We start from the raw sequence: 42,781 nt of genomic DNA on the forward strand, positions 1-42,781 counted from the left end.
TGGTCGCGCCGATCACCAACTCGCCGTCGGCGCGCGGTACCAGGTACAGGTGCTGCCCGCGTACCACGGCGCGCACATTGCGGGACAGGAACGGCGCGTACAGCTTCGGGACGCGCAGCCGCAGCACCTGCCCCTTCACCGGGCGGATCGCGGGCAGCACCCCGTCCGGCAGGCCCGGCAGCAGGTGGCTGCGGGAGCCGGCCGCCAGCACCGTCCGACCGGCCGTCAGCTGCTCGCCGGTCAACAGGCGCACGCCGAGTGCTCGTTCGCCATCCGTCACCAGCTCGGCGGCCTGGGTGCGATGGAAGGCGACGCCGAGCAGCTTGCAGGCCGCGACCAGCGCGGCGGCGAGGCGGCGGCCGTCCACCTGGTGATCCTCGGCGACGTGCAGGCCGCCGCGGATGCCCGGGGCGAGCATCGGCTCCAGCCGGCGGCACTCCCGGCCGGTCAGCCACTGCGACTCCAGGCCCAACCGGCCGTGGAAGGCGTGCAGTTCGCGCAGCTCCTCGCGGTCGTCGGAGTCCAGTGCGACGGCCAGCGTGCCGGTGCGGCGGTAGCCGGTGTCCAGGCCGGTCAGCTCGGTCAGCTCGGCGGCGAACGCGCCGTAGCGCTCGTTGGACGCCATGCCCAGGCGCAGCAACGGCTCCTCGCCGTACTGGAGTTCGGTGACCGGTGCGAGCATGCCCGCGGCGACCTGGGCCGCCCCGCCGCCCGGCGACGGGTCCACCACCGCGACGCTCAGCCCGCGCTGCGCGGTACGCCAGGCGACGCCGAGGCCGATGATGCCGCCGCCGATCACCAGCACGTCGGAATGTGCCACAGCGCTTCTTCTCCCTTCGCCGGCATGACCCGGATCAGGTTCGGACGGTCGCGGGCCGCCACAGCCCGCCTCTCAGCCCGGTGCGCCGGGCTCCCGTGATAGTCAGTCCCTCCACTTTAACGCCGGGCCCACCCCCGCCCACAGGGGCGTACGGGCGGTTAGGGTGGACGCCGTGGCTGAGCTGAGGGCAACGGACCGGGTCGTCGTGGTCGGGGCGGGCATGGCGGGCGCACAGGCCGCCCTGAACCTGCGCCAGGGAGGCTGGCAGGGCGCGATCACCCTGGTCGGCGAGGAACTCCACCTCCCGTACGACCGGCCGCCGCTGTCCAAGGACGTGCTGCTCGGCAAGGCCGACGCCACCGCCTTCGAGATCGACTGGACCGAACTCGGTGTCGAACTGCTCACCGGCCGCCGCGCCACCGGCCTGAACGCCGGCGTGCTGCACACCGACCGCGGCGAACTCCCGTACGGCGCCCTGGTGATCGCCACCGGCGCCGACCCGCGCACGCTGCCCGGCCTGCCCGGCGCCCGCACCCTGCGCACCGTCGACGACGCGCACGCGCTGCGCGCCGCACTCACCCCCGGCCGGCGGATCGTGCTGGTCGGCGCCGGCTGGATCGGCGCCGAGACCGCCACCGTCGCCCGCGCCCTGGGCTGCCAGGTCACCGTCGTCGAGGCCGCCGCCACCCCGCTGGCCGGGGCGCTGCCCGGCGAGATCGGCGCGCTGATGGCCGAGTGGTACGCCGCCGCCGGCGTCGAGCTGCGCTGCGGGGTCGGCGTCGCCGGCGCCGCCGACGGCGGGGTGCTGCTCGCCGACGGCACCCACCTGCCCGCCGACGAGGTGGTGGTCGGCATCGGCGCCCGGCCCGCCACCGGCTGGCTCGCCGACAGCCCGCTCGCCCTCGACCCCGACGGCACCATTCCGGTGGACGACCGGCTGCGCACCGCGCTGCCCGGCGTCTGGGCGGTCGGCGACTGCGTCTCCTACCCGTCCGCCCGGTTCGGCACCCGGCTGGCCGTCCAGCACTGGGACCACGCCCTGCACTCCGGCAGCGCCGTCGCCGCCTCTGTGCTCGGCGCCCTGGACGCGCCCTACGACCCCGTCCCGTACTTCTGGTCCGAGCAATTCGACCGCATGGTGCAGTACGCGGGCCGGCACGCCGGGGCCGACCACCTGCTGTGGCGCGGCTCCCCGTCGGCGCGCGACTGGACGGTGCTGTGGCTGCGCGACGGCGCGCTGGTCGCGCTGCTCGCCGTGGACCGGCCGCGCGACCTGGCGCAGGGCCGCCGCCTGATCGAACGCGGCACGGTGCTCGATCCGGCGCTCGCCGCCGACCCGGCCGTCCAACTGAAGGCGGCCGTCGGGTAGCGGGTGGGTAGGCTGGGTGCCGTGAGCGAGATCGATCCCAAGACTGACGCCCTGGTCCCTGCGTGGCTGTACCTGCCCGACATCTCCGAGCGGTGGGGCGTGGTGATCACCGAGGTCCGCGCCATGGTGAAGAACGGCACCCTGCTGGCCGTCCGCCGCGGCCCGAACAAGTCCCTCCAGGTGCCCGCCGACTTCATCGAGGACGACGGCCCGGTCAAGCACCTGGTCGGCACCCTCACGGTGCTCCGCGACTGCGGCTTCTCCGACCAGGAGATCCTGGAGTGGATGTTCACCGAGGACCCGTCGCTACCCGGCAGCCCGATCCAGGCCCTGCGCGAGAACCGCGCCACCGAGGTCAAGCGCCGCGCCCAGGCCCTGGCGCTGTGACGCCCCGTCAACAGCTCGCCGACGCCAGGCTCTACCTGTGCACCGACGCCCGGCGCGAGCAGGGCGACCTGGCCGACTTCCTGGACGCCGTGCTGGCCGGCGGCGTCGACATCGTCCAGCTCCGGGACAAGAACCTGGAGGCCCGCCAGGAACTCGAATACCTGGAGGTCTTCGCGGACGCGGCCAAGCGCCACGGCAAGCTGCTGGCCGTCAACGACCGCGCCGACGTCGCGTACGGCGCCCGCCCCGACGTGCTGCACCTCGGGCAGGACGACCTCCCGGTGGCCGTGGCCCGGGCCATCCTCGGCGAGGACGTGCTGATCGGCCGCTCCTGCCACGCCGAGGCCGAGGTGGACGCGGCGATCACCGAGCCCGGCGTCGACTACTTCTGCACCGGCCCGGTCTGGCCCACGCCCACCAAGCCCGGCCGCCACGCCCCCGGCCTCGACCTGGTCCGCTACGCGGCTGCGGCCGAGCCGACCCGGCCGTGGTTCGCGATCGGCGGCATCGACCGGACCAACCTCGACCAGGTGCTTGAGGCCGGCGCCACCCGCATCGTGGTCGTCCGCGCCCTCACGGCGGCCGAGGACCCGGGCGCGGCGGCGGCACACCTCGCGGCCAGGCTGCGGTAGCGCCTCGCCCGCCCGCCTGCGGCGAGGCTCCGCCGGGCGGTGGTGGGTGCGTGGGCCGGTGCTGATCGGACGGTGGTCGTTCGCGTGCTGACCGTCCGGCTGCGGTAGCGCCTCGCCCGCCCGCCTGCGGCGAGGCTCCGCCGGGCGGTGGTGGGCGCGTGGGCGGTGCTGATCGGACGGTGGTCGTTCGCGTGCCGCCCGTCCGGTGGTGCGGGCGGGCGGGGAGGCTCGGCAGTGGCACCCGGCCGGCTGTCCGAGCCGATTCCCCGGCCGGCTGCGCCGAGGGGCTGGTCCGGGTTCCCGAGGCGGAGTGCGGTGAAGCCGGTCCGATCGGCCGGCCGCCGGGGTTGACGCCCGTCCGGTCCGGCGATCGTGCCGTGCGCGGCGGCGCCATGCGGGAACCGCGAAGGGGCTCGGCGTCCTCCGTGGAGTCGTGAACCCCGTACTCCGCGCCCGCCGGATCGCGTTGCTGGTGCCGGCCGGCCTTCTCGTGGTGGCCGTTGCCTTCGTCGTGCAGCGGCCGCTGCACCGCCGCGCCGGGTGGGAGCCCTGGTTCGGCACCGTCAACGGGGTGGTGTTCTGGACGCTGGTCGCGCTGCCGCTGTCGGCCGCGCTGATATGGGTGCTGGCCCGGCGGCGGGGCGGCGGCGGGGCTTGGCGGCGGGCGTTCGTCGAGGTCGCGATGGTGCACGGGACGGTGCCGTGGGTCTGGATGATCATGCTGCCGGGCCCCGGGGCGGGGGTCGCGCCCCGCCGGGTCAGCCTGCTGCCGCTGCGGGACGTGTGCGCGATCCTCGCCGAGGGGCCGCCGGTGACCGCGACGGTGCAGATCGTCGGCAACCTGCTGGTGTTCGCGTCGCTCGGCTGCTTCGCGCCGATCCGCTTCCGCGCGCTGGCCTCGGTGCCACGGGTGCTGGCGCTGGGCGCGGCCTGTTCGGTGCTGGTGGAGACCGCCCAGTACGTGCTGTGGCTGGACCGGGTGTCCTCGGTGGACGACGTCCTGCTGAACGCCGCCGGCGCGGGGCTGGCCGCTCTCGCGTCCCGGCGCCGGTGGCGTCGCTGACGGCCTGTCAGTACTTGCGTACCGTCGCCGCGTCCGCCAGCGCCTGGAGCACCTCGCGGGTCGGGCCGTCGGCGATCGGCGCGTTGTGCAGGGCGGTCAGTGCCTCGGCGAGCAGCTGGTCGATGCGGGCCTCGACGATCGCGGGGGCGCCGCTGGCGGAGATCAGCTCGCGCAGCTCGGCGACCTCGGCCGCGGTGAGGTCGGGCGCGCCGAGCCGGGTGTCCAGGTGCTTGGCGTCGAGGTCCGACAGGCCGCGCATCGCGTGTGCGACGAGCAGGGTGCGCTTGCCCTCGCGCAGGTCGTCGCCGGCCGGCTTGCCGGTGACCGCCGGGTCGCCGAACACGCCGAGCAGGTCGTCGCGGAGCTGGAACGCCTCGCCCAGCGGCAGGCCGAAGTTGCCGAGGGCCTCGACCAGGTCGGGGCCGGCGCCGGCCAGCAGCGCGCCGACCTGGAGCGGGCGTTCGATGGTGTACTTCGCGGACTTGTAGTGCAGCACCGTCCGGGCGCGGTCCAGGGCGTCGGCGTCGGTGGAGTCGCCCGCCACCGGCTCCAGCACGTCCAGGTACTGGCCGAGCATGACCTCGGTGCGCATCAGGTCGAACGCCGGCTTGGCGGCGGACACCGCGGCGGCGGGCAGCCCCGAGCGCTGGAACAGCTCGTCGCACCAGATCAGCAGCAGGTCGCCGAGCAGCACCGCCGCGGACGCGCCGTACTGCTCGCGGTCGCCGCGCCAGCCGCTGGCCCGGTGCAGGTTCTCGAACCGGCGGTGCACGGACGGCAGGCCGCGGCGGGTGTCGCTGCGGTCCATCAGGTCGTCGTGCACCAGGGCGCTGGCCTGGAGCAGCTCCAGGGCGGCCGCGGCCCGTTCGATGCCGGGCTCCTCGGCGCCGCCGCCGGCCGCGCGCCAGCCCCAGTAGCAGAACGCCGGGCGCAGCCGCTTGCCGCCGTCGAGCAGGAACTCGCGCAGCGCCCCGGCGACCGGACCGAGCTGGTCGGAGATGCCGGAGAGCAGGGCGGTCCGTTCGGCCATGAACGCGCTCAGCGCGGCGTTGACGCGGTCGCGCACGTCCTCCGCATCGACGGGGTTGCGGGGAAGACGGATGGAGGAGGGCACCTGGAACTCCGGATAGATTGGTCTGACAGTCAGACTAACGCCCCCGCCCGGGTGCGCTCGTCCGCCGAGGTGCGGGCCGGACCGCCGGGACACGCCCGGGAATCTCAACCAATGTCTCAACCCCTGGACATGGTTTGTCCGGGCCGCGCCGCCGAAGGCTAACCTTCCTGCATGGCACTCGGGATTCCCTCCACCAGAAGCGACCGCGCGCAGACCGTGCGCGACCTGCTGGCGGCAGGCGACCGCTCCTTCTCCTTCGAGTTCATGCCGCCCCGCAACGAAGAGGGCGAGCGCAAACTCTGGGACGCGATCCGCCGCGTCGAGGCGCTCGACCCGAACTTCGTCTGCATGACCTACGGCGCCGGCGGCTCCTCCCGCGGCCGCACCGTCAACCTGGTCGGCCGGATCGCCACCGAGACCACCCTGACCCCCGTCGCGCACCTCACCGCCGTCGACCACTCGGTGGCCGAACTGCGCAACATCATCGGCCAGTACGCCGACGAGGGCGTGCGCAACGTGCTCGCCGTCCGCGGCGACCCGCCCGGCGACCCGATGGGCGAGTGGGTCCGCCACCCCGAGGGCGTCAGCTACGCCTACGAACTGGTCGAACTCATCAAGGGCATCGGCGACTTCTGCGTCGGCGTGGCCGCGTTCCCACAGATGCACCCGCGCTCCACCGAGTGGGACGAGGACATCAAGCACTTCGTCGCCAAGTGCCGGGCCGGCGCGGACTACGCGATCACCCAGATGTTCTTCGAGGTCGAGGACTACCTCCGGCTGCGCGACCGGGTCGCCGCAGCCGGCTGCGAGACGCCGATCATCCCGGAGATCATGCCGGTCACCAACATTCGCCAGCTGATCCGCTTCCCCCAGCTGTCCGGCTCCGACTTCCCGCCGGACTTCCGCCGCCGGCTGGAGGCCGCCGCCGACAACCCGGCCGAAGTCCGCGCCGTCGGCCTCGAACACGCCACCGCCATGGCCGAGCGGCTCCTCGCGGAGGGCGCCCCCGGCCTGCACTTCATCACGCTCAACCACAGCACCTCGACGCTGGAGATCTACCAGAACCTGGGCCTCCACAAGCACTGACGCCCCTGCGGCCGTCCTCCGGGCGGACGGGATGCGGCGGTGTTCGCCCGGAGGCGGTACAGTCGCCCGCAATCGCGCGGTGATGGTGGCATCTGGAGGTTGCGGGGATGGGCATCGGACACCTGTTCCTCTACGGCGCGTTGGCGCTGGTCGCGGTCTGGCTGGTGGCCGAACTGCTGCTGCAGAACCGGGCCGCGCTGCACTGGCGGGCGCTGGCGCTGGCGGGGTTCCTCGGGGTGGTCGCGGGGATGACGCAGTCCTCCGTTCTGGTGATAGTCGCGGGCGCCGCGGCCTTCGCGGCGGGACAGGCGATGGTCACCCTCTCGGTCAAGCGCGGCCGCCCGGTGGGCTGGTCGCTGCGCCGCGCGGACGGCACCCTGCCCGGCCCGCTGGCGAAGGTCCCGCTGCTGGCCGCGGCCACCGGCGGGGCGACCGCCGTGGCGGTGGCGGCCGAGACGGCCCCGAAGGTCGGCGAGGTCGGCCCGGTCGAGGACGAACCGGTGGCCGAACAGCCGTACGCGTACGAGGAGTTCCAGGAGATCGACGCGGGCATCTACACCGACGAGCCGGTCTCCTACCAGCCCCAGCCCCAGCCCGACCAGCAGCAGTACTACTACCAACAGCCGCAGCCGGAGCCGCAGTTCGGCCACCAGCAGCAGCCGCAGCAGGACCCGTACGCCCAGCAGCCGCAGCTGATCGGCTACGACGAGTACGGCCAGCCGGTCCACCAGTACCCGCAACAGCAGCAGTACCAGCCGGAGCAGTACCAGCAGCAGCCGTACATCCCGCAGCAGCCGGGCGAGCAGCAGCACACCAACTGGTACTACCAGCAGCAGTACTGAGCTGCCGTCAGGCCGGACCGATCAGCCCGGCGGTGATCGAGGCGGACATCCCGACCCGGGCCAGCCCGCCGCCGGGGTGGGCGTGCGCGCCGATCAGGTACAGGCCGGGCTCGCCCGGCCGGTTGGCCTGGGCGAGCTGCCCCCCGGCCAGCGCGGGCGCCGGGACGGACGCGGTCAGCCGGGTCTCCCGCCAGCGCAGCCGCCCGCGCAGATCGACACCCGCACCGGCCAGCCGGTCCAGCAACTCGTCGGCGTAGGCGCCCTGTTGAGCGTCGGTCAACTCCAGCCCGGCGGGGACGGTGACGGTCAGCACGGCCGCTTCGGCATCGGGCCCGGGCACCAGCAACGGGTCGTCCGGGCGCAGCAGTTGGACGGTGGGGCGCTCAGGCAGGGTGCGGTCGGTGAAGACCGCGCGCGCCTCGGCGGCGACATCCGCGCCGTGCAGCACCGTGCGGTGCGCGGTGCCCGCGGGGCGGGCGCCGTTCAGTGCGAGCAGCACGGTGAAACGTCCGGGCGCGGGCTCGGCGGGCGCGGTGACACCCAGACCGGGGACGGCCGACAGCACCAGGTCGGCGGTCAGCACCCCGTCGTCGGTGCGGACGCCGGTGACCCGCCCGCCCGCACGCTCCAACTCCCGTACGGGCGTGCCGAAACGGAACTCGACGCCACGGCTCTCGCAGCGCCCGAACACCGCGTCGGCGAGCGCCCGCAGGCCGCCCTCCACGTACCAGACGCCGAACGACTGCTCCATGTACGGCAGGACGGTCGCCGAGGCGGGCGCGGTCAGCGGGTTCAGCCCGTACCGCAAGGCGTACTCGGCGAGCAGCGCCGCCGGGCCCGGCGCGCCGGCCAGCTCCTGGGCGGCGACCTCGGCCAGCGTGTGGCGCCCGCGCGGCAGCAGCCGGGACAGCCCGCGACGCGGCGGCACCGGGTACGGGTCGGCGAGGGCGACGGCCGGACGGGGCTCCTCCAGCAGCGGGCGGCGGGTGGCCTCCCAGACCGTGCGGCCCCGGTTGACCATGTCGTTCCACCGCGAACCGGCGCCCGCGCCGAAAGCCCCGTCCAGGGCCTCGCCGACCCCGCCGCGCGAGGCGTTCGGCAGCACCAGCTCGGTGCCGTCCGCGAACAGGTGCCGGCTCTCCGGGTCCACCGGCCGCAACCCGACCAGCTGCTCCAGCGGTTCCCGGCCGGTCTTCAACGCGAGGTCGCGGTACACCGCGGGCAACGCGAGCAGGCCCGGCCCGGTGTCGAACCCGAACCCCTCACGCCGGTACGCCCCCACCTGCCCGCCGTACGTCCCGGCCGCCTCCAGCACCGTCACCCGGTGCCCGAGAGTGGCCAGCCTGGACGCGGCGGCCAGACCGCCCATACCTGCGCCGACGACGAGAATGCGAGCCATGGCAGGAGATCCTATGCGGCCCTCACGTGGCAGCTGCCGGGGAGTGTCGCGTCCACGTGCAGGTCACTGAGCGGCGGGAGGACCGCCACGCGATGGCGCGTCCACGTGCAGGTCACCGTGCGGGGTCGCGATCTTGCGGGCGGGTGCCTTCCGCTTCGCGCAGTGCTCCCCCAGCCCTGGCGGGCCGGGAGGTACCCCCACGCGTCCCTGGGTGCACGCCCTCTCGGAGACCGCGAGGGTCACCAGGCCCGCCACGGAGCCGTCGCCCCGCCGACCGCGCCGGGGGAGCGGAACGGCTTCCACCGCGGCCCCCTCCGCGCGCCCGGCCCTCGGGCGGGAATCCGGGCCACCGTACCCGCCCCCGCCGACCGCCGGGGGTGTCTGAGTACGCGTACTCAGATCGCCGGTTGAGTACTCGGGCGGGTTCCCGCTGTGACGCCGCGACGGCACAGTAGTGGGCAACGGGAAGGCCGCCGGCAGGTGGAGCCACCCGAAGCGCCCGGGGCAGGCCACGGCCGACGGGGGACAGGTGGCCCGCACCACAGGTCCTGGGCGCGACCAATGGCCGCACGACGGGGCCGGGCACCGCCGACACGGGGCGGCGGAGCCCGGCTCCGTGGAGCGGCCGTGGGGACGGCCGGCCGGTCACGAACGGTCCGGAGTTGTCAGACCCCCCGTTCACGATGGAGGCATGCTCGGGCCGACCGGCCCGGGCAAGGTCCGGAGTGAACGGGGGAGACCCATGACCATCAGCCGTCCTGAGCCTGTCGCCCGCCCTGCCGTCGATCAACCCGTCGTCGATCAACCCACCCTGCCCACCGCGCGCGGAGCCGACGTCCACCCGGTGCTGCGCCGAGTTCCCGCCTCGCCGGCCGCGCTCGAACTGCTCCGGCACGCCCACCGCACCCTGGTGTTCGCCCGCAGCCGACAGGATCCGCTGGAGCGCTACGCCACCGCCCACCTCGCCGCGCTGCGCGCCACCGCCGCCGTGCTCGCGGTCCGCAGCCGCCCGGAGCGCAGCCCGCGCCGCCGCCACGCGATCCGTCCGGCCTGGGAGCTGCTGTCCGAGGTCGCTCCCGAACTCGCCGAGTGGGCCGCCTACTTCGCCGCCGGCGCCCGCCGTCGCGCCGCCGCCGAGGCCGGCATCACCGGCGCCGCCGGGGAGCGCGACGCGGACGACCTGATCCGCAACACCGCCCTCTACCTGCGCATCGTGGAGCGGATCCTGGCCATGCACCCCTGAGTCCGGCACCGGCGCCGCACCGGAGCCGCCCCGTGCGGACGGATAGGGTAAGGGCGTTCCCGCCGTGGAAGACCTGCCTAGAGGGGTGCCGCCTTGTATCCGACTCGTCCGCGCAGTGCGCTGCGTACCGCCGTGGTGTGGGAGGTGCTGCGGTCGGCGCTGGAGCGGCGCTCCGCCGAGCTCGGACGGCCGGTCCTGGAGGTCGTCGACACCGGCGGCGGCACCGGCAACTTCGCCGTGCCGGTCGCCAGGCTCGGCCACCGGGTCACCGTGGTCGACCCCAGCCCCGACGCGCTGTTCGCCCTGGAGCGGCGGGCCGCCGAGGCCGGGGTCACCGACCTGGTGCGCGCTGTCCAGGGCGACACCCAGACGCTGCCCGAGCTGGTCCCGGCCGGCTCGGTCGACGCGGTGCTCTGCCACGGCGTGCTGGAGGTCGTCGACGACCCCGCCGAGGCGCTCGGCAACCTGGTCGGCACGCTCGGCAAGGGCGGCCTGGTCAGTCTGCTCGCCGCCAACCGCAACGGCGCCGTGCTGGCCCGCGCGGTGGCCGGCCAGTTCGCCGACGCCCGCGCCGTGCTGGACGCCCCCGACGGCCGCTGGGGCGCCGGCGACCCGATGCCGCGCCGCTTCACCGGCGACCAGCTCGGCGCCCTCGCCGACGCCGCCGGCCTGCGGGTCACCTCGGTGCACGGCGTCCGGGTCTTCGCCGACCTGGTCCCCGGCGTCCTGGTCGACACCGAGCCCGGCGCGTTCGACGCCCTGCTCAAGCTGGAGCTGGCCGCCGCCGAGCAGCCCGCCTTCCACGCCGTCGCCACCCAGCTCCACCTGCTCGCCGAAGCGGTCTGACCGCCCGGAGAGCCGTACCCGGGGCACCAAGTCGCGGTTCCGCACGTTGCCGAGGTGCGGGCCCTGCGTCGCAGTGGCCCGACCCACGCCTGATTGACCACGCCGAACAGGGCCCGTGGACCGTATGATCTGGGTAAAGCCGGTAAGCATGACGGCCAGACCGGTGGGGCATATGGACCACACAGGCCCGAGCCAGGGGTGGCGGACCGGTCGCCCCGCGACCGACGAGTAGGAGGACTCCGTGCCGCTCTCGGAGCACGAGCAGCGACTGCTCGAGCAGATGGAGCGAGCGCTGTACGCCGAAGATCCCAAGTTCGCGTCAGCGCTTGAGGGAACCGGTCTGCGCACCTACACCCGTCGGCGGGTCTACCTGGCCGCGGCGGGGTTCGTGGCAGGCGTCGCGCTGCTCATGGGCGGCCTGGTCGCGCAGGTCATCTGGGTCAGCGTGGTCGGGTTCCTGGTAATGCTGGGCTGTGCGGTCCTCGCGGTCACCGCGTGGCGTCGAGGCCCGGCCGGACACGGTCCACGGCAGGCGGCAGCGCCTCGCCGGAAGACCGGTGTCGTGGACCGAATGGAACAGCGCTGGCAGCGGCGCCGCGATGAGCAGAGCGGCCTGTAGCAGCGCAACGGAACCAGTGCAGAGATCCGCCCGAGGAGGGAGCTTCCCTCCTCGGGCGGATCTTTGCGTAGGGGCAGGCCCTAGTCCTTCGAGCGTCGCCGGAACGGCCGGGTGATCGCGGTGCGGGCCTTGGCCCACCGGTCGGCGGCGCGTTCGCGGAGGGCGGTCGTGCGTTCCTGGGTGCGCCACCAGAGGCGGACGGTGGAGGCGGGCAGCAGCAGGGCGCGCAGGCGCCGGCCGCGGGTGGCCTGGGTGAGCAGGCCGTCACGGACGGTGCGCACGTCGGTGCCGAGTTGCGGGGGCGGGTCGGACTCGCGGGCGTACATGACGCGTTCGGTGGCGAGCGCGACCCGGCCGGCGGCCTCGGCGGCGGCGGGGGCGAGGTGCGCGTCCTCGGCGAGCCGGAGAGCGGCGTTCCGGGGGGTGCGGGCCTCGTCCGGGGGCAGGCCGAGGTCCCAGGCGGAGTCGACGAGTTCGGCCCAGGCGGCGAGCACCTGCTCGTCGGTGAGCCGGGGCCGGTCGGCACCGGGCGCGTGCCGGCCGACGCCCAGGCGGCGCCTGCGGATCCGTCGGCGCAGCACCATGGGCGTGGCCGCCAGGGCGAGCAGCAGGACCAGGCCGGCCGCGGCGAGCAGCGCGGGCCAGGTCTGCCACCACGGGGTGGTGGTGGTCCGGTGCTCGGCGAACACGGCCTCGTCGTCGCACTCGCCGATCCGGTGCTGCTGGCCGCAGGAGCTGGAGGACGACGGCCCGGCGGAGGGCTGGTCGGCGGACGCGGAGGCGCTGGGCTGGGCGCTGGGCTGGGCCGTGTTGGCGGCCTGCGGGATGGAGTACAGCGGTGCGGTGCCCCGGTTGGGGGTGGGCTCGAAGCGCATCCAGCCGAGGCCGGAGAAGTACAGCTCCGGCCACGCGTGGTAGTTGGAGCTGCGCACGATGCGATTGGAGGAGTCGCCGGTACCGGGGGTGAAGCCGATGGCGACCCGGGAGGGGATGCCGAGCGAGCGGGACATCGCGGCCATGGTGGCGGCGAAGTGCACGCAGAAGCCCTCCTTGTCCTGGAGGAACTTGGCGATGGCGTCCGGCCCGGTGCGCGGTTCGATCTTGGTGTTGTAGGTGAAGTCGCCCTTGGTGAAGTACTGCTGGAGGGCGACGGCCTGGTCGTACGCGTTGGTGGCGCCCTGGGTGACCTTCTTGGCGGTCTCGCCGACCACGGCGGGCAGGTTGTTCGGCAGCCCCAGGTAGCGCCGGGTGATGTCCTCGGGCGGCGGGGCGGCCGAGCGCAGCTGCGAGGGGTCGGCGGTGACGGTGGCCGAGCCGACCTTGTACGAGAGGCCGTTGGTCTTCTGGCCGTTGACGGCGGCGACGGTGCGGCCGGCCTTGTCGAAGCGCCAGTTCGCGGTGGACGGCAGCTCGACCCAGGACACCGGGTACGGCATCGGCAGCCAGGTGGTGCCGAGCCGGTCGGAGATCTTGACGCTGGTGCTGACCGTGTTGCGGGTGCTGGTGGCCAGGCCCTCGGGCTGGGGCAGCGTGGTGGGCAGCGGTTCGGCGGACTGCTCGCCGGCCTTCCACTCCGAACCGTCGAACTCGCTGAGCGCGGCGACCCGCAGGTAGAGCTGGTCGATGTCGGTGGCGTTGGTGGAGAAGCGCAGCAGTTCGGTGTCGTCGTTGGCGCGCAGGTTGGCGGTGAGCGCGACCACCAGGTTGAGCGAGCGCTCGTCGCCCGATCCGGTGCCGCTCCCGCTGCCGTTGCCCTGGCCGCCGAAGCCGCCGAACAGGCCGGCGCCGGTCGCGGGTGCGAGGGCCGGCAGCAGGACGGCGGCGGCCAGCGCGATCAGGCCGACCCGGCGGCCGCCGTTGGACATGGCCACGGCGGAGCGGCCGGTGCCGTGGAAGACCCGGCCCCAGCGGGTGAGCCGGTCCTGGCCCTCGGTGTACAGCAGGAGCAGGTAGCCGGCCGCGGCGAACAGGAACCACAGCCACATGCCGCCGGGCGAGTCGGCCAGGCCGCAGCCCACCGAGTACAGGGCCAGCAGCGGCAGGCCCGCGGCGGCGGCCCGGCGGTAGGTGACGGCCAGGGCGTCGACCAGGACGGCGACCAGGGTGACCGAGCCGACCACGACCAGCCGCAGGCCGTCGGTGGTCGGGGCGGGAATCGCGTACTCCTGGATGTCGCTGCCGCCGGAGGCCAGCAGCGTGGAGACGGCGTCCAGGGCGGCCGGGCCGGGCAGCACGCCGAAGGCCATCGCGGACTGCACGGTGGACAGCATCAGCACGTACAGCACCGCGACCAGCTGGAGCGGCAGCACCAGGGCGCGGGGCAGCGGCAGGGCGCGCAGGCCGGCGCCGGCGGCGGCCGTGGCGGCGATCATCAGCAGGCCGTGCGGGGCCAGCGCGAAGGAGTCCTTGAACAGCGGGGACAGGGACAGCGCCGCCAGGGCGGTCGCCAAGGCCGCGCAGAGCGTCAACTTGGCCCGGGTGGTCACGCGCCGACCTCGTCTCGGTAGGGAACGGAGTTCTGGGTGCGGTCGGCGGCCCGCCACAGCGCGGGCAGCGAGTCGCCGGCCCGCACCGGCAGGACGGTCCAGCCGGCCTCGCGCAGCCGGCCGACCACCGAGTCGTTCTGCTCGTCGGCGGCGTTCGGGAAGACGTGCCGCAGGCCCGCCCAGGTGCCGGTGTCCAGCAGCAGGGCGACGGCACCGCCCGCGCGGCGGCGCAGCCGGGCCAGGCGTTCGACCTGCTCGTCGTCGAGGTCGCCGACGATCGCCACCAGCAGGCCCTCGCCGCCCATCCGCAGCACCTCCTCGGCGCGGGCCAGGCTGGTGCCGTCGGAGTGCTCGACCACGGCGAGGGCGTCCAGCAGCACGCCGACGCTCTCGGCGGCGGTGGTGGCGGTGGCGCCGTGCTGCGGGTGGGCGCGGCCGGTGTCGGTGAGCAGCCGGGTCTGGTAGCCGCGCTGCACCAGGTCGACGGTGACGGAGGCGGCGCAGGACACCGCCCACTCGAACGAGGAGGCGGGGCCGGAGCCGCGGTGCGCGATCTCCCGGGTGTCCAGCAGTACGGTGGCGCGGGCCTTGAGCGGCTGCTCCTCCCGGCGGACCATCAGCTCGCCGTAGCGGGCGGTGGACTTCCAGTGCACCCGGCGCAGGTCGTCGCCGTGCCGGTACTCGCGCGGGATCACGTCGTCGTCGCCGGCCAGCGCCAGCGTGTGCGTGTTGGACTCGCCCTGTCCGGCGGACTCGCCGGGCAGCCGCACCGGCGGCAGGTCCTGGACCTGCGGGACCACGGTGAGCACGTCGGCGGCGCTGAACGAGCGGGTCAGCTCGCACATCCCGAACGGGTCGGACAGCCGCAGCTGCAGCGGGCCGAGCGGGTAGCGTCCGCGCAGGTCGGAGCGGACCCGGTAGGACACCTCGCGGAAGCCGCGCGGTTCGACCCGGTCCAGCACGAAGCGCGGGCGGGGCCCCAGCACGTACGGGACCTTGTCCTCCAGCAGCAGCAGACCGGTGGGCACCCGGGAGATGTTGTCCAGCCGCAGGTGCACCCGGGCCTCCTGACCGGCCGCCGCGCGCTGCGGGCTGAGCCGGCGGCCGGAGGCGACCCGGTAGCGGGTGCGCACCAGCAGCAGGGCCGAGGCCAGCGGCAGCACCGCGAGCAGCACGCCGACCTGGAACAGCGCGCTCTGCCCGAACAGGTAGGCGCAGAGCGCGGCGGTCAGGCCGGCCGCCAGGAAGGAACGCCCCCGGGTGGTGAGCCCGCTCAGGGCGGCGCGCAGCCCGGAGGGCCGGGCAGGGCCCGCCACCTCAGCGGCCCTGCGGGCGCGGGAGCGGCAGTCGGGACACCAGGTCGAGCACCACGTTCTCCACGGTGCGGCGGCTCAACTGGGTTTCCGAGGTGGGCAGCAGACGGTGCGCCAGCACCGGCACGGCCAGCGCCTGGATGTCGTCCGGCAGCACGTAGTCGCGGCCGTCCAGGGCGGCGTGCGCGCGGGCCGCGCGGACCAGGTGCAGGGTGGCCCGGGGGGAGGCGCCGAGCCGCAGCTCGGGGGTGTTGCGGGTGGCGGCGACCAGATCGACGGCGTACCGGCGGACCGGGTCGGAGACGTACACGCCCTTGACCACGTCGATCAGCTTGAGCAGGTCGGCGGCGTGCGCGACCGGCTGCAGGTCGTCCAGCGGGTTGGCGGCCGAGTGCAGGTCGAGCATCGCGTACTCGGCCTCGGGGCTCGGGTAGCCGATCGAGATGCGGGCCATGAAGCGGTCGCGCTGGGCCTCCGGCAGAGCGTAGGTGCCCTCCATCTCGACCGGGTTCTGGGTGGCGATCACCATGAACGGCGAGGGCAGCTCGTAGGAGGTGCCGTCGATGGTGACCTGACGCTCCTCCATCGATTCCAGCAGCGCCGACTGGGTCTTCGGCGAGGCCCGGTTGATCTCGTCGCCGACCACGATCTGCGCGAAGATCGCGCCGGGCCGGAACTCGAAGTCCCGCTGGTGCTGGTCGAAGACGTTGGTTCCGGTGACGTCGGAGGGCAGCAGGTCCGGGGTGAACTGGATCCGGCGGACCGTGCAGTCCACCGAGCGGGCCAGCGCCTTGGCGAGCATGGTCTTGCCGACGCCGGGCACGTCCTCCAGCAGCAGGTGGCCCTCGGCGAGCAGCACCGTCAGGGCGATCCGGACCGCCTCCGGCTTGCCCTCGATCACGCTCTCGACGGACGCCCGGACGCGGTCGACCACCGCCGTCAACTCCGCCAGCCCGACCGGCTCCCGGCGTTCGTGCCGGTCCGCCGCCGGCTGTTCCGAGCCCTGTCCGTTGATGGTCGTCACCCGTACGCTCCCATGTGCAACAGTCGCCGGGCGGCTGGTTCGACCCCCGCCCACCCCGAATACCCCGAATACTTGGCGCATTCTTCCCTGTCCCCCGGCCAGAAGTCACCCGGCCGGGCGACACGCGAAGGCTGTCCCGGTTTGGGACGAGGGTGCGGGCCGATCGGTTTCAGCGGATCTCGCGGAGCAGCCCGGTGTGCACGTCGAACACGAATCCGCGCACCTCGTCGCGGTGCGGCAGGAACGGCGAGGTCCGGACCCGCTGCATGGACTGGCGGACGTCGGCGTCCAGGTCGGTGAAGGCCTCCACCGCCCACTGCGGGCGCCGGCCGACCTCGTGCTCCAGTTCGTGCCGGAAGTCCTCGGTCAGGCCGAGCAGGCCGCAGCCGGTGTGGTGGATCAGCACCACCGTGCGGGTGCCCAGGGCGCGCTGGCTGACGGTCAGGGAGCGGATGGTGTCGTCGGTGACCACGCCGCCCGCGTTGCGGATGACGTGGGCGTCGCCGAGCTCCAGGCCGAGTGCGGCGAACAGGTCGAGCCGGGCGTCCATGCACGCCACCACGGCGACTTTGCGCACCGGGCGGGCGTCCATGCCGCCGTCCCGGAAGGTCTCGGCGTAGGAGCGGTTGGCTGCCACGAAGCGGTCGGTCTCGGACGGCCGGCCGGTGCCGGGAGCAGGTGCCATGGCGACGACGGTAGTGGGGTCGCACGGGCGGCGGGGCCCACCTGCGAAAGCCTTTACCCGCCGGGAGAGGGCCCGGAGGGACGGCTTCGACCCGGTTCGACCGGCGCGCCCGGAGCGCTCCGCGCCCCGTCCGGGCGGCGGCCCTCAGCACTGGTCCGACCTGCGCAAACCGATACGGCCGGGCGGGTGGTGCGCCGTCGCGGAGCGTTGACCGGCGTGGCGTGGACGATAGTCTGGCGGCGCAGTGGAGCACGGCGGAAGGCACCCGGCAACCGGGCGCCCGGCCGGTCTCCGCACCGGGCCCCCGGCCCGTACGCAGTCCGCGGCCTCCTCCCGCTCCGTGCCCACCTGGCGCACCTTCCCCGGCGCCGGGCGGTCGCTCCTTCCCCCGAGCGAGCGGGCGGGGGCCACGGGTGGCGTGCGGAGCCGGCGGGCCGGTAGGCGAGAATGGCGGGGCCACACCTGCACCTGAGGAAGGGCCCCGCCCCCGTATGAGTACCGACAGCCCCACCCCCCGGCACATCCCGGTGATGCTGGAGCGCTGCCTGGACGCGCTCGCCCCGGCGATCTCCGCACCCGGCGCGGTGGTGGTGGACGCCACCCTGGGCCTGGGCGGACACAGCGAGGCGCTGCTGACCCGCTTCCCCGAGGTCCGGCTGGTCGCCGTGGACCGCGACCCGCAGGCACTGAAGCTCTCCGGCGAGCGGCTGGCCCGCTTCGGCGAGCGCGCCACCCTGGTGCACGCCGTCTACGACGAGATCCCGCAGGTGCTGGCCGACCTGGGCATCCCCGCCGTGCAGGGCGTGCTGTTCGACCTCGGGGTGTCCTCGATGCAGCTGGACGAGGCCGACCGCGGCTTCGCCTACGCCCAGGACGCGCCGCTGGACATGCGGATGGACCAGAGCCGCGGCATCTCCGCCGCCGAGGTCCTCAACACCTACAGCCACGGCGACCTGGCCCGGATCCTCAAGGTGTACGGCGAGGAGCGGTTCGCCGGGAAGATCGCCTCCGCGGTGCTGCGGGAACGCGAGAAGGAACCGTTCACCACCAGCGCTCGTCTGGTGGAGTTGGTGCGGAACGCCATTCCGGCCGCCACCCGGCGGACCGGCGGCAACCCGGCCAAGCGGACCTTCCAGGCGCTGCGGATCGAGGTCAACGGCGAACTGGAGGTGCTGGACCGGGCCATCCCCGGCGCGCTGGACGCCCTCGCGGTGGGCGGTCGGATCGTCGTGATGTCCTACCAGTCCCTGGAGGACCGCTTGGTCAAGCAATACTTCCAGGCCGGGGCCACCTCGACCGCCCCGCCGGGCCTGCCGGTGATCCCCGAGGAACTCCAGCCCTGGCTGAAGTTGCTCACCCGAGGAGCCGAACTGGCGACCGAAGAGGAGATCGAGGAGAACCGGCGCGCCGCACCCGTACGGCTGCGCGTGGCGGAGAGGATCAGGGAGACCCGGAGGTAGCCAGCCGCCGGGAGCAGCGGAGCGAAGGGGAGTGGAGCGGTGCCGGTGGCCGGCGAGCGGACCCGGGGGCGCGTCCCCGGGCAGGGGGGCAGGGCACGGATCACCGTCCGGCCCGGGGCGCGCTCGATGCGGGGGCGCGCCCCGTTCGCCGTGCTGGTGGTGACTCTGCTGTCGGCCGGGCTGCTCGGCCTGCTGATGCTCAACACCGCGCTCAACGAGGGTTCGTTCACGCTGTCCCGGCTGAAGAAGCAGACCACCGAGGCCACCGACCAGCAGCAGTCCCTCCAGCAGGAGATCGCCGCCCAGTCCGCGCCCGACGCGCTGGAGCAGCGCGCCCGCGACCTCGGCATGGTCCCCGGCGGCGACCCGGTCTTCCTCGGCGCCGACGGCAGCGTCACCGGCAAGCCCAAGGCCGCCGAGGACAACCCGCCGGTGCCGCGCAGCAGCGCCGAGCCCTGGCAGCGCCCCGGCGCCTCCGGCTCGCCCTCGGCCTCGCCCTCGTCCTCGCCGAGCTCCGGCGACCCCGGCATCGAGCTGGCCCCCGCGCCGCCCGCCACCGCCCCGCCCGGGGCCCAGCGGTGAGCCGCCCACCGGGCGACGGCGAGCGCCCGCGCCGCACCCCGCCGGCCGGCGGCCGCCCCGCCGCGCCCCGTCGCCGGGTCGGCGAACCGCGCCGCTCCGCCGAGGGCGCCCCGCCGCGCCAGGCCCGTCCGGCCCGCCCGCGGCCGTCCGACGGGGAGCGCCGGCCCGCCGTCCGGCCCCGGCCGCGCCCCGACGTCCGCCGCCCCCCGGCGCGCCGCCCGGCGTCCGCGCCGCGGGCCATCAAGCTGGCCGATCCGAAGCGCCGGCTGCGGCTGGTGACGGTCTGCCTGGGCCTGGTGTTCGCGATCTTCGCGGGCCGGCTGGTGCAGCTCCAGCTGCTGGACTCCGACGCGCTGGCGGCCGGTGCCGGCGCCAACAAGTACGTGCGGGTGAAGCTGCCCGCCGAGCGCGGCTCGATCACCGCCGCCGACGGCACCGTGCTGGCCACCAGCGTGGACGCGTACGACATCACCGCCGACCCGACCATGTTCACCCCCGAGGCGACCCACCTGCCGGACGCCCCGGAGCAGGCCGCGGCGCTGCTCGCGCCGATCCTCGGCCTGCCGAAGGAGAAGCTGGCGGGCTCGCTGCACCTGAACGCGAAGAACCCGAAGAGTCAGTACGCGCTGCTGATCTCCCGCCAGACCCCGCAGGCCAAGACGCAGATCGCCGACCTGAAGTCCTCGCTGACCAAGCAGGCCGACACGGCGGCCTGCCGGGGCCAGCGCGAGCTTCTCGGCAAGCCTGCCGAGAAGGGCGGCCGGCAGTTCCTCGACACCGCCTGCGTGAACCCGCTGGCCGGGGTGTTCTGGGAGCAGTCGACCAAGCGCAGCTACCCGGCGAACGGGCTGGCCGCCAACCTGGTCGGCTTCGTCAACTCCGAGGGCACCGGCACCGGCGGCCTGGAACTCCAGTACCAGCAGCTGCTGGCGGGGGAGGACGGCTACTCCACCTACGCCTCCGCCGGGGGACGCCGGGTCGCCACCGCCGGCGGCAGCCGGCAGGACGCGGTGCCCGGCAGCGACGTGCGGCTGACGGTGAACCCGGACATCCAGTGGGCGGCGCAGCGCGCCATCACCGACCAGGTCTCCAACTCCGGTGCGGAGAAGGGCTATGTGATCGTCCAGGACGTGAAGACCGGTCAGGTGCTGGCGATGGCGTCCTCCCCGGGCTTCAACCCGAACGACCTGTCCTCGGCCCGCTCCGACCAGCTCGGCAACCCGGCCCTGCAGGACGCCTACGAGCCGGGCTCCACCGCGAAGCTGATGACCATGGCGGCGGTGCTGGACACCGGCGCGGCGAACTGGGACACCCACGTCACGGTGCCGAACACGCTGCAGCGCTCCGACCGGGTGTTCCACGACGACATCGACCACGAGACCTGGTACCTGACGCTGGCGGGCGTGCTCGCCAAGTCGTCCAACATCGGCACCATCGAGGCCGCCGAGCACCTGGGCCCGACCCAGGCCGAGTCCAACAAGGTGCTCGCCGGGTACCTGGACAAATTCGGCATCGGCAAGCCGACCGGGCTGGGCTTCCCCGGGGAGACCCGCGGCATCCTGGCCAAGCCGGAGGACTGGAACGGCTCGCAGCAGTACACCATCCCGTTCGGCCAGGGCCTGTCGGTGAACGCGCTGCAGGCCACCTCGGTGTTCTCCACCATCGCCAACGGCGGCGTGCGGGTCGCGCCCGGCCTGCTGGCCGGCACCACCGGACCGGACGGGCGGTTCACGCCCGCGCCGGCCGGGGCGCAGAGCCGGGTGGTGACGGAACAGACCGCGAAGACGCTGACCGAGATGCTGGAGTCCGTCGTCACCGACGAGCAGGGCACCGGCAACAAGGCGCAGATCCCGGGCTACCGGGTGGCCGGAAAGACCGGCACCGCCGACCGGGTGGACCCGAAGACCGGCAAGTACTCCGGGTACACCGCCTCCTTCATCGGCTTCGCGCCCGCCGACCAGCCCCGGGTGACGGTCTCCTGCGTCATCCAGCACCCGGTCAACGGGCACTTCGGCGGGCAGCTGTGCGGGCCCGTGTTCAAGCAGGTGATGGAGTTCACCCTCAAGACCCTGCAGGTTCCGCCGAGCGGCAGCGAGGCGCCGAACCTGCCCGTCGACTGGAAGCCCTGAGATGAGCGACACCCCCGACACTTCGCGGCGCGCCGAGCGCGATGTGAGCAGCGTCACGACCGGGGGCCGGTTTGGCCCAGGGGGGCATGAGGCCGATAGCCTTCCGGCCGTGCCGAAATCCGATCAAATCTCCGCGAGTCCCCCCCGTCCGAGCCGCGCCGCGGCGCTGCCCCTCGCCGAGGCGGCCCGGCTGCTCGGGCTGCCGCCCATCGACGGGCCCGCCGTCACCGGCATCACCCACGACTCCCGGGCGGTGCGTCCGGGCGACGTGTACGTGGCCTTCCCCGGCGCCAACCACCACGGTGCGGCGTTCGCCGCCGGCGCGGTGGCCGCCGGCGCGGTCGCGGTGCTCACCGACGCCGCCGGCGCTGAGCTGGCCGCCGACGCGGGCGCGGTGCTGCTGGTCGTGGACAGCCCGCGCGCGGTGATGGGCGAGCTCGCCGCGGCGGTCTACGGGGCCGCCGCCGAGCAGATGCTGATGATCGGCCTGACCGGCACCAACGGCAAGACCACCACCTCCTACCTGGTCGAGGGCGGCCTGCGCGGGGCCGGCCGGCTGCCCGGCGTGATCGGCACCGTCGAGATGCGGGTCGGCACCGAGCGGATCAAGTCCGAGCGCACCACCCCCGAGGCCACCGACCTGCACGCGGTGCTCGCCGTGATGCACGAGTCCGGTGCCGACTCGGTGGTCATGGAGGTCTCCAGCCACGCGCTGGTGTACGGCCGCACCGACGGCGTGACCTACGACGTCGCGCTGTTCAACAACCTGACACCGGAACACCTCGACTTCCACCCCGACATGGAGGACTACTACCGGGCCAAGGCCCGGCTGTTCGAGCCCGGCAAGGCCCGGCTCGGAGTCGCCAACCGCGACGACTCCTACGGCCGCCGGCTGGCCGGCGAGGCCCGGATCCCGATGGTGACCTTCTCCGCCGCGGGCGACCCGGCCGCCGACTGGCGCGCCGTCGATGTCCAGCTCGGCCCGGCCGGCTCCACCTTCACCGTGCTCGGCCCGGACGGCGCCCGCGCCGCGGCCTCGGTGCCGCTGCCCGGCCCGTTCAACGTCTCCAACGCGCTCGGCGCGATCACCGCGCTGGTCACCGCCGGCATCGAGCTGGACGCCGCGGTCGCCGGGGTCGCCCAGGTCCCGGGCGTGCCCGGCCGGCTGGAGAAGGTCGACGTGGGGCAGCCGTACGTCGCAGTGGTCGACTACGCGCACAAGCCGGACGCGCTCAGCGCCGTGCTCGCCTCGCTGCGCGAGGTCACCAAGGGCCGGCTGCACGTCGTCGTCGGCTGCGGCGGCGACCGCGACCCGTACAAGCGCGCCCCGATGGGCGCGATCGCCGCCCGGCTCGCCGACACCGCCGTCCTCACCAGCGACAACCCGCGCTCCGAGGACGCGCTGGCGATCCTCGCCACCATGCTCGGCGGCGCCGCCGAGGTGCCCGAGGACGAGCGCGCCGAGGTGCTCGCCGTCCCCGACCGCGCCGAGGCGATCGCGCTGGCGGTCGCCCGGGCGCACGCCGGGGACACCGTGCTGGTGGCGGGCAAGGGCCACGAGCTCGGGCAGTACGTGAAGGGCGAGGTCCGCCCGTTCGACGACCGCGAGGTGCTGCGGGTCGCGATGGAGCAGTTGATGGAGGCAGACCGGTGATCGCTCTGACCCTGGCCGAGGCCGCGAAGGCGGTCGACGGCACCCTGGACGCGGCCGACCCGGACGCGGTGATCACCGGTGCGGTGGTCACCGACAACCGGCAGATCGAGCCCGGCGGCCTGTTCGTGTGCGTGCTCGGCGAGCGCGTCGACGGCCACGACTTCGCCGCCAAGGCGGTCGCCGACGGCGCGGTCGCGGTGCTCGCCACCCGCCCGGTCGGCGTGCCCGCGATCCTGGTGGACGACGTGGTCGTCGCGCTCGGCCGGCTCGCCCGCGCCGTGGTCGCCCGCGCCACCGAGGTGCGGATCGTCGGCCTGACCGGCTCGGCCGGCAAGACCTCCACCAAGGACCTGATCGGCCAACTGCTGGCCAAGCACGGCGAGACGGTCTTCCCGGCCGGCTCGCACAACAACGAGATCGGCCACCCGCTGACGGCCCTGCAGGTCGCCCCGACCACCCGCCACCTGGTGATGGAGATGGGCGCCCGACACAAGGGCGACATCGAGTACCTGACCGGCATCACCCCGCCCACCGTCGGCCTGGTGCTGAACATCGGCACCGCGCACCTCGGCGAGTTCGGCTCCAAGGAGGGCATCGCCGAGGCCAAGGGCGAGATGGTGGAGGCGCTCTCCGCCGACGGCGTCGCCGTGCTGAACGCCGACGACCCGCTGGTGCGCGCGATGAGCAGCCGCACCAAGGCCCGCGTGGTGCTGTTCGGCGAATCCTCGGACGCCCACATCCGGGCCACCGACGTTCGCCTGGACGCCACCGGCCGGCCACAGTTCACGCTCAGCACCCCGGCCGGTTCCGCACCCGTGAAGCTGCGCCTGTACGGTGAGCACCACGTCTCGAACGCCCTCGCCGCCGCCGCGGTGGCGGTGGAGCTCGGGATGCCCGTCGACCGCGTCGCCGAGGCACTCGGCGAAGCCGGTGCGCTGTCCCGTTGGCGCATGGAGGTGGTCGACCGGGCCGATGGCCTGACCGTCGTCAACGATGCCTACAACGCGAACCCGGAGTCCATGCGGGCCGCACTGCGGGCACTGGCGACGATGGCGGGCAAGGGCCCGGAGCGCCGCCGCACCTGGGCGGTGCTCGGTGAGATGCGGGAGCTCGGCGAGGACAGCTTCGACGAGCACGACGCCATCGGACGGCTCGCCGTCCGGCTCGACATCACCAAGCTGGTGGCGGTCGGCGGACGCGAGGCGGCCCGGATGGAACTGGGCGCGAGGAACGAAGGTTCGTGGGGTGAGGAGTCGGTGCTGGTGTCCGACGCGGACGCGGCGATCGAGCTGCTGCGCAGTCAAGTGCGGCCGGGGGACGTGGTCCTGGTGAAGGCATCCCGTTCGGTGGGACTCGAAAAGGTCGCCGAGGCACTGCTCGCGGACGGTGCCGCGAAGTGAAGCAGATCCTCTTCTCCGGCCTGATCGGCCTGGTGCTGACCCTGCTCGGCACTCCCGCCCTGATCAAGCTGCTCGCCCGGCACGGCTACGGCCAGTACATCCGTGACGACGGCCCCAAGGCGCACCACAGCAAGAAGGGCACGCCCACCATGGGCGGCATCGCCTTCATCCTGGCCACCCTGATCGCCTACTTCGCGACCAAGGCGATAACGGGCGAGTCGCCCACTGCCTCCGGCCTGCTGGTGCTGTTCCTGACCACCGGCCTCGGCCTGGTCGGCTTCCTGGACGACTACATCAAGGTGGTCAAGCGCCGCTCGCTGGGCCTGCGGGCCAAGGCGAAGCTGCTCGGCCAGTCCTTCGTGGCGCTCGCCTTCGCCATCCTGGCGCTCCAGTTCGAGGACAGCCGCGGGCTGACCCCGGCGTCCAAGCACCTGTCGTTCGTGCAGGACTTCAAGTGGGCGATCGGCCCGGTGCTGTTCGTCCTGTTCGCCTACTTCATGATCGCCGCGATGTCGAACGGCGTGAACCTGACGGACGGTCTGGACGGCCTCGCCACCGGCGCCTCGGTGATGGTCTTCGGCGCCTACACCTTCATCGGCCTGTGGGAGCACACCCAGAACTGTGCCTACGCGATCAAGGCCACCGCGTCCTGCTTCGAGGTGCGCGACCCGCTGGACCTCGCCGTGGTCGCCGCCGCCCTGATGGGCTCCTGCTTCGGCTTCCTGTGGTGGAACACCTCGCCCGCGAAGATCTTCATGGGTGACACCGGCTCGCTCGCCCTCGGCGGCGCCCTGGCCGGCCTCGCCATCGTCTCGCGCACCGAGCTGCTGCTCGCCGTCCTCGGCGGCCTGTTCGTGATCATCACCCTTTCGGTGATCATCCAGGTCGGCTCGTTCCGGATGACCGGCAAGCGCGTTTTCAAGATGGCGCCACTCCAGCACCACTTCGAACTCAAGGGCTGGAGCGAAGTCCTGATCGTGGTCCGGTTCTGGATCATCCAGGGCCTGTGCGTCGCCATCGGACTCGGACTCTTCTACGCGGGATGGGTGACCGGATGAACAACCCGGAGTGGGCCGGCCTGCCGGTCGTCGTCGCGGGGCTCGGCCTCTCCGGGGTCAGCGCCGCCAGAGTCCTGCACGGGCTCGGCGCGCACGTCACCGTCGTGGACGGCGGCACCGGCCCCGCGCTGGACGCCAAGGCCGCCGCCCTCACCGAGCAGGGCATCGCCGTCCGCCTCGGCGACGGCGCCACCCTGCCCGCCGGCACCCGGCTGATCGTCACCTCGCCCGGCTGGGCCCCCGACAGCCCGCTGTTCGCCGCCGCCGAGCAGGCCGGCGTCCCGGTCTGGGGCGACGTCGAACTCGCCTGGCGGCTGCGCACCCCGCACCCCGCCACCGGCGAGCCGGCCCCCTGGCTGGCCGTCACCGGCACCAACGGCAAGACCACCACCGTCCAGATGCTGGCGTCCATCCTCACCGCCGCCGGCAAGCGCACCGCCGCCGTCGGCAACGTCGGCGTCTCGGTGCTGGACGCGGTCCTCGCCGAGGAGCCCTACGACGTCCTCGCCGTCGAACTCTCCAGCTACCAGCTGCACTGGGCGCCCTCGCTGCGCGTCCACTCCGGCGCGGTGCTCAACCTGGCCCCCGACCACCTCGACTGGCACGGCTCGATGGAGGCCTACGCCGCCGACAAGGGCCGGATCTACCAGGGCAACCAGGTCGCCTGCGTCTACAACCTCGCCGACCCCGCCACCGAGGCGCTGGTCCGCGAGGCCGACGTCGAAGAGGGCTGCCGCGCGATCGGCTTCGGCCTCGACGCCCCCAGCATCTCCAACTTCGGCGTCGTGGACGGCCTGCTGGTCGACCGCGCCTTCGTCCCCGACCGGGACCGCGCCGCCGCGGAGATCGGCGCCGTCGCCGACATCTCCTCGCCCGCCCCGCACAACATCGCCAACGCACTGGCTGCCGCCGCTCTCGCCCGCGCCTACGGCGTCGACGCCAAGGCCGTCCGCGACGGGCTGCGCGCCTTCACGCCCGACGCCCACCGGATCGCGCACGTCGCCGAGATCGACGGCGTGACCTACGTGGACGACTCCAAGGCCACCAACACCCACGCGACGGCGGCCTCGCTGGCCGCGTTCCGCCCCGTGGTGTGGATCGCCGGCGGCCTCGCCAAGGGCGCGACCTTCGACGAACTGGTCGCCGACGCGGCCCCCCGGCTGCGGGCCGCCGTGCTGATCGGCCAGGACCGGCAGCTGATCCGCGAGGCGCTCGCGCGACACGCCCCGGAAGTACCGGTGTTCGAACCCGCGCCGGGGAAGACTGGCGCCGAGGCGATGACCGAGATCGTCCGCGTGGCGGCTTCCGCCGCACAGAAGGGCGACACCGTCCTGCTGGCACCGGCCTGCGCGTCGATGGACATGTTCACCAACTACGGTGAGCGCGGGGACATGTTCGCAGCCGCGGTCAGGGCGATGTAGTTCAGGGGCGCGAGGAACTGCGCGAAGGGGAACGCATCCGTCGGAAAGATCGCGACGCCGGACAATGACCTGCACGTGATCGCGACCTTGCTGACGTGCGCTCGGTTGCTCGCGCAGTTCCCCGCGCCCCTTCGGGGCACGAGAATGGAGATGGTGGTGCCCAGCAGCGAGAAGCCGCGCTTGCGGTTGGTCTCGGCGACCACGACCACCTTCAAGTCCGAGGGCCCGGTCGCGCGGCTGCGCGCAGCGCGTGAGCGGTTCGGGTACTTGATGGCCCGTCCGCTGACGCCGTACTACCTGATCCTGGGTTCGACGGCGCTGCTGGTGGTGCTCGGGCTGGTGATGGTGTTCTCCGCCTCGCAGAGCGTGGTGGTGGACTTCGGGCTGCCGATGACGTTCTTCTTCCGCAAGCAGCTGATCGCCCTGCTGCTGGGCGGGGCGATCGCCGTCGTGCTCACCCGGGCCCCGGTGAAGCTGCTGCGCACCGCCGCGTACCCGCTGCTGTTCGGGGTGGTGGGCGCGCTGGTGCTGGTGGCGATCCCGGGCGTCGGGGTGCGGATCAACGGCAACCGGAACTGGATCAGCCTGGGCTTCTTCCAGATCCAGCCGTCCGAGTTCGCCAAGCTCGCGCTGCTGCTGTGGGCGGCCGACCTGTTGGCCCGCAAGCAGCGCACCCACATGCTCAACCAGTGGAAGCACCTGCTGATCCCGCTGGTGCCCGGCACCGTCGTGCTGATGATGCTGATCATGCTGGGCGGCGACATGGGCACCACGATGGTGCTGGTGGCGATGCTTTTCGGCCTGCTCTGGATGGTCGGCGCGCCGCTGCGGCTGTTCGCCGCCACTCTGGGTATCGCGGTGGTCGCGTGCACCGCGCTGATCATCACGGTGCCGCACCGCCTGGGCCGGCTGGCCTGCGTCGGCGTGACCAAGCCGGACCCCAACCTGGACTGCTTCCAGGCACTGCACGGACTGTACGCGCTGGCGGCCGGCGGGCCGTTCGGATCCGGACTGGGTGCGGGCGTCGAGAAATGGGGCCAACTCCCGGAGGCGCACACCGACTTCATCTTCGCCGCGACCGGCGAGGAACTCGGCCTGGTGGGGACGCTGTCCGTGCTCGCGCTCTTCGCGGCACTAGGCTACGCGGGTATCCGTGTGGCTCTCAGCACCACGGACCCGTTCGTCCGGTACGCGGCGGGCGCCGCCACCACGTGGATCATGGCTCAGGCCGTGGTCAACCTGGGGTCGGCGCTGGGACTCATGCCCATCGCGGGCGTCCCGCTGCCGCTGTTCTCGTACGGTGGATCCGCGATGCTGTCGGCCATGTGCGCCATCGGGCTGCTGCTGTGCTTCGCGCGCAGCACCCCGAAGGCGAAGGCAGCGCTGGCTGCCCGGCCCCGCCGATGGCGAAAAGGGGCCAACTCCCGGTTCGGGTCCGTCCTGGACCGGGTGGTGCCAGGTAGGAAAACCACAGCGCGAAAGGCCCCCGGGTCAACGCGCAGGGAGCGGTGAATTTCGGTGCATGTCGTACTCGCCGGCGGCGGGACCGCCGGTCACATCGAGCCGGCCATGGCGCTCGCGGACGCGCTGCGCAGGCATGACCCGTCCATCGGGATCACCGCCCTCGGCACCGAGCGCGGCCTGGAGACCCGGCTGGTGCCGGAGCGCGGCTACGAGCTGGCCCTGATCCCGGCGGTTCCGCTGCCCCGCAAGCCCACTCCCGAGCTGATCACCGTCCCGGGCCGGCTGCGCGGCACCGTGCGGGCCGCCCAGGAGGTCATCGAGCGGGTCAACGCCGACGCGGTGGTCGGCTTCGGCGGCTACGTGGCGATGCCCGCCTACCTGGCCGCCAAGCGCGCCGGGGTGCCGATCGTGGTGCACGAGGCCAACGCCCGCCCCGGCCTGGCCAACAAGATCGGCGCCCGCTACAGCGACTTCGTGGCGGTCTCCACCCCGGACTCCAAGCTGCGCGACTCCCGCTACATCGGCATCCCGCTGCGCCGCACCATTGCCACCCTGGACCGCGGCACGGTGCGCGCGGAGGCCCGGCACTACTTCGGTCTGGACCAGCGGCTGCCCACCCTGCTGGTGTCCGGCGGCTCGCAGGGCGCCCGCCGGCTGAACGAGACGGTGCAGGCGATCGCGCCCCGGCTCCAGCAGTACGGCGTGCAGATCCTGCACGCCGTCGGCCCGAAGAACGAGCTGCCGACCATCGACGACATCCCCGGCATGCCGCCGTACCGCGCGGTGCCGTACGTGGACCGGATGGACCTGGCGTACGCGGCGGCCGACATGATGCTCTGCCGGGCCGGCGCGATGACGGTGGCCGAGCTGGCCGCGGTGGGCCTGCCGGCCGCGTTCGTGCCGCTGCCGATCGGCAACGGCGAGCAGCGGCTGAACGCCCAGCCGATGGTGAAGGCCGGCGGCGGTCTGCTGGTGGACGACGCCGACCTGACCACGGACTGGGTGCTGAAGAACGTGCTGCCGGTGCTCACCGACCCGGCGAAGCTGTGGGAGATGTCGCGTTCCGCCGCCGAGTTCGGCCGCCGGGACGCCGACGACCTGCTGGTGCAGATGGTCTACGAGGCGATCGAGGCCGGCCGCGGCGGCCGCCGCCGTGGCTGACGAGGACTACGAGGAGGAGTTCGGGGAGGACGGCGACGAGGCCCGTCCGCCCCGGCTCCGACTGTCCCGCCGGGGCGTGCTGGTACTGGCGGTGCTGGGCGCCCTGGTGCTCGGTGCGCTCGGCTGGACGGTGTTCTTCTCCTCCGCGCTGGAGGTCCGACGGGTGGCCGTCCAGGGCCTGGACTCCGGCAAGCTGAGCCAGGACGAGGTGGAGAAGGCGCTCGGCTCCACCGCCCGCGGCCCGCTGGCCCGGGTGGATCTGGACCGGGCCCAGCAACTGGTGGCCAAGGTGCCCCGGGTGGCCCGGGTCGAGGTGTGGCGCGGCTGGCCGCACACCCTGCAGGTGAAGGTGACGGAGCGTCAACCAGTGGCTGCGATCCGTGCCGAGGACGGCCGGTTCGTCCAGGTCGACGCCCAGGGTGTGGAATTCGCCACCGAGCCGCAGCCGCCGGCCGGCGTACCCGTGGTGTCACTCGCACTCGGCCAACCGGCCAACGACGCACTGCCCGTCATCGACCGCCCCGCGCTGGTCCGGTCGGCCATCACGGTCGCCGCCGGCCTCCCGTCGGAGGTGGCCAAGCAGGCCGGTTCGCTCACGGTCTATTCGTACGACGACATCCGCCTCCAACTCGCCTCCGGCGCAACAGTCCGCTGGGGCAGCGCGGAGGAAACCGCCCGCAAGGCCCGGGTGTTGACGGCTCTGCTCGGCCGGAAGGCATCGAATTACGACGTGAGTGCGCCGGATGCCCCGGCGGTGTCCGGCTGATCCGGTAAGTTCATTGCCTGGGGGAGGTATTGACGGAGCCGAGGCTCCGGTCCGACCCTTGGTGGTCACCCCGGTTTCACCGGGGGGTCGATGATCACATAGGCTCAAAAGAAAAAGGGAAGCTCGGCGTGTTCGGTGGAACACGCGTTGGTTGCGACCTACTGTCCTGTGTCAACGAGCTGTGCTCGACAACGAACTGACACCGGCACAGCGGTAACCCTCAACCTCAAGTTTAGGGTTCGGGTTGGAACCACGTGCTTCCCACCCATCGACATCCGTCGGCCTTCGTATCCAGGGGAGCCGACCCGGAAATTCGAGGCGAGAGGCCCCGACGTGGCAGCACCCCAGAATTACCTCGCGGTCATCAAGGTCGTCGGCATCGGTGGCGGCGGAGTCAACGCCATCAACCGGATGATCGAGGTCGGGCTCAAGGGCGTCGAGTTCATCGCGATCAACACTGATGCGCAGGCCCTCCTGATGAGCGACGCCGATGTGAAGCTCGACGTCGGCCGGGAGCTCACCCGCGGCCTTGGCGCCGGCGCCAACCCGGAGGTCGGCCGGAAGGCCGCGGAGGACCACCGCGAGGAGATCGAGGAGGTCCTCAAGGGGGCCGACATGGTCTTCGTGACGGCCGGTGAGGGCGGCGGCACCGGCACCGGCGGCGCGCCGGTGGTGGCCAACATCGCCCGCTCGCTCGGCGCGCTCACCATCGGCGTGGTCACCCGCCCGTTCACCTTCGAGGGCCGCCGTCGGGCCAACCAGGCCGAGGACGGCATCGCCTCGCTGCGCGAGCAGGTCGACACCCTGATCGTGATCCCCAACGACCGCCTGCTGTCGATCTCCGACCGCCAGGTCTCGGTGCTGGACGCGTTCCGCTCCGCCGACCAGGTGCTGCTCTCCGGTGTCCAGGGCATCACCGACCTGATCACCACCCCGGGTCTGATCAACCTGGACTTCGCCGACGTCAAGTCGGTGATGTCGGACGCCGGTTCGGCGCTGATGGGGATCGGTTCGGCGCGCGGCGAGGACCGCGCCAAGGCCGCCGCCGTGATGGCGATCTCCTCGCCGCTGCTGGAGGCCTCGATCGACGGCGCCCGCGGTGTGCTGCTGTCCATCTCGGGCGGCTCCGACCTCGGTCTGTTCGAGATCAACGAGGCGGCCCAGCTGGTCAGCGAGGCGGCCCACCCCGAGGCGAACATCATCTTCGGTGCGGTCATCGACGACGCGCTCGGCGACGAGGTCCGGGTCACCGTGATCGCGGCCGGCTTCGACGGCGGGCAGCCGCCGGCCATCGTCCGCGAGCCGGTGGTGAAGTCGGCCTCCAGCTCCTCGTCGAGCAGCAGCACCTCCTCCGCGCCGGAGCGTCCGGCCACCCGTCCGTCCTACGGTTCGATCGGTTCGGTCACCCGCTCCGAGGAGCCGGCCCGCCCGTCCGAGGCCCCGGTGCCGGTGACCACCGCCCCGCCGGTGCCGCCGCAGGTGCAGCCGGTGCGCCAGCCGTACGTCGAGAGCCCCGCCGAGGAGCTCGACGTGCCGGACTTCCTGAAGTGATCCATACGGCCTTTCGCAACGGTGCTCACTTCGCCTCCACCACCCGGTGGGGCGGGGTGAGCACCGCGCCGTACGGGGAGCTCAACCTCGGTGGTGCGGTGGGTGACTCGCCCGAAGCCGTGGTGCAGAACCGTTTCCTCGCAGCCCGCGAACTGGGACTGGATCCGGCCGATGTGGTCTGGATGAACCAGGTGCACGGCGCCGACGTCGCGGTGGTGACGGACCGCCAGCCCGCCGGGTACGCGCCGACGGTGGACGCGGTGGTCACCGACCGCCCGCTGGCCCTCGCGGTGCTCACCGCCGACTGCACCCCGGTGCTGCTGGCCGACCCCGAGGCCGGCGTGGTCGGCGCGGCGCACGCCGGGCGCCCGGGCCTGGCCGCCGGGGTCGTCCCCGCAGTGCTCGCCGCGATGCGCGAACTCGGGGCCCGCCCCGAGCGGATCCTCGCCGCCACCGGCCCCGCCGTGTGCGGCCGTTGCTACGAGGTGCCGGAGGCGATGCGGGCCGAGGTGGCCGCGCTCGTCCCGGCCGCCCGGTCGGAAACCTCCTGGGGCACCCCCGCCCTGGACGTGCCGGCCGGCGTCGCCGCCCAACTCGCCGAGGCGGGCGTGCGCGATGTGGTGCGATCTTCTGTTTGCACGATGGAATCTCCGGACCACTACTCCTACCGTCGGGAGCAGCGGACCGGCCGACTCGCAAGCTACGTCTGGCTGGGGCCTGCACTCTCATGACGAACGACATCTTCGGTCCGTTCCCCGGTGGCGCGGAATTCGCCGCCGCCCTGACGGACGCTCAGCGCGCCCGCTTCGAACAACTCGGTGCCAACCTCGACGTGGTCGAGCGGCGGATCGCCGACGCCTGCGCCGCGGCCGGGCGCCCGCGCGAGGAGGTCACCCTGATCGTGGTGACCAAGACCTACCCCGCCGAGGACACCGCGCTGCTCGCCGGACTGGGCGTCACCGACGTTGCGGAGAACCGCGATCAGGACGCCGCTCCGAAGGCCGAACGCTGCGTCAACCTTCCGTTGACGTGGCACTTCGTCGGCCAGTTGCAGACCAACAAGGCCCGTTCGGTGGTCCGTTACGCCGATCTGGTGCATTCGGTGGACCGTGAGCGCCTGGTCGACTCGCTGGCCGCCGCCGTCCGCAACGCCGAACGCCCGCCGCTGGGCTGCCTGGTGCAGGTCGCGCTCGACAAGGAGGCCGGCGAGGGTGAGCACCGCGCGGGCGTGGCGCCGGCCGACGTGCTCGCGCTGGCCGGGAAGATCGCCGACACGCCCGGGCTGCGATTGGACGGTGTGATGACGGTCGCACCGCTCGCGGGCCCGCTGGCGGGCGACCCCGCGCGCTCCTTCGCGCGCCTTGCGGAAATCGCAAGCGCCGTACGCGCGGAGCATCCGACTGCCACGATGGTTTCGGCAGGGATGAGCGGAGATTTGGAGCAGGCGATCGCCGCCGGAGCGACACATGTACGCGTCGGTACGGCGGTACTCGGAGTGCGGTCACCGCTCGGGTAACGTCACCGAGTAAGTAGATCAGACTGCAGGACAAAATAGGACAGAACCTAGCAGATGATCAGTCTGCTGGTAAACCGTGGATCGCATCCGAGCGCACACCTCCGCGGTCTGACGGACCGTCGGCCTGACCGGCCGTGACCATCACGGCGTCCGCAGGTGAACGGTGGGCGCATGAGCGGAGGAGACAGCAGCATGGCCGGCGCGATGCGCAAAATGGCGGTCTATCTCGGCCTGGTCGAGGACGAGACCTACGACAGCCAGGGGTACGACCCCGACGACGACTACGACACGGACCCGGAGCCGATCCGCACCGGTCGCACCGAGGACCTGCGGGCCTCGGCCCCCGCCGCGGCGCCCGCCACCGGGTCGGCGCCCGTGGCCCAGATCGCGCCCCAGCCGGTGCCCGCCGCGGTCCCGATCCGTCAGGAGCAGCCGCGCATGGCTCCCGTGTCGTCCATCACATCCGAGCGCCACCGCAATCTGGAGAAGAGCACCCCGGTGATCATGCCCAAGGTCGTCAGCGAACGAGAGTCCTACCGCATCACCACGCTGCACCCCCGGACCTACAACGAGGCCCGTACGATCGGGGAGCAGTTCCGTGGCGGCACGCCCGTGATCATGAATTTGACCGAGATGGACGACACGGATGCCAAGCGGCTCGTAGACTTCGCGGCTGGACTGGTCTTCGGTCTGCACGGCAGTATCGAGCGCGTGACACAGAAGGTGTTCCTCCTGTCGCCTGCTAACGTCGATGTCACGGCGGAGGACAAGGCTCGGATCGCCGAGGGTGGGTTCTTCAACCAGAGCTGACCCGGCCACGACTTTCTGTGTGGATCAGTTTGACAGTGCGTCACTGACGGACCGTCGGTCAGGGAGAGGGAGAAGTGATGGGGATCTTCGGTTCGGTGCTCTATTGGGTGCTGACCGTGTTCCTGCTGATCCTGCTCTTCAGGCTGGTGATGGACTGGGTGTTTCAGTTCGCTCGATCGTGGCGTCCTGGGAAGGCCATGGTCGTGGTGCTGGAGGCCACGTACACTGTCACGGATCCGCCACTCAAGCTTCTTCGGCGATTCATCCCGCCGTTGCGTCTCGGGGGCGTGGCGCTCGACCTGTCCTTCTTCGTACTGATGATCATTGTGTATGTCCTGATCTCGCTCGTGCAGCGCCTGTCGTTCTGAACGATGCGACAGGATGCCGGTCCGACGATCACGTTGAGGTGAAGAGATGCCATTGACCCCCGAGGACGTTCGGAACAAGCAGTTCACGACCGTCCGGCTGCGCGAAGGCTATGACGAGGACGAGGTCGATGCCTTCCTCGACGAGGTCGAAGCCGAGCTGACCCGCCTGCTGCGCGAGAACGAGGACCTGCGCGCCAAGCTGGCGGCCGCCACCCGTGCCGCCGCGCAGAACCAGGCGAACATGCGCAAGGAGCAGCAGGCTCCGCAGGACGGCGGACGCCCCGGCGCTCCCGTGCCCGCCGCCATATCCGGCCCCCCGGTGCCCGGCCAGCAGCAGGGCCCCGGTCCGCAGCAGCTCGGCGGCCCGCAGCAGCTCGCCGGCCCCCAGCAGGGGATGGGCAACCAGCCGCTCGGCCTGCCGTCCGGCGCGCCGCAGCTGCCTGCCGGTCAGGGCGGCCCGATGGGTGGTCCGATGGGCAACCCGATGCAGCAGCAGCAGATGGGCCAGACCATGGGCGGCCAGCAGCAGCTGGTCCAGCCGATGGGCGGTCAGATGCTGCAGCCGATGGGCAACCCGATGCAGCAGCAGATGGGTCAGGCCATGGGCGGGCAGCAGCTCCAGCCGATGGGTGGCCAGCAGCTGCAGCCGATGGGTGGCCCGATGGGCAACCCGATGCAGCAGCAGCAGGGTCCCGGTGGCGACAGCGCCGCCCGGGTGCTTGCGCTCGCCCAGCAGACCGCCGACCAGGCCATCTCCGAGGCCCGTTCCGAGGCCAACAAGATCGTCGGCGAGGCCCGCAGCCGCGCCGAGGGTCTGGAGCGCGACGCCCGTGCCAAGGCCGACGCGCTGGAGCGGGACGCGCAGGAGAAGCACCGCGTCGCGATGGGCTCGCTGGAGTCCGCCCGTGCCACGCTGGAGCGCAAGGTCGAGGACCTGCGCGCCTTCGAGCGCGAGTACCGCACGCGGCTGAAGTCCTACCTGGAGACCCAGCTGCGTCAGCTGGAGTCGCAGGCGGACGACTCGCTCGCCCCGCCGCGGATCCCCGCCACCGCGTCGCTGCCGCCGGCCGCGTCGTCGATGGCGCCCGCCGGTGCCGGCGCGATGTCCTCCTCGGCACCGTCGTTCGGCTCCACCCCGTCCTTCGGCGGCAACCAGTCCTTCGGCGGCAGCTCCTTCGGCAGCTCGGCCGGCACCCCGTCCTTCGGCGGCGCCTCCGCGAGCTCCAACGGGGCGATGGCGCCGGCGGGCATGACCCAGCCGATGGCGGCCGTGCGGCCGCAGCCCCCGCAGCCGATGCAGCAGGCTCCCGCTCCGATGCGAGGGTTTCTGATCGACGAGGACGGCGACAACTAGCGGTCCCGCAACGCGTAGTCGAAAGGGCGCCCTTGGCCATGACGGCCGGGGGCGCCCTTCGCGTTGAGTGCAACCGGGGGCGCGTGGGTTGCGCGCAGCGGAAGGCGACCAACGGAAAGATCGCGCCGTGGGCAATGACCTGCCGTCACGACGCGATCTGGCGGGTGGGTGCGAGAAGGGGCGCGGGGACCTGCGCGACAAGCGCAAGGCCCGTCCGCAAGGTCGCGATCACGTGCAGGTCACTGTCCTGCGTCGCGATCTTGCGGACGGGTGGTCTTCCGCTTCGCGCAGTTCTCCCCCAGCCCTAGCGGGCCGGGAGGTACCCCCACGCGCCCCTGTCGGTGCTTTATGCCTTGCGGAGGGTGAACTCCAGGGCGAGGCTTTCGTCGGAGAAACGGGGGGCGTCGGGGTCGGTGATGGTGAGGCCGAGGGATTCGGCCAGGACCTCGGCGGCGACCAGGGACTGGTGCTCGGTCAGGGCGGCGAGGGTGTCCTCGTCGGTGGTGGCGAGCTGGAGGTGGATGCGGTCGGCGACGTCGAGGCCGGAGTTCTTGCGGGCCTCCTGGATCTGCCGGATCGCGTCGCGGACCACGCCGAGGCGCTTGAGCTCGGGGGTGATCGCCAGGTCGAGGGCGACGGTCGCGCCGGACTCGTTGGCGACGGCCCAACCCTCGCGCGGGGTCTCGGTGATGATGACCTCGTCGGGGGAGAGGGCCACCGTCTCGCCGTTCAGTTCGACCGAGGTCTGGCCGGTGGCGCGCAGTTCCGCGGCGAGGCGCGCGGCGTCGGCGGCGGCGACCGCCTTGGCGACGTCCTGGACGCCCTTGCCGAAACGCTTGCCGAGGGCGCGGAAGTTGGCCTTGGCGGAGGTGTCGACGAGGGAGCCTCCGACCTCGGCCAGCGACTCCAGGGTGGAGACGTTGAGTTCCTCGGCGATCTGGGCGCGCAGGTCGGCGGGGAGCTCTTCCCAGCCCTGGGCGGCGATCAGCGCGCGGGACAGCGGCTGGCGGGTCTTCACGCCGCTCTCGGCGCGGGTGGCGCGGCCGAGTTCGACCAGGCGGCGGACCAGTGCCATGTGCTTGGAGAGCTCGGTGTCGATGAGCGCCTCGTCGGCGACCGGCCAGCTGCTGAGGTGGACGGAGAGCGGGGCGTCCGGGGTGACCGGGACGACCAGGTCCTGCCAGACCCGCTCGGTGATGAACGGGGTCAGCGGGGCCATCAGGCGGGTCACGGTCTCCAGCGCCTCGTGCAGGGTGGCGAGCGCGGCGGCGTCGCCCTGCCAGAAGCGGCGGCGGCCGCGGCGGACGTACCAGTTGGAGAGGTCGTCGACGAAGCCGGACAGCAGCTTGCCGGCCCGCTGGGTGTCGTACGCCTCGTAGGAGGCGTCCACCTCGCGCACCAGGGTGTGCAGTTCGGACAGCATCCAGCGGTCCAGCTGCGGGCGCTCGGCGGCGGACGGGTCGTTCGCGGAGGGGGCCCAGCCGGCGGTGCGGGCGTACAGGGCCTGGAAGGCGACGGTGTTCCAGTAGGTGAGGAGGGTCTTGCGGACCACTTCCTGGATCGTTCCGTGGCCGACCCGGCGGGCCGACCAGGGGGAGCCGCCGGCGGCCATGAACCAGCGGATCGCGTCGGCTCCGTGCTGGTCCATCAGCGGGATCGGCTGCAGGATGTTGCCCAGGTGCTTGGACATCTTGCGGCCGTCCTCGGCCAGGATGTGGCCCAGGCAGACGACGTTCTCGTAGCTGTTCTTGTCGAACACCAGGGTGCCGACGGCCATCAGTGTGTAGAACCAGCCGCGGGTCTGGTCGATCGCCTCGGAGATGAACTGCGCCGGGTAACGCTGCTCGAACAGCTCCTTGTTGCGGTACGGGTAGCCGTACTGCGCGAACGGCATGGAGCCCGAGTCGTACCAGGCGTCGATCACCTCGGGCACCCGGACCGCCGTGGTGGAGCACTGCGGGCAGGGGAAGGTGACCTCGTCGATGAACGGGCGGTGCGGGTCGAGGCCGGACTGGTCGGTGCCGGTCAGCTCGGAGAGCTGGGCGAGCGAGCCGACGCAGGTCAGGTGGTCGTCCGTGCAGCGCCAGATCGGCAGCGGGGTGCCCCAGTAGCGGTTGCGGGACAGCGCCCAGTCGATGTTGTTGTTCAGCCAGTCGCCGAAGCGGCCGTGCTTGACCGTCTCCGGGTACCAGTTGGTGGCCTCGTTCTCGCGGATCATCGCGTCCTTGACGGCGGTGGTCCGGATGTACCAGGACGGCTGCGCGTAGTACAGCAGCGCGGTGTGGCAGCGCCAGCAGTGCGGGTAGCTGTGCTCGTACGGCAGGTGACGGAACAGCAGGCCGCGGGCCGACAGATCGGTGACCAGGGTTTCGTCGGCCTTCTTGAAGAACACCCCGCCGATCAGCGGGACGTCCGCGGCGAAGGTGCCGTCGCTCTCCACCGGGTTGACCACGGGCAGGCCGTAGCGGCGGCAGGTCGCGAGGTCGTCGGCGCCGAAAGCGGGCGACTGGTGGACGATGCCGGTGCCGTCCTCGGTGGTGACGTAGTCGGCCGTCAGCACGTAGTGGGCGTCCGGGATCTCGACCAGCTCGAACGGGCGCTGGTAGGCCCAGCGCTCCATCTCGGCGCCGGTGAAGGACTCGCCGGTGGGCTCCCAGCCCTCGCCGAGGGCCTTGGCGACCAGCGGCTCGGCGACCACCAGGCGCTCGTTGCCGTCGGTGGCGACCACGTAGGTCACCTCCGGGTGGACGGCGGCGGCGGTGTTGGAGACCAGGGTCCACGGGGTGGTGGTCCACACCAGCAGGGCGGCGGTGCCGGCCAGCGGGCCGGAGGTGAGCGGGAAGCGTACGAACACCGAGGGGTCGACCACGGTCTCGTAGCCCTGGGCCAGCTCGTGGTCCGACAGGCCGGTGCCGCAGCGCGGGCACCACGGGGCGACGCGGTGGTCCTGGACCAGCAGGCCCTTGTCGAAGATCTGCTGGAGCGACCACCAGACCGACTCGATGTAGGACGGGTCCATGGTGCGGTAGGCCTGGTCCATGTCGACCCAGTAGCCCATCCGCTCGGTGAGCTCGGCGAAGGCGTCGGTGTGCCGGGTGACCGACTCGCGGCACTTGGCGTTGAACTCGGCGATGCCGTACTTCTCGATGTCCGGCTTGCCGGAGAAGCCCAGCTCCTTCTCCACCGCGAGCTCCACCGGCAGGCCGTGGCAGTCCCAGCCGGCCTTGCGGGCCACGTGGTAGCCCTTCATGGTGCGGAAGCGCGGGAAGACGTCCTTGAAGACGCGGGCCTCGATGTGGTGCGCGCCCGGCATGCCGTTGGCGGTGGGCGGGCCCTCGTAGAACACCCATTCGGGGCGGCCCTCGGACTGCTCCAGGCTGCGCTGGAAGACCTTCTGGTCCCGCCAGAAGGAAAGGATCTGGTGCTCGAGCGCGGGCAGGTCGACCTGCGCGGGAACGGTGTTGTAGGTGGGCGACATGGGTGCGTCTACCTCCGGCGGATGCGTGGACTGGCTCCGACGGAGGGACGAGACGGCGAGCCGCCCCGCGGTACCACCCTCCTTGACCGCGCGCGCTGCGGCCCTCTCTTTGGGTTTGCTGCCGGGTCTAGTAGGCCCTGACCGGGCCGTTCTTCCGGCGGCTCCGGGGTGATCTTCCCGCCGTGCACACCCCCGGGCTCGCACCTTCCCCGGGTCGCTCATGGCTGCGTACGTCGGTACTCGTCCCATCTGCGCCTTGCACGGCCCAGTGTATCGGCCCCCGCAAGCCGTTTCGCGCACCCGTGAGCCGGGGCCCGGGTGGTTAGCCGGAGGCGTTCTGGGCACAACTTGTGCAGCGCCGGGACTGACGGAGGCTGGGTGGGTGGGATCGAAGAAACGCTTCGGTATGTCCCGTTGTGGGGCGATTCGATGAGGTTTATCGTTCCGGGACCGGCAAGATCGTCGGGAACCGACGCTTCTGATCATTCGTGAATGAGGTCGAAAGCCATGGCTGAGAAGGCGACAGGAACCGTGACCGCGAGGTCGCGCAAGGCCGTGGCGAGCGACCCTGGGGAGGGGACCGTGAGTACTGCGCGGCGAAAGACCGGCACCACCGGACACACCGCGGCCAGCAGCCGCACCCACGTGCCGGCCGGCTCCGGCGCGCGCGGCGCCGAGGCGGTGGACCCGGCCGAGCTGCCGGTCCGGCCCGGCGAAGAGCCGTGGACGGCCGCCGAGGTCGCCGAGCTCCACGACGAACTGGCGTCCGACCTGCTGCGGCTGCGCGCCGAGATCGAGGCCTCCGAGGCCGCCATCGCCGGCCTGATGCGGGACTCCAACGACGGCGCGGGCGACGACCAGGTCGACGCCGGCACCAAGAACATCAACCGGGAGAGCGAGCTGTCGCTCGCCAACAACGCGCGCGACAGCCTCGCCCAGACCGAACGTGCGCTGGCCCGCCTCGAAGGCACCGGCTTCGGCCTGTGCGAGTCCTGCGGCCAGCCCGTCGGCAAGGCCCGCCTGCAGGCCTTCCCGCGCGCCACCCTCTGCGTCAGCTGCAAGGCGAAGCAGGAACGTCGCTGACCGCCGGCTGCGCCTCGGCCGCCCCCCGCGCGGCGCATTGCCCCACAGGGCGGCCAACGGGCCGACGGGTGTCGTACTCTCGTCCCCGTAAGGTCGACCGGAATATCCCACGGCAGCGGAGCGGATCATCAGCACGCCAGGTTCCCACCAGACCCAGGACGACGCCGTCCCCGGCACCCCCTCCGCCTCCGCCGAGGCGGGTGAGCGGGTGAGCCCTGCCGCGCCCGAGGAACGGCGGGGCGAGGAGCGCCGGGCCGGGGGTGGCGCGACCGCTGCCGAAGGCGGCCGTGCGGTGGTCCGCCGTCGCCGGATCAGCGTGCTGCTGGTCGTCGCGGTGCTCGCTTACCTGATCGACCTCGGCTCCAAGCTGCTGGTCGTCGCCAAGCTGGAGGACCACACCGCGCCGATCCAGGTGATCGGCGACTGGATGACCCTCCAGGTGATCCGCAACGGCGGCGCCGCGTTCGGCATAGGACAGGCGCTGACCGTGCTGTTCACCGCCATCGCCACCGGCGTCATCGTGGTGATCTGGCGGATCGCGCGACGCCTGTACAGCCTGCCCTGGGCGATCGCCCTCGGCCTGCTGCTCGGCGGGGCGTTCGGCAACCTCACCGACCGGCTGTTCCGCTCGCCGTCCGCGTTCCGCGGACACGTGGTCGACTTCATCTCGGTCCAGCACTTCGCGGTCTTCAACCTCGCGGATTCGGCGATCGTGTGCGGTGGGATCCTGGTCGTGCTGCTGTCGTTCCGCGGCACCAACCCGGACGGGACCACGCACGGAGCTCCGGCCGCTTCGGCCGAGGAGAAGACCGCGGGCGAGGGCGAGGACGGGGAGTCCAAGGCCTGAGGCCCCCACTGGCGGACGTCGGGCAGGTGCGGGTCGGGCATACTCGGGTGGGTGAGTATCGCAGCGCAGACCCGTAGCCTCCCCGTACCCGACGGCCTGGAGGGTGAGCGGCTGGACGCCGCCCTGGCCCGGATGTTCGGGTTCTCCCGCACCAAGGCCGCCGAACTCGCCGCCGACGGCAAGGTCAGCCTGGACGGCGCGGTCGCCGGGAAGTCGGACCGGGTCACCGCCGGGTCCTGGCTGGAGGTCGAGATCCCCGCCCCCGCCGCGCCGGTCCAGATCGTCGCCGAAGCGGTCGAGGGCATGCGGATCATCCACGACGACGACCACGTGGTCGTCATCGACAAGCCCGTCGGCGTCGCCGCGCACCCCAGCCCCGGCTGGACCGGCCCCACCGTCATCGGCGGCCTGGCCGCCGCCGGCTACCGCATCTCCACCTCGGGCGCCGCCGAGCGCCAGGGCGTCGTGCACCGCCTCGACGTCGGCACCTCCGGGATCATGGTGGTCGCCAAGTCCGAGCGCGCCTACACCGACCTGAAGCGGCAGTTCCACGACCGGGTCACCGAGAAGAAGTACAACGCGCTGGTCCAGGGCCACCCCGACCCGCTGTCCGGCACGGTGGACGCGCCGATCGGCCGGCACCCCAGCAGCGACTGGAAGTGGGCGGTGACCCGGGACGGCAAGCCGTCCGTCACCCACTACGACCTGATCGAGGCCTACCGCGCCGCCTCCCTGCTGGACATCAAGCTGGAGACCGGCCGCACCCACCAGATCCGGGTCCACATGTCCGCGCTGCGCCACCCCTGCGTCGGCGACCTCACCTACGGTGCGGACCCCACGCTCGCCAAGCGGCTCGGCCTGACCCGGCAGTGGCTGCACGCCGTCTCGCTCGGCTTCGAACACCCCGAGGACGGGCGCTGGGTCGAGTTCACCTCCGCCTACCCCGACGACCTGCAGCACGCGCTGGACGTCATCGCGGCGGAGAGCTGAGATGGCCGTCGTCATCCGGGTCGCCGCCGACGAGGAGGACCTCGCGGCGGTGTGGGCGGTGCGGCGGGCGGTGTTCGTCGAGGAGCAGGAGATTCCTGCGGAGCTGGAGTACGACGAGTACGACGCGACATCGGTGCACCTGCTGGCGGTCGGGGAGGACGGCGCTGCGCTGGGCACCGCGCGGCTGATCTCGGGGGCGGAGGCGCTCGGGCTCACCGAGGGCGTCCAGGACCGGGTACTGCTGGGGCGGCTCGCTGTGGTTCGTGAGGCTCGTGGCACCGGTCTGGGTGTGCGGCTGGTGCGGGCTGTGGAGGAACTCGGGCGTGAGCGCGGCGCGAAGGAGCTCGAACTTCATGCGCAGGTGCGGGCGTTGGGCTTCTACGAGCGGCTCGGGTATGCGGCGGAAGGGCCTGAGTACGACGACGCGGGGATTCCGCATCGGACGATGACGCGGGTGCTGTAGGTCGGGTTGGTCCGCCGGTGGGCGGTGGTAGGTGGTGAAGGGCTGCGGTCGGGAGGGTGGGCCGCAGTCCTTTGCGTTGGGTGGGGGTTGGGGGGTTGGGGGGGTTGCGGGAGAGGGGCGAGGGAGGGGGCGCGGCGGCGGGTGATGGCGGTGCGGGGGGTGGGGTGGTTGGGGTTTTTGCGGGGGCCCCCCCCCCCCCCCCCGCCCCCCCCACCAAAATATGGGGTGGGGGGGGGGGGGGGGTGGGGGGGGGGGGGGGGGGGGGGGGGGGGTTTGTGTTTTTTTTTTATACCCCCCA

General features: G+C 72.7%; 37 protein-coding genes and 1 riboswitch (1 of these 38 only partly in view). Of the genes, 29 read left to right on the forward strand and 8 right to left on the reverse strand.

The annotated features are described in order from the left end of the window. A protein-coding gene (thiO, locus tag ACZ6R9_RS29865) for a glycine oxidase ThiO (RefSeq protein ID WP_380481017.1) crosses the window boundary here: on the reverse strand, window positions 1–820 show its 5' portion. It extends 326 nt beyond the left edge of the window; 820 of the gene's 1,146 nt are visible here — the first part of the coding sequence; the start codon lies at window positions 818–820; its stop codon lies beyond the left edge, outside the window. Next, a riboswitch (TPP riboswitch) is annotated at window positions 815–927 on the reverse strand. (Overlaps the previous gene by 6 nt.) Window positions 928–983: 56 nt before the next feature. Between thiO and ACZ6R9_RS29870 the strand changes: the two genes are divergently transcribed. From ACZ6R9_RS29870 to ACZ6R9_RS29885, 4 genes are all read left to right on the forward strand, one after another. After that, window positions 984–2,189: an NAD(P)/FAD-dependent oxidoreductase gene (locus ACZ6R9_RS29870; protein ID WP_465541589.1), complete on the forward strand. Its 1,206-nt coding sequence runs from the start codon at window positions 984–986 to the stop codon at window positions 2,187–2,189. 21 nt (window positions 2,190–2,210) lie between these two features. Further along, a complete protein-coding gene (locus tag ACZ6R9_RS29875; RefSeq protein WP_380481012.1) occupies window positions 2,211–2,576 on the forward strand; it encodes an Rv2175c family DNA-binding protein in 366 nt (121 codons plus the stop codon). After that, window positions 2,573–3,208, forward strand: a complete 636-nt coding sequence (gene thiE, locus ACZ6R9_RS29880; protein ID WP_380481010.1) for a thiamine phosphate synthase — start codon at window positions 2,573–2,575, stop codon at window positions 3,206–3,208. The genes ACZ6R9_RS29875 and thiE overlap by 4 nt, the downstream gene beginning before the upstream one ends. 433 nt (window positions 3,209–3,641) lie before the next feature. Further along, the gene (locus ACZ6R9_RS29885; RefSeq protein ID WP_465541592.1) at window positions 3,642–4,271 is read left to right on the forward strand and encodes a VanZ family protein; all 630 of its coding nucleotides are present in this window, start codon (window positions 3,642–3,644) and stop codon (window positions 4,269–4,271) included. A gap of 7 nt (window positions 4,272–4,278) precedes the next feature. Here ACZ6R9_RS29885 and ACZ6R9_RS29890 read toward each other — a convergent pair whose 3' ends face one another. Beyond that, window positions 4,279–5,385: a polyprenyl synthetase family protein gene (locus tag ACZ6R9_RS29890; RefSeq protein WP_380481005.1), complete on the reverse strand. Its 1,107-nt coding sequence runs from the start codon at window positions 5,383–5,385 to the stop codon at window positions 4,279–4,281. Window positions 5,386–5,556: 171 nt separating this feature from the next. Between ACZ6R9_RS29890 and metF the strand changes: the two genes are divergently transcribed. Both metF and ACZ6R9_RS29900 read left to right on the forward strand, forming a co-directional pair. Further along, entirely contained in the window at window positions 5,557–6,471 is a 915-nt protein-coding gene (metF, locus tag ACZ6R9_RS29895) for a methylenetetrahydrofolate reductase [NAD(P)H] (RefSeq protein WP_380481002.1), read from the forward strand. Between the two features lie 107 nt (window positions 6,472–6,578). Further along, on the forward strand, window positions 6,579–7,313 hold the full coding sequence (locus ACZ6R9_RS29900) for a hypothetical protein (RefSeq protein WP_465541594.1): 735 nt from the start codon (window positions 6,579–6,581) through the stop codon (window positions 7,311–7,313). Window positions 7,314–7,320: 7 nt separating this feature from the next. On the opposite strand, the gene ACZ6R9_RS29905 is transcribed toward ACZ6R9_RS29900, so the two are convergent. Beyond that, window positions 7,321–8,712, reverse strand: coding sequence for a phytoene desaturase family protein (locus ACZ6R9_RS29905; protein ID WP_465541596.1), 1,392 nt, complete (start codon window positions 8,710–8,712; stop codon window positions 7,321–7,323). A 742-nt stretch (window positions 8,713–9,454) separates the two neighbouring features. Between ACZ6R9_RS29905 and ACZ6R9_RS29910 the strand changes: the two genes are divergently transcribed. From ACZ6R9_RS29910 to ACZ6R9_RS29920, 3 genes are all read left to right on the forward strand, one after another. Then, window positions 9,455–9,955: an SAV_6107 family HEPN domain-containing protein gene (locus tag ACZ6R9_RS29910; RefSeq protein WP_465541598.1), complete on the forward strand. Its 501-nt coding sequence runs from the start codon at window positions 9,455–9,457 to the stop codon at window positions 9,953–9,955. Window positions 9,956–10,048: 93 nt separating this feature from the next. Then, on the forward strand, window positions 10,049–10,801 hold the full coding sequence (locus ACZ6R9_RS29915) for a methyltransferase domain-containing protein (RefSeq protein ID WP_380480990.1): 753 nt from the start codon (window positions 10,049–10,051) through the stop codon (window positions 10,799–10,801). A gap of 241 nt (window positions 10,802–11,042) precedes the next feature. Then, on the forward strand, window positions 11,043–11,420 hold the full coding sequence (locus ACZ6R9_RS29920; protein WP_380480988.1) for a DUF3040 domain-containing protein: 378 nt from the start codon (window positions 11,043–11,045) through the stop codon (window positions 11,418–11,420). Between the two features lie 80 nt (window positions 11,421–11,500). On the opposite strand, the gene ACZ6R9_RS29925 is transcribed toward ACZ6R9_RS29920, so the two are convergent. The 4 genes from ACZ6R9_RS29925 to ACZ6R9_RS29940 all read right to left on the reverse strand — a co-directional run bounded on the left by ACZ6R9_RS29925 (window position 11,501) and on the right by ACZ6R9_RS29940 (window position 16,928). Beyond that, a complete protein-coding gene (locus tag ACZ6R9_RS29925) occupies window positions 11,501–13,906 on the reverse strand; it encodes a transglutaminase TgpA family protein (RefSeq protein WP_380480985.1) in 2,406 nt (801 codons plus the stop codon). Beyond that, window positions 13,903–15,222, reverse strand: a complete 1,320-nt coding sequence (locus tag ACZ6R9_RS29930) for a DUF58 domain-containing protein (protein ID WP_380480983.1) — start codon at window positions 15,220–15,222, stop codon at window positions 13,903–13,905. Before ACZ6R9_RS29930 ends, ACZ6R9_RS29925 begins: the two co-directional genes overlap by 4 nt. Window position 15,223: 1 nt before the next feature. Beyond that, a complete protein-coding gene (locus tag ACZ6R9_RS29935) occupies window positions 15,224–16,171 on the reverse strand; it encodes an AAA family ATPase (RefSeq protein WP_465541632.1) in 948 nt (315 codons plus the stop codon). 241 nt (window positions 16,172–16,412) lie between these two features. Beyond that, the gene (locus tag ACZ6R9_RS29940) at window positions 16,413–16,928 is read right to left on the reverse strand and encodes a beta-class carbonic anhydrase (protein WP_465541602.1); all 516 of its coding nucleotides are present in this window, start codon (window positions 16,926–16,928) and stop codon (window positions 16,413–16,415) included. Window positions 16,929–17,419: 491 nt separating this feature from the next. Here ACZ6R9_RS29940 and rsmH point away from each other — a divergent pair, with 491 nt between their 5' ends. From rsmH to ACZ6R9_RS30020, 16 genes are all read left to right on the forward strand, one after another. Then, window positions 17,420–18,388, forward strand: coding sequence for a 16S rRNA (cytosine(1402)-N(4))-methyltransferase RsmH (rsmH, locus tag ACZ6R9_RS29945; protein WP_380480976.1), 969 nt, complete (start codon window positions 17,420–17,422; stop codon window positions 18,386–18,388). Between the two features lie 126 nt (window positions 18,389–18,514). After that, entirely contained in the window at window positions 18,515–18,970 is a 456-nt protein-coding gene (gene ftsL / locus ACZ6R9_RS29950) for a cell division protein FtsL (protein WP_465541605.1), read from the forward strand. Then, window positions 18,967–21,099, forward strand: coding sequence for a peptidoglycan D,D-transpeptidase FtsI family protein (locus ACZ6R9_RS29955; RefSeq protein ID WP_465541607.1), 2,133 nt, complete (start codon window positions 18,967–18,969; stop codon window positions 21,097–21,099). The genes ftsL and ACZ6R9_RS29955 overlap by 4 nt, the downstream gene beginning before the upstream one ends. Before the next feature lie 109 nt (window positions 21,100–21,208). Further along, a complete protein-coding gene (locus ACZ6R9_RS29960) occupies window positions 21,209–22,753 on the forward strand; it encodes a UDP-N-acetylmuramoyl-L-alanyl-D-glutamate--2,6-diaminopimelate ligase (protein WP_380488889.1) in 1,545 nt (514 codons plus the stop codon). Then, window positions 22,750–24,153: a UDP-N-acetylmuramoyl-tripeptide--D-alanyl-D-alanine ligase gene (locus ACZ6R9_RS29965; protein WP_380488890.1), complete on the forward strand. Its 1,404-nt coding sequence runs from the start codon at window positions 22,750–22,752 to the stop codon at window positions 24,151–24,153. Before ACZ6R9_RS29960 ends, ACZ6R9_RS29965 begins: the two co-directional genes overlap by 4 nt. After that, complete coding sequence (mraY, locus tag ACZ6R9_RS29970; RefSeq protein ID WP_380488891.1) at window positions 24,150–25,211, forward strand: phospho-N-acetylmuramoyl-pentapeptide-transferase; 1,062 nt, start codon at window positions 24,150–24,152, stop codon at window positions 25,209–25,211. The genes ACZ6R9_RS29965 and mraY overlap by 4 nt, the downstream gene beginning before the upstream one ends. Further along, the gene (gene murD / locus ACZ6R9_RS29975) at window positions 25,208–26,632 is read left to right on the forward strand and encodes a UDP-N-acetylmuramoyl-L-alanine--D-glutamate ligase (protein WP_465541634.1); all 1,425 of its coding nucleotides are present in this window, start codon (window positions 25,208–25,210) and stop codon (window positions 26,630–26,632) included. Before mraY ends, murD begins: the two co-directional genes overlap by 4 nt. A gap of 150 nt (window positions 26,633–26,782) precedes the next feature. Next, complete coding sequence (ftsW, locus tag ACZ6R9_RS29980; protein WP_465541636.1) at window positions 26,783–28,144, forward strand: putative lipid II flippase FtsW; 1,362 nt, start codon at window positions 26,783–26,785, stop codon at window positions 28,142–28,144. A gap of 6 nt (window positions 28,145–28,150) precedes the next feature. Further along, a complete protein-coding gene (gene murG / locus ACZ6R9_RS29985; RefSeq protein WP_380488894.1) occupies window positions 28,151–29,257 on the forward strand; it encodes an undecaprenyldiphospho-muramoylpentapeptide beta-N-acetylglucosaminyltransferase in 1,107 nt (368 codons plus the stop codon). Then, window positions 29,250–30,023 (forward strand): cell division protein FtsQ/DivIB, encoded by a 774-nt coding sequence (locus ACZ6R9_RS29990; protein WP_465541610.1) that lies wholly within the window; start codon window positions 29,250–29,252, stop codon window positions 30,021–30,023. The genes murG and ACZ6R9_RS29990 overlap by 8 nt, the downstream gene beginning before the upstream one ends. A 333-nt stretch (window positions 30,024–30,356) precedes the next feature. Next, complete coding sequence (gene ftsZ, locus ACZ6R9_RS29995; RefSeq protein WP_380488897.1) at window positions 30,357–31,574, forward strand: cell division protein FtsZ; 1,218 nt, start codon at window positions 30,357–30,359, stop codon at window positions 31,572–31,574. Beyond that, window positions 31,571–32,305, forward strand: coding sequence for a peptidoglycan editing factor PgeF (gene pgeF, locus ACZ6R9_RS30000; RefSeq protein WP_380488899.1), 735 nt, complete (start codon window positions 31,571–31,573; stop codon window positions 32,303–32,305). The genes ftsZ and pgeF overlap by 4 nt, the downstream gene beginning before the upstream one ends. Further along, window positions 32,302–33,090, forward strand: coding sequence for a YggS family pyridoxal phosphate-dependent enzyme (locus ACZ6R9_RS30005; RefSeq protein WP_465541613.1), 789 nt, complete (start codon window positions 32,302–32,304; stop codon window positions 33,088–33,090). The genes pgeF and ACZ6R9_RS30005 overlap by 4 nt, the downstream gene beginning before the upstream one ends. Window positions 33,091–33,282: 192 nt before the next feature. Next, complete coding sequence (locus ACZ6R9_RS30010; protein ID WP_380488901.1) at window positions 33,283–33,900, forward strand: cell division protein SepF; 618 nt, start codon at window positions 33,283–33,285, stop codon at window positions 33,898–33,900. A 77-nt stretch (window positions 33,901–33,977) separates the two neighbouring features. Beyond that, the gene (locus ACZ6R9_RS30015) at window positions 33,978–34,268 is read left to right on the forward strand and encodes a YggT family protein (RefSeq protein WP_033216891.1); all 291 of its coding nucleotides are present in this window, start codon (window positions 33,978–33,980) and stop codon (window positions 34,266–34,268) included. Between the two features lie 46 nt (window positions 34,269–34,314). Then, the gene (locus ACZ6R9_RS30020; protein ID WP_465541616.1) at window positions 34,315–35,622 is read left to right on the forward strand and encodes a DivIVA domain-containing protein; all 1,308 of its coding nucleotides are present in this window, start codon (window positions 34,315–34,317) and stop codon (window positions 35,620–35,622) included. 346 nt (window positions 35,623–35,968) lie between these two features. On the opposite strand, the gene ileS is transcribed toward ACZ6R9_RS30020, so the two are convergent. Further along, entirely contained in the window at window positions 35,969–39,100 is a 3,132-nt protein-coding gene (gene ileS, locus ACZ6R9_RS30025) for an isoleucine--tRNA ligase (RefSeq protein WP_465541618.1), read from the reverse strand. A 582-nt stretch (window positions 39,101–39,682) separates the two neighbouring features. Between ileS and ACZ6R9_RS30030 the strand changes: the two genes are divergently transcribed. From ACZ6R9_RS30030 to ACZ6R9_RS30045, 4 genes are all read left to right on the forward strand, one after another. Next, the gene (locus ACZ6R9_RS30030) at window positions 39,683–40,183 is read left to right on the forward strand and encodes a TraR/DksA family transcriptional regulator (RefSeq protein ID WP_465541620.1); all 501 of its coding nucleotides are present in this window, start codon (window positions 39,683–39,685) and stop codon (window positions 40,181–40,183) included. Between the two features lie 124 nt (window positions 40,184–40,307). Continuing rightward, the gene (gene lspA, locus ACZ6R9_RS30035; protein WP_380488962.1) at window positions 40,308–41,030 is read left to right on the forward strand and encodes a signal peptidase II; all 723 of its coding nucleotides are present in this window, start codon (window positions 40,308–40,310) and stop codon (window positions 41,028–41,030) included. A gap of 51 nt (window positions 41,031–41,081) precedes the next feature. After that, entirely contained in the window at window positions 41,082–42,020 is a 939-nt protein-coding gene (locus tag ACZ6R9_RS30040) for an RluA family pseudouridine synthase (RefSeq protein WP_380488960.1), read from the forward strand. 1 nt (window position 42,021) lies between these two features. After that, window positions 42,022–42,483 carry a GNAT family N-acetyltransferase gene (locus tag ACZ6R9_RS30045; protein WP_380488961.1) on the forward strand — a complete coding sequence of 154 codons (462 nt, stop codon included), beginning with the start codon at window positions 42,022–42,024 and terminating at the stop codon, window positions 42,481–42,483. Window positions 42,484–42,781: the final 298 nt, after the last annotated feature.

The sequence above is a fragment of the Kitasatospora sp. NPDC048662 genome (assembly GCF_055587065.1).

Bases quoted from the DNA above. Each gene is read 5' to 3' on its own strand.
- metF (WP_380481002.1), top strand. From the start codon at position 5,557: ATGGCACTCGGGATTCCCTCCACCAGAAGCGACCGCGCGCAGACCGTG.
- ACZ6R9_RS29900 (WP_465541594.1), top strand. From the start codon at position 6,579: ATGGGCATCGGACACCTGTTCCTCTACGGCGCGTTGGCGCTGGTCGCG.
- ACZ6R9_RS29905 (WP_465541596.1), bottom strand. From the start codon at position 8,712: ATGGCTCGCATTCTCGTCGTCGGCGCAGGTATGGGCGGTCTGGCCGCC.
- ACZ6R9_RS29910 (WP_465541598.1), top strand. From the start codon at position 9,455: ATGACCATCAGCCGTCCTGAGCCTGTCGCCCGCCCTGCCGTCGATCAA.
- ACZ6R9_RS29940 (WP_465541602.1), bottom strand. From the start codon at position 16,928: ATGGCACCTGCTCCCGGCACCGGCCGGCCGTCCGAGACCGACCGCTTC.
- rsmH (WP_380480976.1), top strand. From the start codon at position 17,420: ATGAGTACCGACAGCCCCACCCCCCGGCACATCCCGGTGATGCTGGAG.
- ftsL (WP_465541605.1), top strand. From the start codon at position 18,515: ATGCGGGGGCGCGCCCCGTTCGCCGTGCTGGTGGTGACTCTGCTGTCG.
- murD (WP_465541634.1), top strand. From the start codon at position 25,208: ATGAACAACCCGGAGTGGGCCGGCCTGCCGGTCGTCGTCGCGGGGCTC.
- ftsW (WP_465541636.1), top strand. From the start codon at position 26,783: ATGGTGGTGCCCAGCAGCGAGAAGCCGCGCTTGCGGTTGGTCTCGGCG.
- ACZ6R9_RS30005 (WP_465541613.1), top strand. From the start codon at position 32,302: ATGACGAACGACATCTTCGGTCCGTTCCCCGGTGGCGCGGAATTCGCC.
- ACZ6R9_RS30010 (WP_380488901.1), top strand. From the start codon at position 33,283: ATGGCCGGCGCGATGCGCAAAATGGCGGTCTATCTCGGCCTGGTCGAG.
- ACZ6R9_RS30015 (WP_033216891.1), top strand. From the start codon at position 33,978: ATGGGGATCTTCGGTTCGGTGCTCTATTGGGTGCTGACCGTGTTCCTG.
- ACZ6R9_RS30020 (WP_465541616.1), top strand. From the start codon at position 34,315: ATGCCATTGACCCCCGAGGACGTTCGGAACAAGCAGTTCACGACCGTC.
- ileS (WP_465541618.1), bottom strand. From the start codon at position 39,100: ATGTCGCCCACCTACAACACCGTTCCCGCGCAGGTCGACCTGCCCGCG.
- ACZ6R9_RS30045 (WP_380488961.1), top strand. From the start codon at position 42,022: ATGGCCGTCGTCATCCGGGTCGCCGCCGACGAGGAGGACCTCGCGGCG.